Source organism: Mycolicibacterium llatzerense, from assembly GCF_000878195.1.
GTDB lineage: Bacteria > Actinomycetota > Actinomycetes > Mycobacteriales > Mycobacteriaceae > Mycobacterium > Mycobacterium llatzerense.
Genome location: NZ_JXST01000042.1, coordinates 1 through 54,192, shown reverse-complemented (window position 1 = coordinate 54,192; position 54,192 = coordinate 1). Strand labels below are relative to the sequence as shown.

The following is a 54,192-nucleotide window of genomic DNA, read 5'->3' as shown; positions in this document are numbered from 1 at the left end:
CATCGGGAAACCAGCTCCGAAACTCCTGGAACGTGCGCGGATAGTCGACCCCGCCGACCGGCCCACCCTCTGCAGTACCCATGCTGACCAGCATAGGTCCAATTAAGCAGATAAGCAGTACATATGTACGAACTTCTGGTGATCGAAACCAGCGAAGCCGACGACGCTTCTCTGATCAACACGATGACCAGTGCCACGCGCGCCGAAGCCCAGAGCGCCGCCCGCCGATTGGCCGCCATCGCCGAACTCACTCACCGCCGCTGCGTCGACTACGAAGACCGCGATCTGTGGGCGTGCGACGGCTGGGATGCTGCGGCGTGCGAGATCGGCGCCGCCCTGACCATCAATCGGTGGCAGGCCGCCAGCCAGATGCAACTGGCCCTGACGCTGTGCGACCGACTCCCGCACGTCGGCGAACTGTTGGCCCGTGGGGATCTGTCACTCGCGTTGGTCACCCTGATCTGCTGGCACACCGAGCTCGTGCAAGACCCCGCAACGCTCGCCCTCATCGACACCGCGATGGCCGGCTCCGCCCGCGACTGGGGACCGCTGTCGAAAGCCGACACCATCCGGCAGATCGACAGCTGGATCGAGAAGTTCGACCCTGCCGCAGTCCGCCGTACCCGCAACACCGTCCGCGGCCGCGACGTCGAGTTCGGCAAGCCCGGCGACCCAGCCGGCGTCACGTCCGTCTGGGCCCTACTGCTGGCCACCGACGCCGAACTACTCAAACGCACCCTCACCGCCATGGCTCACGAGGTCTGCGACGACGACCCGCGCCCCCTCGGCCAGCGGCGCGCCGACGCGCTGGGCGTCCTGGCTGCCCGCGGCGACCGCCTGCCCTGCCACTGCGCCAATCCCGACTGCCCTGCCGCCGGCGCCGATCCCCGCGCCGCTGCGGTCATCATTCATGTGCTGGCTGAGGCCGAGCCGCAACCGGTGAGTGATCCGCTACTCGACGCCCCAGAGTCCACCCCGCCAGTCACTCCGGACACCCCGGTCGAGGAGGCGCTCGCAACCCGGCCGGAACCTGAGCCCGTCGTCGACCAGACTGCCATCGGATTCCTGGCCGGCGGCCCCGTCATCCCCGCCGTCCTGCTGGCCGACCTCGCCGCCCGCGGCGCCACAGTGAAAACTGTTATCCCACCGCAGGTTCCGGCCGACGGACAACCGCACTACCGACCGTCGACCGCACTCGACAACTACGTCCGGATGCGGGACATGACGTGCATGCACCCCGGCTGCGACCGCCCTGCTGTCGACTCCGACCTCGACCACACCATCCCGTGGCCTGCCGGCGCGACCCATCCAGGCAACCTCACCCCCAAGTGCCGCAAGCACCACCTGGTCAAGACCTTCTACAACGGACCTACCGGATGGCGTACCCGCCAGCACCCGGACGGCACCATCATCTGGACCGCGCCCACCGGACACACTTACACCACGGTGCCCGGCAGCCGAATCCTGTTCCCCGACAGACACTTCCCGACCCCGACGCCACCACCATCAGCTGCGGCAACCACGAGCGACCATCCCGGCCGCGACCTCATGATGCCCACCCGCCGCCGCACCCGCACCGACGACCGCACCCGGCGCACCCGCCGTGAACGCGCCCTCAATTGGGCCGACCTGCTGGAGCCGGAATCGACGCCCGAAGCCAAACTCCAACTCGCCGAACGACTCATCGACGGCGACAGCTCCCCACCGTTCTGATCGCGCTGGAGCTCAGTGCTCCGGAACGTTGCGCTCGATCTCGTCGAGCCAGATGCGTGCCGACATGTCGGACGGCGCCCGCCAGTCCCCGCGCGGGGACAGCGCTCCGCCCGCGGACACCTTCGGACCGTTCGGCAGCGCCGACCGTTTGAACTGGCTGAACGAGTAGAACCGCTGGACGAAGACTTTCAGCCAGTGCCGGATATCGGCCAACGAGTAGGCCACCCGCTCGTCGGCCGGGAAGCCGGCGGGCCAGTCACCGGCCGCGGCGTCCCGCCAGGCATGCCACGACAGGAACGCGATCTTCGATGGCCGGAAGCCGTACCGCAGCACCTGGTACAGCGAAAAGTCCTGCAGCGCATACGGTCCCACCTTGGCCTGGCTGCTCTGGACGTCGGCGCCGGGCACCAGTTCCGGGGTGATCTCGGTATCCAGCACCGACTGCAACACGTCGTTGACGTCGTCGCCGAACTGCCCAGAGGAGATCACCCACCGGATCAGGTGCTGGATAAGGGTTTTCGGCACCCCGCCGTTGACGTTGTAATGCGACATCTGATCGCCGACGCCATAGGTCGACCAGCCCAGGCCGAGCTCGGACAGGTCACCGGTCCCGAGCACGATGCCGCCACGCTGGTTGGCCAACCGGAACAGGAAGTCGGTGCGCAGCCCGGCCTGCACGTTCTCGAACGTCACGTCGTACACGGCCTCACCACGGGCGAAGGGATGCCCCATCTCGGCGAGCATCAGCCGCGCGGTGTCCCGAATGTCCAACTCGGAGAACGTGACTCCGAGCGCCTTGGCCAGCGCGGTGGCATTGCTCTTGGTGTGGTCACCGGTCGCGAAGCCCGGCATGGTGAAGGCCAGGATATCGCTGCGCGGCCGGCCCTCCCGGTCCATGGCCCGGGCCGCGACGATCAGGGCGTGCGTGGAATCCAGCCCGCCGGACACGCCGATCACCACGGTCGGGAAGTTCAGCGCCCGCAGACGCTGCTCCAGACCCGACACCTGGATGTTGTAGGCCTCGTAGCAATCCTGTTGCAGGCGCTGCGGATCCGACGGCACGAACGGGAACCGCTCGATCTCACGGAGCAAGCCGATGTCGCCCGCCGGCGGCGAAAGCGTGAATTCGATGCGCCGGAACCCCGAGGTCCGGTCGGCGAAGTGGCGCCGGTTGTCGTCGAACGTGCCCATCCGCAGCCGTTCGGCGGCCAGCAGCTCGGTGTCGACGTCGGCGACCGACCGTCGTTCGCCGCGCGGGAAACGCTCGGATTCGGCCAGCAGCACACCGTTTTCGTAGATCATGGTCTGCCCGTCCCAGGCCAGGTCCGTCGTCGACTCGCCCTCCCCCGCCGCCGCATAGACGTACGCCGCCAGGCACCGCGACGACGCCGAACGGGCGAGCAGTTTGCGGTCGTCGGCCCGGCCGATGGTGATCGGACTGCCCGACAGGTTGGCCAGCACCGTCGCACCGGCCAGCGCGGCCGTCGCGCTCGGCGGCACCGGCACCCACATGTCTTCGCAAATCTCCACGTGCAGAACGAAGTTCGGCAGATCCGCCGCGGCGAACAACAGGTCGGGACCGAACGGTACATCGACCCCGCCCAGCCGGATGGTGCCCTCGACATCGTCACCGGCCGCCACTTGGCGCGCCTCGTAGAACTCGCGGTACGTCGGCAGATACGACTTGGGCACCACGCCGAGGATCGACCCGCGGTGGATCACCACGGCGGTGTTGTAAATCCGGTGCCGGTGCCGCAGCGGCGCACCGACCACCAGAACGGGCAACAGCTCGACCGACGCCTCGACGATCGAGGCCAGCGCCTCGGTCACCGACTCCAGCAGCGCGTCCGACAGCAGGATGTCCTCGATCGAGTAGCCCGACAGCGTCAGCTCGGGAAACACCGCCAGCGCCGCGTTGTCGTCATGGCAGTCCCGGGCCAGGCGCAGCACCGAGGCAGCGTTGGCCGCCGGGTCCGCGAGCGCAGTGTGGTGCGTGCACGCGGCCACCCGGACGAATCCGTGCCGGTAGGCGGAGTAGAAGTCCACGCCACGATTGTCGCACCGTCACGTCGCGTAACAGGGCAGACGGCCTACCCTCGATGACGTGCAGGCTCCTGAACTGGTCAATCTGCTGGCCGACCGGCGTATCGCCGTGCTGACCGGCGCCGGCATCTCCACCGATTCGGGCATCCCGGACTACCGCGGGCCGGACTCGCCGCCGAGCAATCCGATGACCATCCAGCAGTTTCTGTCCGGTCCGGCCTTCCGGCAGCGGTACTGGGCCCGCAACCACATCGGCTGGCTGCACATGGCCGCTCGCCGGCCCAACGCCGGCCACCGCGCCGTGGCCGCGCTGGAACGTGCGGGCCTGGTCACGGGCGTCATCACCCAGAACGTCGACCTGCTGCACACCAAGGCGGGTTCCCAGACGGTGGTGAACCTGCACGGCACATACGCGCAGGTCATCTGCCTCAGCTGCGGGCACACCATGACGCGCGCGGAGCTGGCCGACGAACTGGAACGGCTCAATCCCGGTTTCACCGTACGGGCCGAGGTCGGCAGTATCGGCGTGGCACCCGACGCCGACGCGATCGTCGAGGACACCGCCACGTTCCGGTACCTGGACTGTCCGCGCTGCGGCGGCATCCTCAAACCGGACATCGTGTACTTCGGCGACAGCGTCCCGAAGGACCGGGTGCAGCAGGCCTACGCCCTGGTCGACGAGGCCGACGCGCTGCTGGTCGCGGGCTCGTCGCTGACGGTGTACTCGGGCTACCGCTTCGTCCGGCACGCGGCCGCTGCCGGCAAGGCCGTCGCGATCATCAACCGTGGCACCACCCGCGGCGATGACCTGGCCACCGTCAAGATCGACAGCGGATGTTCGGAAATCCTCGCCCTGCTGGCCAGTGAATTGCCGGCTCAGAACCTCTCGGGGTGCCAGTAGACGTCCTCCGGAGTATCGGACAGCGCGTTGTCCACGGCCTGCCGGCCCTGCAGGTAGCCGTAGTCCTGGTTGGACGACTCGTAGCGCCACCCGCCGAACCGGCCCCGGCTGTAGAAGCCGTGTGCGCGTAGCCGCGCGTCGACCGTCCGCACGATGTCGTCACGCCCCAGCGTCGGCACCGGATAACCCATGTGGACTTCTTGCACGAACCGGCTCACCACGTACTCCGACCCGGCGCCCAGCGCCCGCAACGACTCCTCGGTCCGCCGCACCGCCTCGTCGCCCGTCAGCGACTGCCCCGGCAGCAGCGGCACCTCACACAGCACGTTCCAGCGTCCGTCGCCGGCATTGGCGGGGTCGTAGTTGTTCAGCATCGTGGCCCGGTACCACGGCACCCCGAGATCCGGGCAGTACAGCCAGGTCTTGTCGGCCAGCGCCTCCGGGGCCGGACCGCGGTAGCCCAGGCCGACAGCGTAGATACGACTGGCGCACAAGGTGTTTCGCTGGGCCGTCCCCTCAGCGCCGGCGCCACCCAGCCAGCCCCAGGCCGTAGTCAGTGGCGCAGAGCTGACGCAGTGCTCGTACGACACGGTCGAGCCATCGTCCAACGTGGCGCGCCGCCGGGAAACGTCGATGTCGACGACGCGGGTGTTCAGCCGCACCGTCCCGGGTGCCAGCATCCGGTCGTGCACTCCCTGCCACAGCGCGCCGGTGCCGCCGACCGGATACGGAAAACTGCCCGCGGGTCCGGTCGCCGAGCCGGCCAAGCCGAGGCGTGGCACGTTCGGCGCGGCACTGCCGCTGCGCAGCGACGTCCATTCATGGTCGATCTGCTCGAGCGGGGCCGTCCACATCTTGTAGTTGTAGGGCCCGAAAAACTCGTCATAAAGTTTGCCACCGAAATTGTTCCGGTAATAGTCGGCGAGGTTGTGCAGCGGTGCGTCCGGGTACAGGTCGGTGGGCATCTCGGTGAGTTGCTGCTGGATGGGCGTGGGCACCAGGGCCTGCGGCCCGCTGCCGTCCAGCCACACCCAGCCGTTCCGGGCGACGTCGTTCATCTTGACCCCGGAACCCTCGACGGCCCGGTCGAACTCCGCGAAGTGGCTGTGCAGCACGTGGCCGCCAAGATCCCAGGTGAAACCACGTGCGTCGCGGACCGACGCCGCCATGCCCCCGACCTGATCGCCTGCGTCCACCACCAGGTGGTCGATGCCGAGTTCGGTCAGCCGGACGGCAGCGCCGAGCCCGGTCGGACCGGCTCCGACGATGAGAAATGTCGGCACAGGGTCAGAAATCGACGACCAGTCGGGCCGGCTCGAAACCTTCGGCGAACGTCCGGCGGCACAGGAAGCCGTAGTGCTCAGCGGAACTGCGCACCCAGGAGGCGCTGACCTTTTCGCTGGCCTCGGCCTGCGAGACGTGCGACATCAGGGCTTCGATCTTCTTGTCCAGAGAGTCGGAGATGTCGACGAACGCCGTCGGGTTGAAGCCGATGGCCGACGGTCCGCCGTACGTCATGATCGACGACACCCACCGCGCCGCACCGAGGGTGCAGCGGGAGACCACCCGGTGATCCTGGTGGCTGTCGTTAGCCGTATGGGTGTAAACGATTGTGGCAGCAGACTTTTCGATCGCATCCTCGATGAGGTGCACCAACTCGAATTCCTGCAGCGAGACCCGGCAGTCACCGAAACCCTGGCCCCACAGCAGCTCGTGGACGCCCAGCACCTCCACCGCGCGGAGTTGCTCACGCACTCGCTCCTGGGAGTCGCCCGGTCCCTCTTCGCCACGGGTCACCACCAACATGGTGACTCGGTCGCCGGCCGCTACATGCTTTGCCAGCGCGCCGCCGCAGCCCAGTTCGATGTCATCGGGATGCGCGCCGACCGCCAGCACCGACTGTCTCGCCATCGCCCCCTCAATTCTGTTTGCTGCGCAGGTGTCGAAGGCAGCATAACCCTAATTTAATAGGTAGGCCTTATCTAGCGGGCAAAACGTTTGATCGAGGCGTGGATTCTATCCAAATACACACAAAGTCGACGTCAAATTGCGACCAGATCGTCCGCGTGCACCGCAGGTCGGCGCAGCTCCACGGGTAATTCGGGCGTGGACCGGCCGATGATGCCCGCAAGTTCGGAGTCGTCGTAGGCCACCACGCCGCGGGCCACGGCGTTGCCATCAGGGCCGTGCAGCTCGACGACGTCGCCGCCGTGGAACCGGCCCGAGACCGCGGTGATGCCGGCGGGCAGCAAAGATTTTCTTTGCCGGACGACGGCCCGCACCGCACCGGCGTCCAGGATCAGCGACCCCGTCGTCTCCGCCGCGTAGCGCACCCAGAACCGTCGCGCCGACATGCGCTCGGGGCGCGCGGCGAAGACCGTACCCACCGAGGCATCGGTCAGCGCGGCGGCGGCGTCACCGGCCGCGGCCAACAGCACCGGGACACCGGCATCGGCGGCCAGCAGCGCCGACGACAGCTTGGAAGCCATCCCGCCCGTGCCCAGCCGGCTGCCGCCGGTCGCGGACACGCCATCGAGGTCACCCGATGCGGCGACCTCGGGGATGAAGCGGGCGTCGCCCTTGCGCGGGTCGGAGTCGTACAAGCCGTCGATATCGCTGAGCAGGATCAGCGCGTCGGCACCGACCAGCTGCGCCACCAGGGCCGACAGCCGGTCGTTGTCGCCGAACCGGATCTCGTTGGTTGCCACCGTGTCGTTCTCGTTGACGATGGCCACCGCGTGCAGCGCCCGCAGCCGGTCCAGCGTGCGCTGGGCGTTGTTGTGCTGCGCCCGCTGGGCAATGTCGTGCGCCGTCAGCAGCACCTGACCGACGGTGCGGTCATACCGGCCGAACGCCGCGCTCCACGCGTTGACCAGGGCCACCTGCCCCACGCTGGCCGCGGCCTGCTTGGTGGCGAGATCTGTCGGGCGCTTGGTCAGGCCGAGCGGCTCGATACCGGCGGCGATGGCACCCGAGGACACGATCACGACGTCCGAGCCGGCCTTCATCCGCTTCTCGATGGCATCGACGAGCATGGCCAGCCGGCCCGCGTCGAACATTCCATTGGGCGCGGTGAGCGCAGTGGTCCCGATCTTGACGACGACGCTGCGCGCGGTCCGCACGGCTTCCCGGTGCGCCGAGACCGCCGCGGAATTGGCTGTCACACTCAGTCCTCTGGGTCCTCGAGGTCCTCCGCCGAGCGGCGACGCTCCTTGCGGGCCGCCTTGCGTTCGGCGGCGCCGATCCGGTCCGTCTGCTCCAAGCGGATGTCGGTGCCACGACCGGACAGCAGGGTGTCGACACCCGCGAGCGTCTGCGGCTCCCAGTCGAATGTGACGTCGCCGATGGTGACGGCGCAGCCGGCACGAGCGCCCTTCTTCAGCAGCGCGTCCTCGACGCCCAAGCGAGCCAGCCGGTCGCCGAGGTAACCGACCGCCTCGTCGTTGTCGAAAGCTGTTTGCGCGATCCAGCGTTCGGGCCGCGTGCCGCGCACGATGAAGCCGCCGAAGCCGTCCGATTCGACCGTGAAGCCGCTCTCGTTGACGGCCACCGGCCGGATGACCGGCCGCCTCGGCGCCACCACGGGCTGTGCGGCCCGGTACGCCGCGACCATGTCCCACAGAGCGAAGATCAACGGGCGCAAGCCATCTCGGCTGACCGTGGAAATCTCGTAGACGGGCCAACCGTATTTTGCGGCGACCTCGTCCTTGACGAAATCGGCCAGTTCGCGCGCGTCGGGCACGTCGATCTTGTTGAGCACCACCGCCCGGGGTCGCTCGGCCAGGTCGCCGAGCGTCGAATCCCCTTGCAGCGTCGGCGTATAAGCGGCCAGCTCGGCCTCGAGCGCGTCGATGTCGGAGATCGGGTCACGGCCAGGCTCCAGCGTCGCGCAGTCCACCACGTGGACCAGCACCGCGCAGCGTTCGATGTGCCGCAGGAAGTCCAGTCCCAGGCCGCGGCCATCGGCTGCACCCGGGATCAGACCCGGAACGTCAGCGACGGTAAATGTGTGGTCACCGGCGGACACCACACCGAGATTCGGAGCCAAAGTGGTAAACGGATAGTCGGCGATCTTGGGCTTGGCCGCCGAAATGGTTGATACCAGCGACGATTTGCCGGCCGACGGGAACCCGACCAGGCCGACGTCGGCGACGGTCTTGAGTTCGAGGGTGAGGTCGCAGGTCTGGCCCTTCTCCCCCAGCAACGCGAAACCGGGCGCCTTACGGGCCCGCGAGGCCAGTGCGGCGTTTCCCAGCCCGCCGCGGCCACCGGCGGCGGCCTCGAAGCGGGTGCCGTCGCCGACCAGGTCGGCCAGCATGCGGCCATGCTCATCGAGCACGACGGTGCCGTCGGGCACCCGCACCTCGAGATCCGCGCCTGCGGCACCTTCCCGGTTGCTACCGGCGCCGGGTTTACCGGACGGGGCATCGACGTGCGGGCGGAAGTGGAAGTCCAGCAGGGTGTGCACCTGCGGGTCGACGACCAGGACGATGCTGCCGCCCTTACCGCCGTTACCGCCGTCCGGCCCACCGAGCGGCTTGAACTTCTCTCGGTGTACCGATGCACAGCCATTGCCGCCGTTGCCGGCGCGCGCGTGGATCACCACACGGTCAACAAACCGGGGTGCCATCTGTCGTCCTCTCCATCACAAAAAGAAAAGCTGCCACGAGGCGAAACCTCGTGGCAGCTTCACACCTCGTGAAAAAAGGTTAGACCTCTGCCGGGACGATGTTGACCGTCTTGCGGCCGCGCTTGGTGCCGAACAGCACCGAGCCGGCAGCCGTCGCGAACAGGGTGTCGTCGCCACCGCGACCGACGTTCACGCCCGGGTGGAAGTGGGTGCCGCGCTGGCGGACGAGGATCTCGCCGGCCTTGACGACCTGGCCGCCGAAGCGCTTGACGCCGAGCCGCTGGGCGGCTGAGTCGCGACCGTTACGAGAGCTGGAAGCGCCCTTTTTATGTGCCATGTCTGTTCGCTCCCTCTTACTTGATGCCGGTGACCTTGACGACCGTCAGCTGCTGACGGTGGCCCTGGCGCTTGTGGTAGCCGGTCTTGTTCTTGAACTTGTGGATGCGGATCTTCGGGCCCTTGGTGTGCTCGAGCACCTCACCGGTGACAGCGACCTTGGCCAGGGCGTCGGCACCAGTGGTGACCTTCGCACCCTCGACCACGAGAGCGACCGGCAGCGACACCGAAGCGCCCTGCTCGACGTCGAGCTTCTCGATCTTGACCACGTCACCGACGGCAACCTTGTACTGCTTGCCACCAGTCTTGACGATTGCGTACGTGGCGTTATCGGCTGCCATCGTTGGTGTTCCTCTGTTCTTCGTTGCGTCTACTGCGGGGCGCGCGCCACCCGAAGGTTGCGAACGCGGGTCTTAGGTTGGAGTGGCGCGGGGCATCCCCCGGCAGCTCCATGCCGCCGGTGTCAGCCAGGCGACAACTGGTCAAGGGTACGTGACCAGTTAATCGAGGGTCAAACCGCGTGGACCCTCACGGCATCAGTCATCGACACCTCCGACCGGTGGACCGGCGGGACGGGCCGCAGCGCGGCGCCGCTGACGGACGACGGGAGCCCGGGTGACGACCGATTGAGCAGGCTGATCAGCCTCTTCCTCGTCGTCCTCGTCATCGTCGTCGTCATCATCTTCGTCGTCCGAGTCGTCGTCGTCTTCGTCGTCGTCGTCCGAGTCCTCGTCGTCCTCGTCGAGGTCCAGATCGTCGTCTTCGTCGTCTTCGTCGTCGCTGTCCTCGAAGTCCTCGTCGAGCTCGACTTCGAGTTCGTCCTCATCCGAGTCCTCGTCGTCCTCGGCCTCGTCGGAGTCGTCATCGTCAGCCTCGTCGGCGTCCAGGTCGTCATCGGCCTGGTCCAGTTCGGTCAGCGCCTCGGCAGACTCGACGGCGTCGCCCTCGGCTGCTTCGTCGGCAATGTCCTCGGTGTCTTCGTCGTCGACGTCGTCCTCGTGCTTGCCGTTCGCGGCCGCCATGGCCTTGAACATCGGATGCTCACCCTGTGGATGCGGCGGCACCTTGACGACCTGCGGCTCTTCCTCGGGGCGCGGGGCGGCCTTCTTGGCGCGCTTGCTGCGGCGGCCACCGCCACCAGCGCCGGCACCACCGGCCGCCTCGGCCTTGCGGCCATTGGGCGACGCAGTGTCCACCGGGTCGACGTGCAGCATGATGCCGCGACCGGCGCAGTGCGTACAGGTGGTGGAGAACGCCTCGATCAGACCGGTGCCGAGGCGCTTGCGCGTCAGCTGCACGAGACCGAGCGAAGTCACCTCGGATACCTGGTGCCGGGTCCGGTCTCGCGCCAATGCCTCGGTCAGGCGGCGCAGCACGAGGTCGCGGTTGGATTCGAGCACCATGTCGATGAAGTCGATCACCACGATGCCGCCGATATCGCGCAACCGGAGCTGACGCACCGTCTCCTCGGCCGCCTCCAGGTTGTTGCGGGTGACCGTCTGCTCCAGGTTTCCGCCCGAGCCGGTGAACTTGCCGGTGTTGACGTCGATGACCGTCATGGCTTCGGTGCGGTCGATCACCAGGGTGCCGCCCGAGGGCAGCCACACCTTCCGGTCCATGGCCTTGGCCAGCTGCTCGTCGATGCGGTACACCGAGAACACGTCGGGGCCGGTGGCACCGCCCGCCGGCTCGTACTGCGACATCCGCGAAAGCAGTTCCGGCGCAACGGAATTGACGTAGGTGCTGATGGTGTTCCAGGCCTCGTCGCCCGACACCACGAGCTTGGTGAAGTCCTCGTTGAACAGGTCGCGGATCACCTTGACCAGCACGTCGGGCTCTTCGTAGAGCGCCACGGCGGCACCGGCGGCCTTGGCCTTGGTCTGGGTGGCGGTGGTCTCGATCTCGGTCCAGCGTTCCTGCAACCGATTGACGTCCGAGCGGATGTCCTCTTCCTTCACGCCCTCGGACGCGGTGCGGATGATCACACCGGCGTCGGCAGGCACGACCTCCTTGAGGATTTCCTTGAGGCGCTGGCGCTCGGTGTCGGGCAGCTTGCGGCTGATCCCGGTCGAGGACGCGCCCGGCACGTACACCAGGTAGCGCCCGGCCAGCGAAATCTGCGTGGTCAGACGGGCGCCCTTGTGCCCGACCGGGTCCTTGCTGACCTGGACGACGACGTAGTCGCCGGGCTTGAGCGCCTGCTCGATCTTGCGGTTGTTGCCGCCGAGGCCGGCAGCCTCCCAGTTGACCTCACCGGCGTAGAGCACACCGTTGCGGCCACGGCCGATGTCGACGAACGCCGCCTCCATCGAAGGCAGCACGTTCTGCACGATGCCGAGGTAGATGTTGCCGACCAAGCTGGCCGATGCGGCAGACGTCACGAAGTGCTCGACCACGACGCCGTCTTCCAGCACGGCGATCTGGGTGTACCGGGCACCCTCGTGCGGCGGCTCACTGCGGATCTTGTCCCGCACCACCATCACGCGCTCGACGGCTTCGCGGCGAGCCAGGAACTCGGCCTCGCTCAGGATCGGCGGACGGCGGCGGCCCGCGTCGCGGCCGTCGCGGCGGCGCTGACGCTTGGCCTCCAGCCGGGTGGACCCGGTGATGCCCTGGATTTCGTTGTTGTCCGACTTGGTGCGCGGGGCGCGCTCGTGGACGACGGTGTTGGGCGGATCGTCCGGCGAACCGGCCTCGCCATCGCCATCGTCACCGCCGGCACCGCCCGACTTGCGGCGGCGGCGGCGACGTCGACGGCGGCTGGCACCGTCGGACGCGTTCGCGTCGTCGTCACCGGAGTCGTCGTCGGCCTCGCCGTCGGTGTCCTCATCGCCCTCAGCCGAGGCGTCTTGCGCGTCGCCTTCGACGTCTGCGTCGGTCGCGTCGTCGCTGCTCTGTTCACCCCTGCCACGGCCACGGCCACGGCGACCACGGCGGCGGCGGCGGTTGGCGGGCCGCTCGCCGTCGTCATCAGCGCCATCCTCGCCACCGTCGTCGGCGCCGTCGGCCACGTCGTCGGCGTTGTCGCTGTCGCTGTCGTTGTCGTCGTCGGCGAAGTCGTCGGGCTCGGGAGCGGGCGGCCGGAAGGTCACGGGCTGCGGGGCCACGAACAGCGGCAGGTAGTCGGCAGGCTCGGCAGCGGGCGCCGGAACCGTCTCCAACAGCAGCCGGGACTCAGGCTCGCCGGCGTCGGATTCCACGTCGGCGGCTTCGGCCTCCGCCTCACGCGCGATCTCGACGGCTGCTTCGGCGACGTCGACGGCTTCGACGGCGACTTCGGCGGGCGCCTCATCGTTGGCTACGACCGGCACCTCGGCGGCGGGCGCCGCGGTCTCCGTGGCGTCGCCACTGAGACCCAGCAGGTCGCGGACGCGCTCGGCCTCCGCGCGGGTCACCGTCGACGCGGGGTTGCGGGGCCTACCGTCGACGCTGGCCAGCGTCTCGGTGATCTTCTTGCTGGTGGTCCCGAGGATTCGGGCCAGCGAGAAAATCCGCAGGCGCTCTGGGAGCTCTATCGGCTCCGCTGCGCTGCTGGCATCTTCGGATGGGGCATCAAGTCGGGCATCGTCGGCCACGTATTCTCCTCAAGCCCCCGGGCGCGTCGTGCGACGCGGCCACGCGAGGGCTTCTTGTATTGGCTCGGGGAACTTCTCCCGAGATTGTTGTGGTCTCGCACCTAGCGGCCCACAGGGGAGCCCTCGGTGCCTGGCTGAATGATGGCTGGACGGTCGGCGCCGCACCTGGATTTCTCCGGGTGGTCGCGTCGTCTAAGTCTTCATCCGGGCGTCCGCTCCTGGTATGAAGCAGGTCACCCGATGCCAGTATCCCACATCGTCGGCCAATCTCCGACGAGGTGCCGCCGGTAGCTCAGCTACCGGCGGCCCACAGTGTCAGTTACCGGGGAACCACAGAGCGATTTCGCGGGCCGCGGACTCCGGGGAATCCGAGCCGTGCACCAGGTTGTCCTGGGTGACCAGGGCCAGGTCACCACGGATGGTGCCGGTCGCGGCCTTCTCCACCGGGTCGGTGCCGCCGGCGATCTGGCGGAATGCTGCGACGGCCCGCGGGCCCTCGACGATGGCAGCCACAACCGGGCCGGAGGTGATGAATTCCAGCAGGTCGCCGAAGAAGGGCTTGCCCTCGTGCTCGGCGTAGTGCTTGGTCGCCAGCTCCACGCTGACGGTCTTCAGCTCAAGAGCAGCGAAGGTCAGGCCCTTGCGCTCGATCCGGCTGATGATTTCGCCGATCAGGTTGCGCTGCACGCCGTCGGGCTTGATCAATACAAGGGTCTGCTCAGTCACGGCGGACAGCGTACCGGCCAGTAACTGAATCTTGCGATTCGGGCGGGCTCACTGCTGGCCGGGCAGCAGTCCCCTGTCCTGGCGGCGCTTGACCTCGGATCGCAGATACAGGATCAACAACCAGACCAGCAGGAAGATGATGCCGACGATGCCGATGGTGACGTCGATGAACGCGCCGAGGATCAGCACGAACTGGATCCCGATGTTGACCGGCAGCGCCCACGACCGGCCCTGCATCCCCGACAGCAGGCCCAGCACGATCGCCATGCCGATGAGGTAGCCGCTGCTGACCGGCGTCAGACCGCCGTGGAACACCGACACGACCGGCAGCGCCAGCAGCACCACGATGACTTCCAGGATCAGGGTGCCGGCCATCACGCCGCGGAAGCTCTTCCAGGGATCAGGCTGACTCGATGCGCGATCCGCTCCGCTGCCCGCTGCTGTCATGCCGGGTCCTTTCCGAACAGGGTGCGAGCCGCACCGGCCGTCACGACCGAACCGGTGATCACCATGCCCGCGCCGGAGAAGCCGTCGGACGAGCCGTCGTTGCCCGACTCCTCCACCAACGCCGTCGCTGCCTCGATGGCGTCGGGCAGTGTCGCCGCGGTGACGACCCGCTCGGGACCGAAGCGCTCTTCTGCCAGCGCGGCCAAGGATTCGACATCCATGGCCCGCGGCGAGCCGTTGTGCGTCACCACCAGCAGGTCGAACGCCGGCTCGAGGGCGGTCAAGATGCCGTCGACGTCCTTGTCTGCCATGACCGAGATGACGCCGACCAGGAACCGGAACTCGAACTCCGTGTCCAGCGCGTCGGCGAGGGCGGCGGCACCGGCCGGGTTGTGCGCGGCGTCGATGAATACCGTTGGGGCACTGCGCATCCGCTCCAGGCGACCAGGATTGGTCACCGAGGCGAAACCGGCCCTGACGGTGTCGATGTCGAGCTGACGGTCGGCTCCGGCGCCGAAGAACGCCTCCACCGCAGCCAGCGCCAGGACGGCGTTGTGCGCCTGATGCTCGCCGTGCAGCGGCAGGAAGATGTCGGTGTAGACGCCACCGAGGCCCTGTAGTTCCAGCACCTGCCCGCCGACGGCGACCTGACGGCCACGGACGGTGAACTCGGAGTCCTCGCGTGCCACCGCGGCATCCGCCGTAACCGCCTGCGCCATCAGCACTTCCATGGCCTCGGCAGGCTGGCGGGCGATCACCGCGACAGTGCTGGGGTCGGTGCCGGTGGGCACCAGGTCGGGCTCCTGGCGGGCGATGATGCCCGCCTTCTCCCCCGCGATGGCGGCGATGGTGTCGCCGAGAAAATCGGTGTGGTCCAAGCCGATCGGGGTGATGACGGCGACCGGGGCGGCGACGACATTGGTGGCATCCCACCGTCCGCCCAGCCCGGTTTCGACGACCGCGACGTCCACCGGGGCGTCGGCGAACGCGGCGAACGCCATGGCGGTGAGCACCTCGAACTTGCTCATCTTGGGGCCCGGCTCACCCAGCTCGCCGGCTTCCGACTGGCGGTCGACGATCTCGACGAACGGCTCGATCTCGGTGTAGGTGGCGACGTATTGCGCTGGGCTGATGGGTTTTCCGTCGATCGCGATGCGCTCGGTGGCAGCCTGCAGGTGCGGGCTGGTGGTCCGGCCGGTACGCCTCGAAAACGCCGTCAGCAGGGCATCGATCATCCGGGTGACCGACGTCTTGCCGTTGGTGCCGGCCACGTGGATGCTCGGGTAGCCGCGCTGCGGCGAGCCGAGCATCTCCAGCAGCGCCTCGATACGCACGGTGCTCGGTTCGATCTTCGTTTCCGGCCACCGCTGGTCGAGCAGGTACTCGACCTGCAGCAGCTCGGCGATCTCGTCAGGCGTGGGCGCGATCATGCGGACGGCAGCCCGGCCAGGCGGGCATTGATCCGGTCGACCTCTTCGGTGGCCAGCTGCTGCCGCGCCTTGATCTTGGCCACCACATCCTCCGGGGCCTTCGCGAGGAACGCCTCGTTACCCAATTTGCCTGCGGTCTGGGCGAGTTCCTTCTGCGCGGCGGCCAGGTCCTTCTCCAGCCGGCGGCGCTCGGCGGCGACGTCGACCGTGCCCGAGGTGTCGACCTCGACCACGACGGTGCCCTTGGACAGCCGGACCTCCACCGCCGCGGAGGGGTTGAAGTCGTCAGCCGGCTCGGTCAGCCAGGCCAGGGACGTCACCGCGGCCACCTGGGCATCCAGGTCGGCCTCGCCGATACCCACCAGGCGGGCCGGCACCTTCTGCCGGTCGTTGAGACCCTGGTCACTGCGGAACCGGCGCACCTCCGTGATCAGCTTCTGCATGTCGGTGATGCGGCCGGCGGAAACCTCATCGAGCTCGACGCCCGACGCCTGCGGCCACTGCGCGATGACCACCGACTCGCCACCGGTCAGCGACTTCCACAGCGCCTCGGTGACGAACGGCATCACGGGGTGCAGCAGCTTGAGCAGCACGTCGAGCACCGCCGCCAGCACGGCCTTGGTGTGCTCGGCACGCGAACCACCTTCGAACAGTTGCGCTTTCGCGAGCTCCAGGTACCAGTCACAGAACTCGTCCCAGGCGAAGTGGTACAGCGCCTCGCAGGCTCGGCTGAACTCGTAGCGCTCCAGCGTGTTGTCGACCTCGACGCGGACCTCTTCGAGCCGGCCCAGAATCCAGCGGTCGGCATCGGTGAGCTCGGCAGCGTCCGGCAGCGCGGCCGGCGCGGCGCCGTTCATCATCGCGAAACGCGTTGCGTTGAACAGCTTGGTCGCGAAGTTGCGGGACGCGCGGGCGTGGTCCTCACCGATGGACAGGTCGCCGCCGGGGCTGGCCCCGCGGGCCAGGGTGAAGCGCAGCGCGTCGGCGCCGAACATCTCGACCCAGTCCAGCGGGTCGATGCCGTTGCCCTTGGACTTGCTCATCTTCTGCCCGAACTGATCCCGGATCAGCCCGTGCAGGAAGACGTTCTCGAACGGCACCTTGGCACCGCCCAGGATGGGGTCGTCGGCCGCGAAGGTGCCGAACATCATCATGCGGGCCACCCAGAAGAACAGGATGTCGTAGCCGGTGACCAGAACCGTTGTCGGATAGAACTTTTCGAGTTCCGGCGTCTTCTCGGGCCAGCCCATGGTGGAGAACGGCCACAGCGCCGAGGAGAACCACGTGTCCAGCACGTCGGGGTCCTGCTCCCAGCCCGCCGGCGGCTCCTCGTCGGGGCCGACGCAGACGGTTTCGCCGTCCGGTCCGTGCCAGATCGGGATGCGGTGTCCCCACCACAGCTGACGGGAGATGCACCAGTCGTGCATGTCGTCGACCCACGCGAACCAGCGCGGTTCCAGGCTGGTCGGGTGAATCACGGTGTCGCCGTTACGGACTGCGTCACCGGCGGCCTTGGCCAGCGATTCCACCTTGACCCACCACTGCATGGACAGCCGCGGCTCGATGGCCTCGCCGCTGCGCTCGGAGTGCCCGACGCTGTGCAGGTACGGCCGCTTCTCGGCGACGATCCGGCCCTCGGCGGCCAGCTTCTCGCGCACCTTGACCCGGGCCTCGAAACGGTCGATGCCGTCGAACTCGGTTCCGGTGCCGGCGATGGCGCCCTTGGTGTCCATGATGGTCGGCATCGCCAGGTTGTGCCGCAGGCCGATCTCGAAGTCGTTCGGATCGTGTGCGGGCGTGACTTTGACTGCGCCGGTGCCGAATTCGGGGTCGACGTGCTCGTCGGCCACGATGATGATGTCGCGATCCAGGAAGGGGTGCGGCAGCGTGCTGCCGACCAGCGCGCGGTAGCGCTCGTCGTCGGGATGCACGGCGATGGCGGTGTCACCGAGCATCGTCTCGAGTCGCGTGGTGGCCACCACGATGTGGGGCTCCGCGTCATTCATCGAGCCGTACCGGAACGAGACCAGCTCGCCCTCGACGTCGTCGTACTTGACCTCGAGGTCTGAGATCGCGGTCTCCAGGACCGGCGACCAGTTCACCAGCCGCTCGGCCCGGTAGATCAGTCCGGCGTCGAACAGCCGCTTGAAGATGGTGCGGACGGCGCGCGACAGGCCCTCGTCCATGGTGAAGCGGTCCCGGCTCCAGTCGACGCCGTCGCCGAGGCGGCGCATCTGGCCGCCGATGGTGCCGCCGGACTCGCGCTTCCACTCCCAGACCTTCTCCACGAAACCCTCGCGGCCGAAGTCTTCCTTGGTTTGGCCGCCCGCGGCGAGCTGCTTCTCGACCAGGGTCTGCGTCGCGATGCCGGCGTGATCCATGCCCGGCAGCCACAGCACCTCGAAGCCCTGCATCCGCTTACGCCGGGTCAACGCATCCATCAGGGTGTGGTCGAGAGCGTGACCCATGTGCAGGCTGCCCGTGACGTTGGGCGGCGGCAGCACGATCGAGTACGGCGGCTTGTCGCTGGTCGGGTCGGCGGTGAAATACCCGGCGTCGACCCAGCCCTGGTACATGTCAGCTTCTACCGCGCTCGGATCCCACGATTTGGGCAGGTCATCGGCCGCAGTCACGGTCGCGGGATCAGGTGTATCGCTGGCAGTCACCGGCCAATTCTAGGTAAGCCCGGTGAGCAGACGTAAAAGTGCCCAGAAAGTGGACTTTCTGGGCACTTTTATGTCTGTCCTTCGGGAAGGCCGCGCCCTACTTGCGGCCACCCAACAATCCGCCGAGGATTTCGCCGAGCGGGTTGTTCCCGGCCTTGCCGGAACCGCCGCCCAACGCCCCGCCCAGCACGTTGCCGAGGATGTCACCCAGCGGGTTGTTGTTGCCGCCGCCCGAGCCGCCGCCACTGAGGGCGCCGCCGAGGATGTTGCCCAGCACGTCACCGAGCCCGCCACCACCCTGCGCTTGCGGCTGAGCCTGCGGCTGGGCTTGGCCTCCGCCGCCCGCGAGTTGCTTGCCGATGTAGGCGAGCACGATCGGAGCCAGGATCGGCAGCAGCTTCTGGATCAGTCCGCTGTTGCCCGCTCCGCCGCCGGCCAGCGCCGACGCCACCTGATCGGTGCTGTTGCCGCCGAAGATTCGCGAGATGGCCTCGGCGCCGCCGTCCTGGTCGACCTGGTCGACGCTGACACCGCCGTCGAGCAGGCCGCTGGCAGCCTGGCTGGTCGCGTCGCTCTCGATGGTTGCGGCGTGATCGGGGTCCTGCGCGTTGTGCTGCAGGCTGCCCACCAGCAGCGGCACGAGCTGTTGGACGGCGCTGTTCACCTCGCCTTCATCAGCACCCAGCTGACTCGCAATCTGTTGCGTCGGAATCTGATTGAGCAGATCGTCAAGACCGGCCATGGCAAAGTCCCCCTTCGTCACCGAGATGTGTGATGTGCGTCGCTGCCGACACTAGCCCGCTCCGGCCGGCCACACAGGACTTCGACGCCCGGTGCGCGAATCAGCGTCCCAGTGCTTCGGTTTCGAAGGTGACGCCGGCGGCCGGCAGCCGGGTCAGGAGCGCGTCGCCCATCGCCGCGGCCGGGGTGAGGACGCCGCGCAAGTCCGACAGCCGGTCGCGGTCGAGGGCCAGCGCCAGCCCGCTCTCCCCCAGCAGCACCGCGGTGGCCTTGTAGCCCGGGTCGCCCTGCTGCGCCATGACGGAGCGGTACCGGGCACCGCTGGTGGTGCGGGTGTAGGTCTCGACGCGGTAGTAGCCGTTGTCCCGGGCCTGTTCACTGGGTCCGGTGCCGGGCTTCGGGACCACACGGTCGACCAGGCCGCGGGGCAGCTTGTTGAAAAAGCGGCTGCCGAGGCCCATGACCGCCGCGTTGGCCGCGGTGCCCAGCGCCGAGGCCACGGGAGCGATCGGCGACGACCCCAGGCTCATGTTCTCCGAGTACCGGAACCGGCGGCCGTAATCCCAGTCCAACAGCGCGTTGGTGCGCCGCACGATGCGCGTGTTCGCGACAGCCATGACGAAAGCACCGGTCCAGGTCCCGGCGAGTTCCGGCGCGATGTCCCGGCCGCGGCGCCACGGGGTGTCGGATTGATGGCCGAGATCGGGCTCGGCGCCGCGATCGGTGGTCAGTGTGTACGGGTCCATCATCGTCCGACGCAGGTCCGCGTCGTCGGACGTCATGGTGAACAGCTCGAGCATCGACGCGACGGTGCCGCCCGACACTCCGCCGGAGAATCCGCGCAGCACATAGTCGGTGTCGGTGAGCTCGCCGGCGCCGTCTGCCTGGGCGGCCTTGTACAGCGCGTAGACGGTGAGATCCGAAGGGATGGAATCGAATCCGCAGGAGTGCACGATGCGGGCCCCCGTGTCGGCGGCCTGCTTGTGGTACAGGTCGATGCTCTCCCGGATGAACAGGCTCTCGCCGGTGAGGTCGGCGTAGTCGGTGCCGGCCGCGGCGCACGCCGCCACCAGCGGCAGGCCGTACTTGAGGTACGGCCCGACGGTCGTGACGACCACCTGGGTTCGCGCCGCCATCGCATCGAGGCTCTGCTGCGATGAAGCGTCGGCCTGGATCAGTCCCCAGTTCTTGCCCACCGCGCCCAGCGAGTCCCGGACCACGGCGAGCTTGTCCATCGTGCGGCCCGCCAGCGCGATCCGCGCCGCCCCGGCGTGCTGGGCCAGATACTGGGCGGTCAGTTTCCCGACGAAGCCGGTGGCGCCATAGAGGACGATGTCGAATTCGCGCTGCGGTGCGGTCATGGTTGCCAACCTATCCGAGCATTTCGGGCAGGTCGATGTGTTCCTTCAGCACGTGCTCGGACAGGAACGCCGTCACCACCTGGTACCAGATCTTGGCGTGCTGCGGCGCGGCGATCCAGTGCCCTTCGGACGGGTAGTAGAGGTAGCGGTGCGCCGTGCCGCCGGTGTCGTCGGCGGGCAGTCCTGACCGGGTCAGCAGGTCGTTCCACAACCGCAGGCCTTCACCGATCGGGACTCGGTAGTCCTTGTCGCCGTGGATCACCAGCATCGGAGTCGTGATGCGCTCGACGTGGCGGTGCGGCGAATTGTGTTCGGCCATCTCCGGTGTCATCTCGCGGGCCCACCAGTAGGCGCCGTCGGTCGTCGGCCCGAATTGATCGAGCGCCCACAGGCTGGCATGGGTGACGATGGCGGCGAACCGGTCGGTGTGCCCGGCGATCCAGTTGGCCATGTAGCCACCGAACGAGCCGCCCATCGCCGCGATCCGGCCGGCGTCGACGCGCGGGCGCTCGCAGGCGGCGTCGACAGCCGCCATCAGGTCGGTGAACGGTGCGAAACCCCAAGCACCCCAGCCACGCTGGATGAAGTCTTGACCGTATCCGGTGGACAGCGCCGGATCGGGCATCAGCACCGCGTAACCGAGCGCGGTGAGCACCCAGGGATTCCACCGCCAGTGCCAGGTGTTCCAGCTGCCCAGCGGTCCACCGTGCACCCACAGCAGCAGCGGCGCGGGAGTGTCGCCGGCCGGCAGCGTGAGCCAGGACCGGACGGGCGTGCCGTCGTCCGCGGTTGCCGTCACCTCGACCAATTGACCTGGCAATTCCGGGAATTCGACGCAGGGCAGCACAGTCACGGATCCGTCGGCGTCGACCCGGACAGGATGGGGCGGGGTCAGGTAACTGCTGCGGAGGGCGTACAGCGCACCATCTGCGACGGGCCGCACGTCGCTGTAGGCGAAGTCGTCGTGGGTCAACTGGCTCACGTCGCCCGTGCCGGGCCGGACGCGGAAGATCGGTGCGCGGCCGTCGTCGTCCGCGGTCACCAGCAGTGTGGATCCGTCGTGCGACCACCGCACCGACGCCGGCCAGCGGTCCCAGTGCGCGGTGAGCTCCACTCGCTCGCCACCGAAGTCCTGGGTGCACAAGGTGATCCGCGGTGCTTGATCCGGCGTCGAGTGCGTCTCCCGGATGAACGCGACGGTGCTGCCGTCCGGCGAGATCGCCGGGCTGCCCAGATCGGCGACCGGGTCGTCGGCGATCACGGTGCGCTCCCCTGTGCCGATGTCGATACGGACCAGAACGCTGCGCAACGCGGCCCCCGGAGCGGGTAACTCCCAGGACGCGACGGCGAAGCTCCCGTCCGCGCTGATGTCAATGGTGGCCTCGTTCAGCGCCATGCCCGGCTGCGGCGTGATGTCGTGGACCGCACCGGATTCCACGCGGAGCAGGTGCGCTTGATCCGGCCCCAGGTCATGGTCCCAGTGCCGCACCGGGTAGCCGGTGTGCAGGATCGCCGACACCTTGTTGTCCTTGCGGAGGGTGCGTAGTCGCTTGTCGTCCTCGGGAGTACCGGCCGACGGGAGCATCGGCGCCGTCACCACCACGACGTCAGCCGAACGAGCCGCGCGCACTCCACTGACGCCGCCGGCCAACTCGAGAATCCGTTGTGCTTCACCGCCGTTCGCCGGCAATCGCCACAGCGCCGCCGGTGGCTCCTCGTCGGAGTCGGTGGGTCGCGCCGCGACGAACAGCAGATCTCCGGCCGCGGTGAAGGTCAGCTGGGATTCCCCCTTGGCTCCGTAGGTCAGCCGGCGCGCCGCATGCTGGCCGTCGGGGTCGAGTTCCCAAGCCGCGGTGACATATTCGGTGCCCTTGTTGTTCAACTCGCTGATCATCGTGACGACGCGGCGGCCGTCGGACGAGACTGCGAGCCCCGACACCCGGGGCAGAGAGAGGTAGGTATCGAGGTCGTCGAACGGAGTCAGGGCCATGATCCGTTGTTAGCACATGACGGCTCGCCGCATCACGCCATTATCGGCTGCGGTGGCGGTCGAGGAAGTCGTCGATGAGAGCGTTGACGCTGTCCGGTGCCTCATATGCGGCCAGGTGGCCGATCTGAGCCAGGACCACCAGCTCCGAGCCTGGAATCGCGTCGGCCATCCGGCGCACTTCGGTGACCGGAAAGCTCGCGTCTTCGCGGCCGGCGACCACGAGAGTGGGGGTACTTATTCTTCCGAACAGCGCGTGCTGGTCGGGACGCCTGACCACGATGCTCTCCACCGCGAAGCTTGCCGACCGGGCGTTGTTGCGCCTGATCATCGCAACCAGCCCGTCGACCAGGTCGGGCCGCTGCCTGCGCGTGGTGGCCCCGAGGAACCGCGGCACGACCGTCGATCGGACGAAGAGCGGGCGTCCGGCCAGCCGGGTCATCCGCGCCGCCAGGGCGAGCTGTCGGCGATCCCACGCGGGGCCCTCCGACGCGGTGCCGTTGAGCAGGACGGCGCAGCCCACCCGGTCCGGGAACGTCGCCGCGATGGTGCCGCCGATCATCGCTCCCCAGGAATTGCCCACCAGGTGCGCCCACGGCAGCCCCAGCCCGTCCAGCACGTCGACATAGGCCCGGGCACCCTCCTCGAACGAGAAGGCTCTGCGCAGCGGCTCGCTGCCACCCTGCCCCGGCGGGTCGATCGCGATCGTGGTGTATCTGGCGGCCAAGTGGGCGACCTGCGCGGCGTACAGCGTGTGGTCGGTCAGCAGGCTGGGCATCAGGAGGATCGGGTCACCGGTCCCGGCGATCTCGAGGTGCAGGGCGCCGAGGCTGCTCGCGATGTCGTGCGTCGCCATAGCCCCATCGTTTCATCATGTGACGGATCGCACCGGTCGGCCCCCAAGGCATGCCAGACAACGACAAAGGGTGCCGGACCGTGTGGTCCGACACCCTCCGTCGTCTCTTGCGAGCGTTTGTAGCGCTCGTGCGGGGTATTAGCCCCGACGACCGCAGACCGGCCAAGCGCCCATGCCCTGATGGGCCGCGACGTTCTCGGCAACCCGAATCTGCTCGTCCTTGCTGGCGGTGTGGGGCATGCCCGTGCCACCGTTGGCACGCCAGGTGCCCAGGTTGAACTGCAACCCGCCGTAGTAACCGTTGCCGGTGTTGATGGCCCAGTTGCCACCGGACTCACAGGCTGCAACGGCGTCCCAGTTGCGGCCGCCGTCCGCATTCGCGGTACCGGCACCGATGACCATGGGGGCAACTGCAACTGCCCCAGCAACGGCAACCAGTCCAAGCGTTGTGCGGATGTTCTTCACTTCGTTCCTCTCGCCGAGCGCGCGCCAAACATCGCCCGCGCATAGGCGGTGCGAACTACTGCCTGCCGGGCAGGCGTTAGGGGGGCTGAGTCGTGTCGTCTCGGTCAGACACGACAGCGGGGGCGGTTTGATCGGTCCGGGCTCAATGCCGGCGGACGCCACGGGCAACAGGCCATCTGCTCTGGTCCCACCGCGATCCCGCTCACACGCAGGTTCATGGTTTTTCAGTTATTTGCTCTCTTGGAGCAGTACGAGGACCGTAGCAAGAACTGACCCTGCGATGTCGAATCCATCCCAGCCAGATAACAGGCAGATCACGGCCCAACCTGAGAGGAACATAAGCAGGTCATGTGACATATAAAGGCCCGCTAACAAATCACAGTTCGGCAACATTCCGTGATAGAGGTCACCATGAAATTGTGGCCTGGCACACACAATTTAATTCACATTGGTCACAGTTGTCGCAGGTCAGCGGCATAATCCTGCGGCGTCGGCAGTAAACCTCCGGCGTGTCGCCCGGTGAAATCCTCACCCTTTCAGACCCCAGTTCGCTACCGACGGGTGCGTCAAACCGCCATTGACTGGGCAGGACCGGTCAATACGGCCGCCAATCAGGACTTTTCACATTCACGCCGCGGCTCGTTCAGGACCCGTTAACCGGCCGCCACTCGCCCAAGTCTCCCAAATCCATTGCCTGGCAACAGATTTAGAATTCACCGAAGAATAGGGGTGATAATTGGCCGGATTTGCGGCACTTAATTTGCACGTTATTTGCACATCGCCGAAATAACATCAATTCCAATTCGCGACACAGAGAGAAATTCAAGAATGCGCAACCCGGTTACGGGCATTTGCTGAGACTCTCAGGCGAAATCATCGGGGCTGTTGACGTTCACCAGCGCCCGCTGCCGATCCATCACCACGCGCTGGGTGTCGGCGGTGTCGACCAGTGCCCGCATGCTGCGTCGTCCGCGGGCTACCAACTCCTCCGCCCGAGTGGCCAGCGCGGTGCGGTAGATGCCTGCCAGATAGTGGTCCCGGCCATCCCAGGGCAGCACCACGTCGGCGTCGACCCGCGCCGCGTGCTCGGCAAGTTCGTCGATCAGATCAACGGTCAAGTAGGGCATGTCCACGGCGGACACGAATGCGCTCGGAAATCCGGCGTCGGCAGCGGCACGCAACCCGCGTGCGGTGGCCAACAACGGCCCGACGCCGGGCGTCGCGTCCCGCAGCACCTGGGCATCCAGATCCGGCAGCGCCTGGCCACGGGCTGCGATCACGAACACCTGCGCACACCGCGCTCGTAGGGTGGCCACCACCTGTTCGACGAACGTGATCTCCCCCGCCGGCCCGTCGAACCGAACGGTGGCCTTGTCCCGCCCCATACGACGAGACGCCCCGCCGGCCAATACAACTGCGGCCAGCGGGGCGTCCTCGGTCAAAGCGTCGCTACTACTCGTCGACAGTCCAGGTGTCCTTGCCACGCAGCAAGGATTGCAGAGCGGCGGTGTCGTGCGCCTTGGAATCCATCGCCGTCTTCAGCTGCAGACGCGCTTCGTCGTCGTAGGTCGGCCGGTTCACCTGACGGAAGATACCCATCACGGTGTGTTCCAGGTTCTGTTCCGACAGGCGCGACAGCGCGAAGGCGTAGGCCGGGTCGTCGAGGTTGGCGTTGTGCACCACGATGTCCGACGGGTCCACATCAGCGGTCTTGCCGATCTCCAGCCCGTAACCGGACTTGGTGACGCAGAACTCGCCCTGGGCACCGAAGACGATCGGCTGGCCGTGCACCAGGTTGATCAGCCGGTCCTCGGCGCCTTCCTTGCGCAGCGGGTCGAACGAGCCGTCGTTGAAGATCGGGCAGTCCTGCAGGATCTCGACGATGGCGGCACCACGGTGGGCGGCCGCGCCCTTCAGCACCTCGGTCAGGCCCTTGCGGTCGGAGTCCAGCGCCCGGCCGACGAACGTGGCCTCGGCACCCAGCGCCAGCGACACCGGGTTGAACGGCTGGTCCAGCGAGCCCATCGGGGTTGACTTGGTGACCTTGCCGACCTCGGAGGTCGGCGAGTACTGGCCCTTGGTCAGACCGTAGATCCGGTTGTTGAACAGCAGGATCGTGATGTTGATGTTGCGGCGCAGCGCGTGGATCAGATGGTTACCACCGATCGACAGCGAGTCACCGTCACCGGTGACGACCCACACCGACAGGTCCGGACGCGCCAGCGCCAGGCCGGTCGCGATGGTCGGGGCACGACCGTGGATCGAGTGGAAGCCGTAGGTCTCCAGGTAGTACGGGAACCGGCTGGAGCAGCCGATACCGCTGATGAACGCGATGTTCTCGCGGCGCAGGCCCAGCTCCGGCAGGAAGTTGCGGATGGTGTTGAGGATGACGTAATCGCCACAGCCCGGGCACCAGCGCACTTCCTGGTCGCTGGTGAAATCCTTGCCCTTCTGCGGCTGGTCCGTAGTCGGAACCAGGGCATTCTTGCTGAGGGCTTCGGTCAGGCCCAGATCAGCACCGATCAGATCCGTCATGCGTTTGCTCCCACACCGGTCTCCACGGTGGCGGCCGCCAACCGTGCGAACTTGGCCTTGTCAGTTTCCTTTTCGCGCAGCGATCCGTCCAGTGCCGCGCCGATGATGCCCTCGACCTCGTCGGCCAGGAACGCCATGCCCTCGACCTTGGTCACCGATTGCACGTCGACCAGGAACTTGCCGCGCAGCAGCAGAGCCAGCTGACCGAGGTTCATCTCGGGCACGACGACCTTGTCGTACTTGCGCAGGACCTCTTCGAGGTTCGCCGGGAACGGGTTGAGGTGACGCAGCTGGGCGTGGGCCACCTTGATGCCGCCCCGCCGAGCTCGCCGGCACGCCTCGCCGATGGGGCCGTACGAGCTGCCCCAGCCGAGCATCAGCAGTTCGGCCTCGCCGCTCGGGTCGTCGACCTCGAGGTCGGGCACCTTGATGCCGTCGATCTTGAGCTGGCGCAACCGGACCATGAGGTCGTGGTTCTTGGGCTCGTAGGAGATGTTGCCGGAGCCGTTGGCCGCTTCCAGACCACCGATGCGGTGCTCGAGTCCCGGCGTACCGGGGATGGCGAACTGGCGGCCCAGGGTCTCGGGGTCACGCGCGTACGGCTGGAACGGCTCGCCCGGCTTGGCGAACGTGTGCTCGATGGCCGGGTAGCCGGCGATGTCCGGGATGCGCCACGGCTCGGAGCCGTTGGCGATCGCGCCGTCCGACAGGATGATCACCGGGGTGTGGTAGCCGATGGCGATCCGCACCGCCTCCACCGCGATGTCGAAGCAGTCCGACGGGGAGCACGGGGCCAGCACCGCGACCGGCGACTCACCGTTGCGGCCGTAGAGCGCCTGCAGCAGGTCGGCCTGCTCGGTCTTGGTCGGCAGACCGGTCGACGGGCCACCGCGCTGAACGTCGATGACGATGAGCGGCAGCTCGGTCATGACAGCGAGGCCGATGGCCTCGGACTTGAGGGAGACGCCGGGACCCGAGGTGCTGGTCACGCCGAGCGCGCCGCCGTACGAAGCACCGATGGCGGCACCGATACCGGCGATCTCGTCCTCGGCTTGGAAGGTCATGACGTTGAAGTGCTTGTACTTGGACAACTCGTGCAGGATGTCCGACGCCGGGGTGATCGGGTAGGTGCCGAGCACCACCTGGATGTCCCCCAGCTGACCGGCGGCGACGATGCCGTACGCCATGGCCGTGTTGCCGGAGATCTGACGGTATTCACCGGACTTGAGCTTGGCCGGGGCCACCTCGTAGGTGGTGCCGAAGGCCTCGGTGGTCTCGCCGTAGTTCCAGCCGGCCTTGAGCGCCAGCACGTTGGCCTCGGCGATCTCGGGCTTGCGGGCGAACTTCTCGCGGATGAACGCCTCGCTGTGCTCCAGCTCGCGGCCGTACATCCAGGACAGCAGGCCGAGCCCGAACATGTTCTTGGCGCGCTGACCGTCCTTCTTGGTCGCGCCGATGGCCTCCACCGCGGCCAGGGTCAGCGTGGTCATGGCCACCGGGATGACGACGAACTCGGACAGTTCGTCGTTCTCGAGCGGGTTCTCGTCCCAACCGACCTTGGCCAGGTTGCGCTTGGTGAACTCGTCGGAGTTGGCGATGATCATGCCGCCGCGCGGCAAGTCGGCAACGTTGGCCTTGAGCGCGGCCGGATTCATGGCGACCAGCACGTCGGGGCGGTCACCGGCGGTGAGGATGTCGTAATCCGCGATCTGGATCTGGAACGACGACACACCGGGCAGGGTGCCCTGTGGTGCGCGGATCTCGGCGGGGTAATTCGGCTGCGTCGCAAGGTCATTGCCGAAGAGCGCGGCTTCCGAAGTGAACCGGTCACCGGTCAGCTGCATACCGTCACCGGAGTCACCGGCGAACCGGATGACGACCTTCTCGAGCTTCTGCCGCGAGGCTGCGCCGCTCCCGGCGCCAGTGCCGTTGTCGCCGTCGTTAAGACCCACGACGCCCGCCTTTCACACTCTGTTTCGACAGCCCGTCGCACTGTGTCGGAGACGCCGCAGAACGGTGCCCTCGATCGCCAGCCCGGCGCCGCCAAGATTTTGATGTCACTGCTAGTACCGATTATTGCACTTCTCTTAGGGTGCACTCGCCAGGACGCGCCATTGAAGGCCGGGTGACGACCTTATGAATACGCACGTCAAATGGATTGCAGGCGCTTGACACCTGTCAAAATGTGGCTTTCATCACGTTCCGCTCGGCGGAATTCCTAAGAAAGCGGTTACCGATCGGTAGCCGTCCGCGCTAGCGCTCGGCCGCGTCGGAAATGCCCGGCGGCACAAGCGATTAGGCGTCAGTCCGGTTGGCCGTCTGGACGGGTGTCCAGACGGCGGCCGTGCCACCTCAGGCGGAGCAGCATCAGCTGCCGGTGCGCCTGGAACCCCAACGACAGCGGGTCGGCCCAGGCGCGGCGACCCGGCGTACTACGACCGGTATCGGTATCCATATGGCCATTGTCCAGAAGCTGGACAACCGCGCACGTCCTGCGACGGGGCGGCGACATGTCGGTCTGGTGAAGATTCGTGGCATTGCCCGGCCTGAACCGGCATCTACATCACGTTCGGGGCGGTCACAAGCTCGCGACGACGGTGTCGACGACAACGAATGCAGCCACGGCGAACACGAGATAGGCGAACCAATGCTGAAGTCGCCGGGTATCCAGCCTGGCGCCGAGATGGCCAGCGAGCAGCGAACCGACAATCGCGGTGCCGACGAACACCGTGGCGATCGTCCAGTCGATACTGGCGCCACTCAGATGAGAGAAGACACCTGCCACCGAATTCGCGACGATGATGAGCAGCGAGGTTCCGATCGCGATGGGCATCTCCACGCCGAGCATCAGCACGAGCGCGGGAATGATCAAAAACCCACCTCCGACGCCGAAGAGGCCCGTCAGAAGGCCGACGAGGAATCCCGCGGGGATGGATCTCGGGGCGCACCGGCGCCAGTTGATTCCTGAATCACCCACTGTGCACGCGGTGCCGGTGCCGTTGTTGTCCTGCAGCATCCGGATTCCGGCCAGCACCATCACCATCGCAAAACCCACGAGGAGCGCAGGTTGCGGCAGATGCCTGCCGATCGCACTGCCGACGAAGGTCGCCGGGATACCGGCCGCCGAGAAGACGGCCGCCAACCGCCATTGGACGTGGCCGGCGCGAATCTTCGGCAGCACGCCCACCGCCGAGGCGGTGCCCACAATCAGCAGCGACATCGGAATTGCCTGCTCGATGCCGAGCCCCAATACGTAGACCAATGCCGGCACAGCCAGGATGGACCCGCCTCCGCCGAGTAGCCCCAGTAGGGCGCCGATCACGCCACCGAGGGCAAGCGCCAGAACGATATTCACGAATTTTCACTCCGTTCCGACAAAGCTCGACAAGCTGTCAGTTCGCCTGCCCTGCGACCCGGGCGCGCACGCCCTCCATGTCCAGTGCCTTTACTCGGGTGATGAGATCCTCGAGGGCCGCGGCCGGCATCGCGCCGGGCTGGCGGTAGACCAGGACGCCGTCACGAAATGCCATGATCGTTGGGATAGCTTGGATTTCGAGGGCTGCGGCAAGTTGCTGCTGCGCTTCGGTATCGACCTTGGCGTGCACCACATCGGGGTGCGACTGCGCCGATCGATCGAAGACCGGAGCGAAGGCGCGGCACGGACCGCACCACGATGCCCAGAAATCGATGAGCACGATGGGGTTGTCGGTGATGGTCGCCTCGAAATCGGCGGCCGTCAGGGTTTTGGTGGTCATTGCGATGTCCTTTCTTGGTGAGTCAATCACGTTGCTGGGGAATGCTTTTCAGATGATTGCGACTACCTTCACGCATTCTGGGTGGCTTCCTCCCAGGCGCCGTACCCGCCCAGGATGTCGCTCACGTCTTTGAATCCGTTCTGCCGCAACAGACTTGCCGCAACCGACGAGCGGTATCCACCAGCGCAGTACACGACCGTCGGCTTCGCGGGGTCCAGCTCACCCAGCCGGGCGGGCAGCTGCCCCACCGGGATGCTGATGGCGTTCGGGATGGCCCCGGCCTCGACCTCGCCCGGGTTACGGACATCGACGATCTGCAGGTTCGGCAGTTCGGCTGCCCTTTGGTCAAATGCCTTGGCAGTCAACCGCGATGCCACCTGAACATCGCGCCGGTGATCAACCAGTGCCTGATAGGGCTCCGCCACGTAGCCGATCACCCTGTCGAATCCGATCCGGGCGAGCCGGGTCTTACCCTCGAGCTCCTGACCGGGGTCGGTGAACAGCACGATGTCGACGTCGGCAGGTAGAACCGAACCGGCGAACTCGGCGTAGCGACCTTGCAGGCCGATGTTGACCGCGCCATGCAGGTGGCCCAGGGCGAATTCTTCAGGGCCACGCCCGTCCACCAGGACCGCTCCGGCGTCGATCGCCATGCGGGCCTGGTCGTAGGTCAGCGGCGTCGGCATCTTGTTCTCGTCCAACAGTTCACGGTCCTTGCGGTTCAGGATCGCGTCGTAGACGAAGTAGCTCGGCGCGGGCGGCTGCCCCTCCGTGACCAGGTTCATGAACGTCGCCTTGTCGGTGGCGCGCAGCGCGTAGTTCGTCGCCTTCTGGTCACCGATTGTCGACCACAGGTCGGTCGACAGATTCTTGCCGCATGCCGAGCCCGCACCATGTGCCGGATACACCCGGGTGGCGTCGGGCAGCGTCATCAACTTGTCGTGCAATGAGTCATAGAGCTTGTCCGCCAGTTCCTCTCGCGTATAACCGATCGAGGCCAACAGGTCGGGGCGGCCGACATCGCCGATGAACAGCGTGTCCCCGGTCATGACGCCATAGGGCACTGGGTCATCGGCGTGCTCGTAGACCACCACGCTCATCGACTCGGGGGTGTGCCCGGGGGTATGACGGAATTCCAGCGTCACGTCGCCCAGCGAGTACCGCTCACCATCGGCGACACCCATCGACTCGAATTCGGTCTCGGCGACAGACGAGTAGACGATCTTGGCGCCGGCGGCCTTCGCGAGCTCGAGGTGCCCGGAGAGGAAGTCCGCGTGGAAGTGGGTCTCGATGACCAACTCGATGGTCAGCCCATGTGCTGTGGCATCGGCCAGATATCCGGCCACGTCGCGCTGCGGGTCCACAACGACTGCACGGCCGGTGGTTTCGTCGCCGATCAGGTAGGACGCGTGCGACAGACAATCCAGATAGTACTGCTGCAGGATCATCGCTGATCTTCTTTCTCCCAGTTGGATAGCACCACATGTGCTATACCCCTACGGGTATATCAATATACCCCTGGGGGTATTCTATTCCCACCCGGCACGTTCCTCTAGAGGCTTAGGTCACCCAGGCCGTCGGCCTTTCGCCTGCCGCACCTCGCGTCAAACGCCGTTCGGCCCGGTGATAGGCGCCACCTATCAGTGCATTTGAAATGCCGATTACCAACCGCCCGGCTAACAGCCAGGATCACCGCTCGTGAGGATTACATTGGAGCCATGACCACCGTCAGAGACGGCCACGACGTCGACGCGACGTACGACGAACACGACGTTCAGGTCAGCGGCGCGAAACACGAAGCCGCCGGGGTCAAGGCCGTGCTGGTCAGCATGCAGCGCGCCATGACACAGATGGGGCCGCTCCGGACCGCGGAGACGCTGAGCAAGATCAATCAGCGCCACGGCTTCGACTGCCCGGGCTGCGCCTGGCCCGAGGAACACGGCGGCCGCAAGATCGCCGAGTTCTGCGAGAACGGCGCCAAGGCCGTAGCCGAGGAAGCCACGCTGCGCCGTGTCACCCCGGAGTTCTTCGCCCGGCATTCGGTCGCCGACCTGGCCGCGCAACCCGAGTACTGGCTGTCCCAGCAGGGCCGGCTCACGCACCCAATGGTGTTGGCGCCCGGCGACACCCACTACCGCCCGATCGACTGGGACGACGCCTACGCGCTGATCGCCGACGAATTGAAGGCGCTCAGCTCCCCTGACGAGGCGCTGTTCTACACCTCCGGCCGCACCAGCAACGAGGCCGCGTTCCTCTACCAACTGCTCGCGCGCAGCTACGGCACCAACAATCTGCCGGACTGCTCGAACATGTGCCACGAATCGTCGGGCACCGCGCTGGTCGAGTCCATCGGCATCGGTAAGGGGTCGGTCACCGTCGAGGACCTCATCCATGCCGACTGCATCGTCATCGCCGGACAGAACCCGGGCACCAACCACCCCCGCATGCTGTCCACGCTGGAGAAGGCAAAGGCGAACGGCGCCAACATCATCGCCATCAACCCGCTGCCCGAGGCCGGGCTGATGCGCTTCAAGGATCCGCAGAAGGTGCACGGTGTCGTCGGTCACGGGGTACCCATCGCCGATGAGTTCGTGCAGATCCGGATCGGCGGCGACATGGCGCTGTTCGCCGGGTTGGGCCGGTTGCTACTGGAAGCCGACGACCTGGCACCGGGGACCGTGCTGGATCGCGACTTCATCGACCAGCACTGTGCCGGCTTCGACGAGTACGAAACCCGCACCCGCGCAGTAGAACTGGACGTCGTCTCCGAGGCCAGCGGAATCGGACGTGACCAATTGCAACGGGTCGCCGACGCGCTGGTCCGGTCGGAGCGCACCATCATCTGCTGGGCGATGGGTCTGACCCAGCAGACGCATGCGGTGGCCACCATCGGCGAGGCCACCAACCTCTTGCTGATGCGCGGCATGATCGGAAAGCCCGGCGCGGGAGTGTGTCCCGTGCGCGGACACTCCAACGTGCAAGGTGACCGGACCATGGGCATCTGGGAGAAGATGCCCGAGCAGTTCCTGGCCGCGCTGGATACCCGCTTCGGCATCAGCTCCCCGCGCAAGCACGGCCTCGACACCGTGGACGCGATCCGGGCCATGCGCGACGGACAGGCCACGGTCTTCGTCGGCATGGGCGGCAACTTCGTCTCGGCCACTCCCGACACCGACGTCACCGCCGCGGCGATGCGTAATTGCGCTCTGACGGTGCAGATTTCGACCAAGCTCAACCGCAGCCACCTGATCCACGGGCGCACGGCGCTGATCTTGCCGACGCTCGGCCGCACCGACAAGGATTTCCAGGTGGGCGGCAAACAGGTGGTGTCGGTAGAGGATTCGATGTCGATGGTGCACCTGTCGCGCGGTGGCCTGACCCCACCCAGCGACCAGGTCCGCAGCGAGGTCGCCATCGTCTGCCAGCTGGGCCGGGCCCTGCTGGGCGCCGACCACCCGGTGCCATGGGAATCGTTCAACGCCGACTACGACGGCATCCGAGACGCCATCGCCGACGTGGTCCCCGGGTGCACCGACTACAACGTGCGGGTCCGCCGGCCCGACGGCTTCCAGTTGCCCCACCCGCCCCGGGATTCCCGCGAATTCCCCACGCACACAGGCAAAGCCAACTTCTCGATCGAACCCGTGGAGTGGGTGCCGGTGCCCGAAGGCCGGCTGGTGCTGCAGACGCTGCGCAGCCACGACCAGTACAACACCACCATCTACGGCTTGGACGACCGCTATCGCGGCGTCAAAGGCGGTCGGCGCGTGGTGTTCGTCAACCCGGCCGACATCGCGGCCCTCGGGCTGCGGGACGGCAGCCGCGTCGACCTGGTGTCTGAATTCGACGGCCACGAGCGCCGCGCGAAAGACTTTCTGGTAGTGCCCTATTCGACGCCCGCGGGCAATGCCGCGGCCTACTACCCGGAGACCAATCCGTTGATTCCGTTGGACCACACCGCCCGGAAATCCAATACCCCGGTATCCAAGGCAGTCGTGATCAGGCTTGTCCCAGGGGTCGAGCGCAGCGAGGGGGGATCGGACCAGCCATGGGTCGAGTAACCGCACGGCGCCGGGCCGAACACGTCACCGCGGGCGGCGCGGTCTCGCGCCCGGAAACCCTCGCGGTCGAGGAACCCCTGGAAATCCGGGTCAATGGCAGTCCCCTCACCGTCACCATGCGGACGCCGGGGTCGGATGTCGAACTGGCCCAAGGGTTTCTGCTCACCGAGGGAGTGATCGCACGCCGCGATGACATCGCCCGCGTCGCCTACTGCCGTGGCGCCACCGAAGACGGGGCCAACACGTACAACGTGCTCGACGTGATGTTGGCACCGCATGTCCCGCCGCCGTCGGTCGACGTGACGCGCAACTTCTACACCACCTCGTCATGCGGCGTGTGCGGCAAGGCGTCGATCGATGCCGTCCGAACCGTCAGCCACTACTCCCCCGGCGACGACCCGACCAGCGTCACCTCCGACGCGCTCTCGACCATGCCACAGGTACTGCGCCAAGCCCAGAAGGTGTTCAACAGCACCGGCGGACTGCACGGTGCCGCGCTGTTCAGCGCCGGCGGCGAGATGTTCGTCGCCCGCGAGGACATCGGCCGGCACAACGCGGTGGACAAGGTGATCGGGTGGGCGCTCGAGAACGACCGCATTCCGTTGACGGGCACCGTGCTGCTGGTCAGCGGGCGGGCGTCGTTCGAACTCACGCAGAAGGCCGTCATGGCCGGTATCCCGCTGCTGGCCGCCGTGTCCGCGCCGTCGTCGTTGGCAGTCGACCTGGCCAGCCAGGCCGGGCTCACCCTCGTGGCGTTCCTGCGCGGCGAGTCGATGAACGTCTACACCCGTCCGGACCGGGTGATCAGGTAAGGACGCCAAAAGGAAATGCCCCCGCCGTGGCGGGGGCATTTCCTTTTGGCGAACTATGCGCTCTTGTCGCGACGCTCCGAGCGGGACGCCTTGCGCGGCACGATGGTCGGCAGCACGTTGTCCTGGACGGTCTCCTTGGTGACGACCACCTTGGCGACGTCGTCGCGGCTCGGGATGTCGAACATCACCGGCTGCAGGACCTCTTCCATGATGGCGCGCAGGCCACGGGCACCGGTGCCACGGTGGATGGCCTGGTCGGCGATCGCGTCGAGGGCCTCTTCGGTGAACTCCAGCTCCACCCCGTCCATCTCGAAGAGCCGGACGTACTGCTTGACCAGCGCGTTCTTCGGCGTGGACAGGATCGACACCAGCGATTCCTTGTCCAGGTTGGTCACCGACGCCACGACCGGGAGACGACCGATGAACTCGGGGATCAGACCGAACTTGATCAGGTCCTCCGGCAGCACCTCGGCGAAGTGGTCCTGCGTGTCGATCTCGGCCTTGGAGTGCACCTCGGCGCCGAAGCCCAGGCCGCGCTTGCCGACCCGGTCCGACACGATCCGCTCCAGCCCGGCGAAGGCACCGGCCACGATGAACAGCACGTTGGTGGTGTCGATCTGGATGAACTCCTGGTGCGGGTGCTTACGCCCGCCCTGGGGCGGCACCGACGCCTGCGTCCCCTCGAGGATCTTCAGCAGCGCCTGCTGCACACCCTCGCCGGACACGTCGCGCGTGATCGACGGGTTCTCGCTCTTGCGGGCGATCTTGTCGACCTCGTCGATGTAGATGATGCCGGTCTCGGCACGCTTGACGTCGTAGTCGGCAGCCTGGATCAGCTTCAGCAGGATGTTCTCGACGTCCTCGCCGACGTAGCCGGCCTCGGTCAGCGCGGTCGCGTCCGCGATGGCGAACGGCACGTTGAGCATCTTGGCCAGCGTCTGTGCCAGGTAGGTCTTGCCGCAGCCGGTGGGCCCGAGCATCAGGATGTTCGACTTGGCGAGCTCGACCGGCTCAGACCGGGAGTCGCGCGACTTCTCCTGCGCCTGGATCCGCTTGTAGTGGTTGTAGACAGCCACCGCGAGCGTCTTCTTGGCGTTGTCCTGACCGATGACGTAGCCCTCGAGAAAGTCCCGGATCTCCTGAGGCTTGGGCAGCTCGTCGAGCTTGACGTCGTCAGCGTCGGCCAGCTCCTCTTCGATGATCTCGTTGCAGAGGTCGATGCACTCGTCGCAGATGTAGACGCCAGGTCCAGCAATCAGCTTCTTGACCTGCTTCTGGCTCTTTCCACAAAACGAGCACTTCAGCAGGTCACCGCCGTCTCCGATGCGCGCCATGGGGTGAGGCCCTACTTTCTCCGGTCGCCGTCAGTCGTTACACCAGATAGTGGGTTATTTCGGGTGTGAACCCGACGCTACCCGTTCGCTCCGTTGCGATGCGACCGAAAGGGGCGAATCGCTCCGGTGGTATTTATCCGTGTGCAGGAGAACATAGCCCGATCGGTGGCTTGCCACCCCTCGGCGCGCTGACCGTGATTCTGGCGTGTCTTCCCGGCGCCGGGCGGCGTCGGCTCGACAGGCCTCTGATCAGGGCTGTTCACCTATCTGCAACCCTACCGTGTGCACATTGAGGCCGCCGACGCATTTCGCGGCCAGCGCAAGTAGACGACCTTCGACCTACCCCTGCAGCCGCCCGCCCAGCTGGTCCATCGGCACCGCCACCGTGAGCGGGCCACCGTTGCCCACCAGTTGACTTTCGCCGAAGAAGAACGTGACGGCGTCGTCGGTGAGCGCGAAGTTCCGGTACGAGCTGCGGTCCGGTTCGATCAGCGCCGCATTGCGCGCCTTCAACGCGCGCTGCACCACCGACGTCAGGATCGCCACCGGATCGGATCCCGGCCCGAACAACGTGTCGATGGTGATCGACCCATCGGGCCCGTAGGTAAAGGTCCGGTACCGGATGTCCGGGTGCCCTTCGTGGGCGAAGCCCGTCGGATCCACGATCTTGAGCACCAGGGTTTGGGTTCGCGCCGAGCGGTACACCGTCGGAGTCACCGTCTCCGTGTACACCCGGCCGCGGCCGAACTTGTCCACCCAGCCGACGAACCCGTCGCGGTCCTGGGCCAGAAAGTCAGCTACCGCCTGTTGGTCGGGATAGTCGACCGGGAAGGCCGCGGTCCGTTCGTACCCCGTACCCACCTCGTGGATCCGGCAGATGCCGGTGGCGTCGGCCGTCCCGCCCAGCGCACCGCACGACTGCTGCGCGGACGCCGTCGGCGCCACGCTCAGGAATGTCACTGTCGCGGCCAGGACAAGAACCGAAAACTTCATGGCCCCATGGTTCGCCGATGTGCTTGGCGGATTCTTGGCCTGCCCCTACCCGAGTTCGACGGTGAACTCGTGCGCGCCGATGCGGATGCGATCCCCATCGAACAGGTTGGTGTTGGCCTCGATCCGCGCGCCCTGTACGTACACGCCGTTGGCCGAGCGCAGGTCCACCATCACCGGCCCGGTGCCGGCATCGACGATGACGGCATGGTGCCGGCTGACGTCGGCCGCGTCGAGCACGATGTCGTTGTCGGCGAGGCGACCGATCCGGGTTGCCATCGCGCGCAAGGCAAACCATCGCCCGGTCGCGTCGCGCAGGCCTGCTCTGGACGAGGTCGACTGCGTGGAGCCTGGCCGGAGCCGGCCGATCGTGTGCACCGCCGTCGCTTGCGCGGCACCCTGCACGTCGAGTGGTTCCTGGCGCAGAATCCGTTGCTGCAGGGCAGTTATCGCCTGGCCCGGGTCGATACCGAGGTCCTCGGCCAGGATCGCCTGCACCCGCCGGAACGCATCCAGCGCGTCCGCCTGCCTTTGACAGCTGTAATAGGCGGTGATCAACTGCGCCCACAGCGGTTCCCGGTAGGGATGTTCGGCGACCAGCGATTCCAGTGGCCCGATCACCAGAGATGCATGGCCACACGCAATTTCAGCTTCCGCTCGGGCGGTCTCCACCGCAATCCGGTCATCGACCAGCGCGGCGGCGACGGCGTCGACGAAGGCGAAGTCGGACAGATCGCCGAGGACCGGGCCGCGCCACTGCGCCAACGCGGCCGACAGGTGGGTGCCCGCGGACGAGAACCGACCGGCCGCCGCGGCGCGCACACCGGCGACCTTTTCCTTCTCGAAACGCCCCAGGTCGGTCGCCTCCTCCGGCACATCGAGTCGATAGCCGGGCGGTGCGGCGGCCAGCGTCTCCCGCGGCATTCCGGACTCCGCCAGGACCTTTCGGAGATTGGAGATGTAGGAGTGCAATGCGGTGCGGGCGGCCGCGGCCGGCGACTGCTCCCACACCGCGTCGATCAACGCATCCACCGACACCGGGCGCCCGCGATTGAGTAACAGCATCGCGAACACCGCTCGCTGCTTGGGTGCGCCCAGCGAGACGACGTGGTCGTCGACGGCCATCCGCAGCGGGCCCAGAACGCCGAAATCGATTCCGGTCGGCCGCATGGGCCGAGGGTATCGGGTGCTATCGGTCGATGCGGGCTATTGCCAGTTCCGCGAACGCCTTCAGGGTGTCGCACCGCCACACGTAGCTGCCGGTCACCCGGTAGATCCGTTCACCCGTCAACAACACGGTGAGCGTCGTCGACGGAGGCGTGACGTTGGGTTCGTAGGTGCAGACCGCCTTCAGGCCCACGCCGTCGACCGCGGTGGCCGTGGGCCAGGCGGCCACCTCCTGGAATGTCGTTGCGGCGTCCCATGGGAACGCGTCGGCGAACCGGACATCGGACTCCAGGCTGCGTCGTGCCTGCGGCTCGTCTGATGACCGGTAGGCACAAGACAATTCGGGCAGCTGCGTCCGAATCGGCGCGGCGGTGGCCGGACCTCCGAGAAAGACCGCGGCTTCGTCGGCGCTGACCCAGCTGCAGGCCTCGGTGCTCTCGCGGTCGTCGGCGTGCGCGACGGGCGACAGGGTGACCGCGACGGCCAGGACCGCCAGGGCCGACATGAATCGCGTCATGACCGGTAGCCCTCGCCGAAGGTCATGGCGTCGACGACGTGTCCGTCGTTCACCGTCGGGCCGAGCAGGACCCGCGTGGTGTTCGCGGCCGGGTCGTAGGCCATCAGCGCCTGCGACGGGCTGCATCCGGCCGTCGACTTCAGCACCAGCGAACCGCCGGACGCGCCGACGACGTCGATGTTGTTGCCCGCCCCCGGAACCTTGACGCGCTGGGTGTGACCATCGGCCGTCACCCGCGACAGGAACACCACGCCGCAGGCGCCGAGTGACTGCACGAACGTGCCGCTCGGCAGCTGCCAGAGGCCGACGTCGCCGTAGTCGCCTTCGAATCCGGGTTCGTTCTTCGCGTTGTTGACGGCGGTGAGCGCGGTCGGCGCCGACCCGTCGATCGGCACCTTCCACAACTGGCTGCTCGCGGACTTCTGCGCGGTACAACTGGCGACGAAATCCGTTGGCGCCAACCACCGGGTCGTCCGGCACACCGCGTCCGGCATCGGTACCGGCAGCACCCGCCCGACAGTCCCGTCGTTGCCCATGAGCACGAAGCTGTTGTCGGTCCGCGGCACCTCGTCATCGGCCCGGTTGGCCGTCGACAGCACGAGGGTGGTGCCGTCGGGGGTTTCCAGATAGTCGCCGCCGAATCGGCCGGCGCCGGCCAGGTCGTCGGTCGGGTAGGTCAGCTGCACGTTGCCCGCCAGGTCGACACGTTGCAAGGTGCTGGGCTGGTCGTGGCTCGTCGACGACAACACGATCGCTTCACCGCCCGGCCGGCTGAACCGCGGAGAAGCACTCGACGGGAAGGACGTCTGACTGCCGGTGCGCAAGTCGACGACGATCACCGAGTCGCCGATTGTCAGCAGTGCGCGACCACCGTTGCCCGACCAGTCGACCAGGCGCGGGTGCCATCCTTTGTCCGTCGGCTCGAACGTGGTGATGGCGTACCGATGACCGGCCGGATCGATCAGGAACAGGGTCTCGGCGGCCTTCGCGGGTGCCGGCGCGTCAGGGTCGGGGCGTTCGCCCGGGAGTCGACCGGGGACCGGGTTCCAGGTGGCCAGGGTCCAGCCGTCTCCGACCTGATTCCACGGCACCGGCATCGAGGTGTCCGGGGTTGGATTCGCCTGGGCCACCGGCAATCCGGCCACCACGGACGCGACCAGAGCGGCAGCGGCCAATGCGACGGCGGAACGGCGTGCGGGTCGGCTCATGACGGGTCCTGTTCGGGGTGGCCGGGATTCGTGGTCGCGTCACAGGGTGCGGCGGGCGCCTTGGTGGTTTCTTGGCGCGAAGCGGGTGGCCGACGAAGGGCGAAAACATACCTTTCGACGTAATCTTCCGATTACGTCAATTAGCCTTCTCGACTGGGGCCCACTCCCCAGCCAGCGACGCTCTCATCCGAATACGCGAAGGACCTGCGCGATGAATCACCTCAGCCACGCCACTACCGCTACCCCACTCCGGCGGCTCCAAGCCCTACCGCTGGCCGGTGTCGTCGCGGCGGCCTGCGTCCTGACGCCGAACGGCCCGATCGCAATCCGGACGCATGCCGCGCCCATCAGCGCCCCGCGGATTGAATCCCGGGCCATCCAGTTCGCGGCATTCGCGCAGGACATGGCCGCGCAACAGCAGCAGCTGCTCGACCAGATCACCAGCGCCGCAGCGGCCAACACGTCCGCGGGGCCGGTTGCCCTGGCCGCCAACCCGGTCGCCCTGGCAGCCAACCCGGTCACGACGGCCGGCAACGTCGTCGTCGACGTGATCACAGTCCTCGCGCAGGCCGTGGTCGCGTCAGCCAAGAGCACCGTCCAATCGGTGGTGTCCATACCGCTGGTGATACTGAGCCGCGCGACTACCGATCCCTTCTATCTCCCGTGGGTGCCGATCGCGCTGGCGTCCTATGTGCTTACGCTCCCGTTCCAGGTGGTGGGTACCTTCGCGTACAACCTGGTCGCAAACCTGACCAAAGCCGTGACGACCCTGCTGCCGGCCGCCGCCGGCCCGGCACCCGCTGCGGCCGAGAGCCCGGCGGCCGCGGCAGCCGACCCGGCACCGACTGCGACCAACCCGGTCCAACAGACCATCGACACCGTCAAGACGAGAGTGACCAACGCGACCAACGCCGCCGGCTCTGCCTTGGCCTCCGCGCCGGCCGCGCTGGCGTCCGGGCTGCAGCTGCCGTCGGTACTCGCTCCGCTCGCGCCCGTCGCCGGTGCGGCGTTCGCCGCCCTGTCCCCGGCGATCGCCGTCGCGAACTTCATCTCCGTGCTGGTGACGGGCAAGGCGCTGCCATTCAACGTGGTGAAGCCGCAGCTGTCGTCCATCTTGTCGTCTGCGGCGACCGCCCCGCGTTCGACTGCCGCGACCGACAAGGCGTCGGAGCCGGACGCCCCCGCTGCCGGCACCGCGGGCACGAACGACGCCGCCGGCGCCGACAAGCCGTCCACCCAGACCGAGAAGAAGCCCACCAAGACCGTGCAGAAGCCGCGGACCAAGCGGACTTCTCCGGCGTCGACCGCAAGCACGACACCGACGGCGGGCACCGACGATTCGCCCACCAAGTCCGGTAGCGAGCCGGCGACGGCCACCAAGCCGGAAAAGCCCGACACCAAGCCCGATACCAAGCCGGAGAAGTCCGAGAAGTCCGGCACCGACAATTCGTCGTCAGCGCAACACGATTCGACGAAGGGCAAGAACGCCACCGACAAGAAGACCAAGGACAAGAAGGCCGCCAAGAGCGGCGCGTCGTCCGCCTCGTCGAAGGCCGGCTCGGCCAAGGACTGAACAAACGCCAACGGCCGCCAACCTGAACAGGTTGGCGGCCGTTGCGCGTTTACAGACCTAGGCCTTCTGGGCCGAGAGCTTCCGGTACTCGAGGACCGTGTCGATGATCCCGTACTCCTTGGCGTCGGCCGCGGTGAGGATCTTGTCGCGGTCGGTGTCCTTGCGAACCTGCTCGGCGGTCCGGCCGGTGTGCCGCGCCAGCGTCTCCTCCATGAGGGTCCGCATGCGCTCGATCTCGGCGGCCTGGATTTCCAGGTCCGAGAACTGACCCTGGATGACGCCACCGAGCGACGGCTGGTGGATCAGCACGCGAGCGTTCGGCAGGGCCATGCGCTTGCCGGGCGTACCGGCGGCCAGCAGCACCGCGGCGGCCGACGCGGCCTGACCGAGGCAGACAGTCTGGATGTCGGCACGCACGTACTGCATGGTGTCGTAGATCGCCATCAGCGAGGTGAACGAGCCACCCGGCGAGTTGATGTACATGGTGATGTCGCGATCGGGGTCCTGCGACTCGAGCACCAGCAGCTGGGCCATCACGTCGTTGGCGGACACGTCGTCGACCTGGGCACCCAGGAAGATGATGCGCTCGTCGAACAGCTTGGCGTAGGGGTCGACGATGCGCTCGCCCGTGTGCGTGCGCTCCGTGAACTGCGGCAGGATGTAGCGCGCCTGCGGAGCCAGCTCCGGGTTCAGATGCTTGGAGATCACTTCGAGGCCCCCTTGCCGCCGTTGAGGTTTGCGCGGGTGATGATGTGGTCGACGAAGCCGTATTCCAGCGCTTCCTGCGCGGTGAACCAGCGGTCGCGGTCGGAGTCGGCCTCGATCTGCTCGATGCTCTTGCCGGTGAACTCCGCGTTCAGCCGGAACATTTCCTTCTTGATGACGTGGAACTGCTCGGCCTGGATGGCGATGTCCGACGCGCTACCGGTGACGCCACCGAGCGGCTGGTGCATCAGGACCCGCGCGTGCGGCAGCGCGTGGCGCTTGCCCTTGGCGCCGGCGGCCAGCAGGAACTCACCCATGGACGCGGCCATGCCCATCGCATAAGTGGCGATGTCGCAGTCCGACAGCTGCATGGTGTCGAAGATCGCCATACCGGCGCTGATCGAGCCACCCGGCGAGTTGATGTACATGTGGATGTCTTTGGTCGGGTCTTCGGCCGTCAGCAGCAGGATCTGAGCGCACAGCCGGTTGGCGATGTCGTCGTCGACCTGCGAGCCCAGGAAGATGATGCGCTCGGCAAGCAAACGCTCATAGACCGAGTCCGTGAGGTTGAGCCCCGGTGCGCTTGAACGCATGTCAGTCACGACTGGATACCTGCTTTCTCGAGTTCGTTCACACGACACTAACCAACGGCCGACGGCCGCGAGTCCCCGACGGGGCCTAGTTCGCTCACAGCGTCACAGACGCCGTAGAGCGGACGGTGCCGCAGGCATCACTGAAGACACCTGCGGCACCTGTACCACGATCAGAGTTTGAGGACTCAGTCCTCGTCCTTCGCCTTCTTGGCCTTCTTGTCCTTGTCCTTGGCCGGCTTCTCGTCCTTCGCCTCAGCCTTGGCCTTCTTCGCCTTGACCGGCTTCTCGTCCTTGGCTTCCTCGGCCGGAGCCTCGTCGGCGACCTCGTCCGCAGCCTCGGTCTCGTCGGCGGCCTCGGCTTCAGCGGCGCCGGCGGCCGGGCCGAAGAACTCCGCGGTGTCGACCGCATTGCCGTCGGTGTCGGTGACGGTGGCACCGCTGACGACGGCGGCGATGGTCATGCCACGACGGATGTCGGCGAACATGGACGGCAGCTGGTTGTTCTGCTGCAGGATCTGGATCAGCTGCTGCGGCTCGATGCCGTACTGACGGGCCATCAGAGCGATGCGCTCCATCAGGTCGCCCTGGCCGACCTTGACGTCCAGCTCGTCGGCGATGGCGTCCATCAGCAGCTGGGTCTTGACGGCCTTCTCGGCGTTGGTGCGGGTGTCCGCGTCGAACTCTTCGCGGCTGCTGCCCTGCTCCTTGAGCTGCTCCTCGAACTTGGCCTCATCGTGGTCCAGTCCGTGGACCGCGTTGTGCACGGTCTCGTCGACGGTGGCCTGGACGATGGCCTCGGGCAGCGGCACCTCGATCTGCTCCAGCAGGGCCTCGACGGCCTTGTCGCGGATCTGCTCGGCCTGGCCGATCTGCTTCACCCGGCGAACCTGCTCGACGAGGCTGTTCTTGAGCTCGTCGATGGTGTCGAACTCGCTCGCCAGCTGGGCGAAGTCGTCGTCCGGCTCCGGCAGCTCGCGCTCCTTGACCGACTTGACGGTGACGGAGACCTGAGCTTCCTTGCCGGCGTGCTCGCCGGCGGCCAGGGTGGTCGGGAAGTCCTTGGACTCGCCGGCCTTCAGGCCGATGATGGCCTCGTCGAGGCCCTCGATCAGCTGACCGGAACCGATCTGGTGCGACAGGCCCTCGGTCTTGGCCTCGGGCACGTCCTCGCCGTCGACGGTGGCCGACAGGTCGATCGAGACGAAGTCGCCGTCAGCGGCGGCGCGCTCGACACCGGTCAGGGTGCCGAAGCGGGCACGCAGGTTCTGCAGCTCGGCGTCGACCTCGTCGTCGCCGATGACGATCGGGTCGACCGAGATCTTGATGGCCTTCAGGTCCGGCAGAGCGATCTCCGGACGGACGTCGACCTCAGCGGTGAAGACCAGCTCGTCGTTGTCCTCGAGCTTGGTGATATCGATCTCCGGCTGGCCCAGCGGCTTGACGTCGCCAGCGGTGACGGCCTCGCCGTAGCGGGCCGGGATGGCGCTGTTGACGACCTGCTCCAGCACCGCGCCGCGGCCGACACGGGCCTCGAGCAGCTTGGCCGGGGCCTTGCCGGGGCGGAAGCCGGGCAGGCGGACCTGCTTGGCCAGCTCCTTGTAGGCCTGGTCGAACTCGGGTTGAAGCTCGGTGAAGGGCACCTCCACGTTGATGCGAACCCGGGTGGGGCTCAACTGCTCCACGGTGCTCTTCACAGCGTTACTCCTTGTTTTTTGATACTTGTCGTCAGTCGGTGGTCGGGGTGACAGGATTTGAACCTGCGGCCTTCCGCTCCCAAAGCGGATGCGCTACCAAGCTGCGCTACACCCCGTGCCTCGTCGCGGTCGCATTACCGCGGTCGAGATACTACGTCCTAGACACACGACAACCTCAATTGGATTGGCGGCCGCTGTCCCGGTACTGTCTGCCGGTACTGTGATCGCAGCAGTGCACGCGGGCGTAGCTCAATGGTAGAGCCCTAGTCTTCCAAACTAGCTACGCGGGTTCGATTCCCGTCGCCCGCTCCACAGGACCGGCCTGACCAGGCCGGTCCTTTTGTTTTGGGTCTGGTTTTTCGGCGCGGGCGGGCACGAAATCCCGTCGCGCCGGAACCGCCTCGGCGGCGCGCGTGACCCCGCGCCCAGCGAGCACCCGAATCCGCTATTTCTTTCGACAAGCGAATTTGCCTGAGCGATAAACGCCCATTATTGACCGGCGGGCCAATTAATTGCGTTTTCCAGTGCGCTGATTTCGCCCATTTCTGGGAGTTTCCTGCCAATTCAGTGCAAATTGCCGCAATGCCGTGTCAGCCGCGATTCTGAGCCAGAATATGCAGGTCAAAGCCAATCTGACCAACAAATCGGAAGGCGCTGGCAAATATTTTTGCCAACCGAGTCGAGACTTCACAGCGGCAGCGGTATAAATGCTCCGATGACCACGTCGATCACCCGAACAGACCGCCGAAACCGGCGGTCTATTGACGTGGATTCAGAAGTTACTGAGCGCACTTGGCGAGACCCGAAGCGATACCTGTGGCTACTGGTCCCGTCCGCCCCCGGCGCCGTGACCCTGTCCTGGCTGCTGGTGTGGACCACCCGGCTGCACGTCTTCTGGTGGACCGCACTGGTCGTGATTCTGGTCGTGGGGCCCGCCGCCGACCATCTGTTCGGACGGGAAACGCACGACCGAGCACCCGACCGCATCCTGGCGGCGCTGCAGCAGGACAAGTTCTACCGATTCGCCACCCACATGTTCCTGCCCACGCAGTACCTCGCGCTGGCCTTCGGCTGCTGGGTGTGGGCCGGCGGCGGCTGGGTCACGTTGACGTTCACCGACAAACTGGGGCTGATGGTCGCGGTCGGCCTGTCCGGCGGCATCGCCAACAACGCCGCACATGAATTGGGACACCGGCGCGACCGCGCCGAACGGTGGCTCAGCAAGTTGGCTCTCGCGCAGAGCTGGTACGGACAGTTCTACGTCGAGCACAACCGCGGGCACCACGTCCGCGTCGCGACGCCGGAGGACCCGGCGAGCGCCCGCTTCGGCGAGAACGTGTACTGCTTCGTCGTCCGGTCGGCGCTCGGCAGCACTCGCTCGGCCTGGCGGCTCGAAGCCAAACGCCTTGACCGGCAAGGCCATTCACGCTGGAGCCTGCGCAATGACGTCCTCAATGCCTGGCTGTTGAGTGTCGTCCTGTTCGCCGGGCTCGCACTGTGGTTCCGGCCCGTGGTCCTGCCGTGGCTGTTCGGCCAGGCACTCATCGGCATCTTCCTGCTGGAAGGCATGAACTACCTGTCGCACTACGGGCTGCGCCGGCAGAAACTACCGTCGGGCCGCTATGAGCGACTGCGTGCCGAGCACAGCTGGAACAGCAACACGGTCATCATGAACGTGTTTCTGCTGCATCTGCAGCGCCATTCGGACCACCACACCGACCCGTCCCACCGCTACCAGGGGATTCGGCATGCCACGGACGCGCCGCAGCTGCCGAGCAACTACACCGCGATGCTGGTCCTCAGCCTCGTTCCGATGCTGTGGCGCCGCGTCATGGATCCGCGCGTTCTCGCCATGTACGACGGCGACGTCCGGCGCACCGCGCTGAGCCCGCGACAGCTGAAGCGGTTGGGGCTCGCCGACAGCTAGCGCTGCCGGCCGTGTCCCTCGAACAGGTTCCAGGACTGACTGCCCCGCACCACGTGCAGGTAGTACGCGTAATTCGCGGTCGACATACCGATGGCGGCAAGACCGAATCCGATGGCACGGGCGAGGGAATCCGACACGTTGAGAACGACGAGTACCACCTCGACCGCGACGAAGATCCCGAGCAGCGTCAGCCCCTTGCGCCACATGCCCTTGACGAAGAAGTAGATGGGGCCGAACAGGAACGCCAGGATGTTCGAGGTCAGCTTCACCCGCTCCATGAACGTCAGCGCCCGGTAGGCCGCCTTCGACTCGGGCGTCGAGTTCGGCAGGCCGTAGGTGTTGAAGAAATCGAACCGCTTCTGCCACGACGGGGACACCGTCAAACTGGGGAATTGCTGTGACACCTCATCGACATTAACGCCTGTGCAGTTTTGTTTGTGTGCTCGGGCGCCTAGCTGCTACCCGGAATCGGCCGCGCGACGCCGTTCGTCGTGCGAATGACGTTGAACTGCGGCGGATTGGCGGGGGCTTCAGAACTCGCGGGCGCGGTCGCGGTCGCCGTAGGTGACGCGCTGGCGGTCGGCGCCGCGGTGCCGGGCTGGCTGGCAGGTGGCGTGTATTGCCTGGCGGGCGGCGTGTAGGTCGTCGGCGCCTGAGTGGTTTGTGTCGACGGGCCAGTCGGTGCTGCGGGCGGCGGGCTCGCGGGGGCGGTGGCCGTCGCGGTGGTGACCGGCGCCGGCGCGGGTGTCGCGGTTGCCGAAGACGACGAAGTGGCGGCAGGAGCCGAGGTGGAGGCCGGAGCCGACGTGGCGGCGCTCGTCGGGGCGGCCGGTTGATCAGGCGCGGGCGGCGGGATCTTGAATCCGGCGAGGGCCCCGATCGCCAGCAGGAGCAACAAGATGACGACAGCACCGACCCCGATGATCAGCACCTTGCCGGTGTCGGTGTTGAACCATCGCGCGGGCGCTGCTTCGGTATCGGTGTTTGCCATAGGTTCGGTCTCTGCACTTGTCATCAGTTGATCTCCTCCCAGCAGGGTGCCGGGAGCGTATCTCGCAAAGCAGCAGGTCGCGACTCGAGGCGAGACCATTTCCCCAGGTCGCAGGCATGTTCACAGGAACGTAACGAACGCACCCCGCGCCGAATGCAGCCGCACCCAAGCGATTTGCCAGCGCTTACGCAGGCGCCGTTTTACCGCGCCACCCTGAACACCGTCACCGGCCTGGTATGCGCGGGCCGACTGCCATCCGCGGTGAAGAGCGCGGCCCGTTCCAGCCGGCGCCGCATCGCGGCGAGCGGAATCGGCTCGGCTCCCGTACCGCCGGACAGGTGGAACAGCAGCTCGGTCAGCGCGCAGACCTCGCCGGCCGTGCACCCGGCGCCGAACATCGCCGCGGCCGTCGCGGAGTCCGACAACAGCCGCTGCGACACCGTGGCCGCGGTGTCGCGGATCATCGCGTTGTGCCCGAACGGCAGGGCGGGCACGGCCTGTCCTTTGCGCACCACCAGCGCGTCGTCGCCGGCTTGTGCGCGCATCACATTCACCAGGGACACGGTGTGACCGCGCTCGTCGCGCAGAGGGTCGGACACCACGAGGGCCACGGTCGGCGGCCCGTCGACCGGCTCGGCATCGGCCCGGTCCCGCAGCGCTCGGTGTGCCGCGGCCACGACCGTCTCCCCCTTGGCGGCGTCGAGCACCACGCCGGGCAGTGCCCAATCCCCCTGATGCGGTTCGCGTTGCCTGCGCGCCAGGATGAGCCCCGGCTCCTCGCCGGGGCTCACCGCGAAGACGTCGACGCTCAGCCAGGTGGCCAGCGACTCAGCCATGACGCACGTCCTCCTCGCCGGCGGCGTATGCCGCCCAATCACGTCGCACGGTAGCGCGCACCTCGGCGAAGGACACGGGGTTGACGATGACGCCGTCCTCGAACACCGTCCGCATGGCGTCCGTCGCCTCTATGGCACCGGCAGCGCCCTGCACCAGGGTCAGCCGCCCACGCTCGTCACGGACCACGGCCAACCGGCCCCGCGCGCTGCGCTTGCCCGGATCGGTGACCGGTGCCTTGGCGATGTCCCGGCCGCGGCCGTCGACCTGTACCCAGGTGGCCTTCATCGCAATGGAGAAGGTGTCACGCGTGACGTATTGATATGTGTACGAACCGAATCCCAGCACCGGAGTGGTGGACACGTAGCCCTGTCCCATCAGGTTGGCGGTGATGGCGGCCGCCCGCTCGTGCGTGATCGAGTCGCCGTAGATGACGCCGATGTGCGGGTCCAGTTCCCGATATCCGGCAGCGTTGACCGTGCCGCCGAACACCTCCCACAGCAGGTTCACGACGCCCTTGTTCGCGGGGCTGCCGGCCGGGGCCTGCGGGTCGCCGCACAGGATGCGTTCGGGGTCACCGCTGTCGGGGCGGATCACCACCTTGCCGTCACGCGCGGTGATCGCGTCTTTCAGCGTGGGCAGGATGCCGGTGCAGACGTGCCACAGGTCCCAGGTGTCGCTGACGATCGACACGATGCCGGTCGGATACAGGTCCAGCAGCCGGGCGAACGTGGCGACCTCGTCATCCTGGGTGCCGGCGCACATGACGCTGTGCTCGGTGGCCGGCACGCTGCCCCCGATGATCCCGGTTGAGCCCGGGTAGTTGCGGTCGATCCAGCCCAGCGCGGGCAGGCAGTCGGTGCCGGTGAACGCCAACAGGTGCGCGGCCCCCGATGCGGCGGCAGCCGCGCCGCCGGCCATGCCCCGGAAGGAGAAGTCGTGCCCCTGCCAGTCGACCGCGGCCGGGTCGGCGCCGCAGTCCCGCGCCCGAGTGTCCAGCAGAGTCCGGTTGCGCCACGCGGTGGTCGCCGACGTGATGGGCTGCCACAGCGCGGCCGACATCTCGGTCTCGATGTAGTTGGTCAGCCAGAAGAACTCGGGCGCGGTGTTCTCGACGGTCAGGTACGGGACGCCGACCGGCACGATGGTGCCCTCCGGCAGCGCCCGTACCCGCAGCGGCAGCCTCCCGTAGGCGTGCAGTTGCCGGATGTGCTCGGCGCCAACATCATTGGGCCCCAGCACCTGGGTGACGCGGTCGACGTAGGCCCGGCACACCTCGTCGATGTCAGCGGCGAAGAAGGCGCTCCACCGCTGGTTCAGGTCGCGCAGGTAGGCCTGCAGGCCGAAGAACGCGGTCCAGGTCACCCCGGGGATGCGGCTGCCGCGAGCGGTCAGGTTGGAGTAGACGTACTCGGTGCCGGCAGGGTACTGGCGGCGGTGGTCCAGCTTGTAGGCATCGGTGTCCATCAGGACATCCAGGGCCGCAATGGTTTCGGGCCGGTACGTGGTGGTTGCTTCGATGGTCATGATGAAGTCCTTCTGATCAGATCAGCGTGGTCAGGGTGTGGGTGATGAACGGTTCCAGCGGTTGGACGTGCACGCCGCCGGGTGTGGCGCGGGAGTCGGTACTGGTGACCGAGGCGTAGCCGGCGAGGTTGTCCCGCCAGCGTCCGGTGAAGCAGCCGTGGCTGACCCACAGGTGCAGGGCCAGGTCGGGTCTGCTCGCGCGGATGGCATCAGCCAGCCCGGCGAAGGTGCCGCCACCGTCGCAGATGTCGTCGATCACCAGTAGACGGCCGCGCTCCGGCAGACCCTCGGGGGCGACAAAACCCGACAGCTTCCCGGTGGCCGGATTCCGTTGCTTGCCAGCGACATACAGCGGCACACCCAACCGGGATGCCACCTGTCCGGCACGGTCGCGGGCGCCCTTGTCGGGTGCGACGACACCGGCCCAGCCGGGGTGGTGCGCGGCGCCACAGCCGACCAGGTCGACGGCTTCGATGACGGTGACGGCCGCTCCCCCGCGCCGGGCTTCGTCGGCCCAGACCGGGGAGTGTGGGTCCACCGTCACGATGTGCGCGACGCCGGTGGCGGCGGTGAGCCGGGCGGCGACGCGGGCGTCGTCGGTCGGGTCATGGTCACCGCGGGCCGACGGCAGGTAGGGCGCGACCAGCACCGGGGCCTCCGCAGACTGGTTGCGATGGAACGCCGCCCATTGCCCGAGCGCGGCGTAATCGATGGCGCCGCAACGACTCCAGGCGACCGGGCGAAATCCCGCACCGAGCGGTGCCAGTTCACGGACTGCAGTGTCGCCACCCGGGTAGCTGGCGACGATTCCGGGCGCGGTCGACAACACACCGCGTTCGATGTCGAAGACGTGGAATGTCAGGTTCATGACGACGACGGTACTAGATACGGACATAAATGTCCATATCTATGGGATGGCGGTCATCGGTAAGCTGCCTGCATGGAGTTCGTGCTCATCCTGATCGTCATCGCGGCCATCGGATTCTTCCTGTTCAGCAGGCAGAGCAAGGCCAACAAGGCCGCCGCCCTGGCCAACGCGAAAGCCGATGCCCGACGGGTCATCGAGATGCTCGGCGGCCAGGTGTTCAACCTGACCGGCACCGACGACGCCTCGCGCCAGGCCATGGCCGACGCATCCGAGCGCTACAACGCCGCCGCGTCGCAGATCGAGCAGGCCACCACGGCCCAGCAGGCGGCATTCGCCAAGCAGAGTGCGATCGAGGGGTTGTACTACGTGCGCGCCGCCCGGACCGCGATGGGCATCGATCCCGGTCCGCCGTTGCAGGCGCTGGCCGGCCAGCGCGGCGCGGGCGAGGTCACCGAGGACCGCCGAATCCAGTTCGACGGCAGGCAGATTCAGGCCTCACCGGGGCCGACGGCGGCGACGCCGAACTACTACCCCGGCGGACGGGTCGCCGGCCGCCCGGTGCCTGAGGGCTGGTACTCCGAGCCGTGGTGGAAGCCGGCGCTGGTGGCCGGCGCATGGGGCGTCGGCTCGGTGCTGTTGTTCGACGCACTCTTCGACGGCATGCACGGAGTCAATTACGGTGCACAGGGTTTCGAGTCCGGATACGGATCAGGATTCGACCAGGGCTATCAGCAGGGCCTCGATCAGAGCCAGTTCGCCGACTCCGGCCAAGGGCAGGACGTCAGCTGGAACGACAACAACGGCTGGGATGCCGGCGGCGGCAGTTGGGACTCCGGGAGCAGTGACTCCGGAGGCACCAGCTGTGGCGGCGGTGGTTGCGGTGGCGGCTGCGGAGGTGGCGGCGACTAGCTCGCTGGTCCGTCACACCTGACAATCGGGGCACCAGAACAGGTTTCGCCCCTCCATCACCTCGGTGCGAATGGTGGCGCAGCACACGCGGCACGCCTCCCCCGCCCGCCGGTACACATAGGTCCGCGGCCGGTCCGCGGCGTAGGACGGCGCGCCGTGGTCGTCTTCCGGACGCACCACGACGATCTTGCCGCGACGCACGCCGACCTTCATGAGAGCGACGAGATCGGTCCACAGGTCGGCGAATTCGGACTCGGTCAGCGCCGCGCCCGGCCGGTGCGGATCGATCCGGTGCCGGAACAGCAGCTCGCTGCGGTACACGTTGCCGACGCCGGCGATCACCGTCTGGTCCATCAGCATCGATCCGATTGACCTGCGGGACTTGCTGATTCGCGCCCAGGCGACCCCGGGGTCGGCGTCGCGGCGCAATGGATCAGCACCGAGCCGGGCCACCACGTCGTCTACGCCGCCCTCATCGATCAGCTCGCAGACGGTCGGGCCCCGCAGGTCGGTGCCGAAGTCGGACCCGAGCATGCGCATGCGCACCTGCCCGACGGGTGCGGTCATCGGCAGCGGCTGTTCGGTGAACGTGCCGTACAGGCCGAGGTGGACGTGCACCACCGCGCCACCGTCGTAGTGGTGGAACAGGTGCTTGCCCCAGGCGTCGGCCTTACGCAGCACCCGGCCGCTGACAGCGGCCGCGGCATCGGAGAACCGGCCCTGTGGACTGCTGACCACCACCGGCGCCCGCCCGAAACGCTGCTGGTGCAGGCGGGCCAACCGGTGCAGGGTATGCCCCTCCGGCATAGGTCAGGCCTCGGATCAGGCCCCGGCGCCCGGAACCTCAGGAGCCACGTGCGTCTTCTCGTACTCGGCCAGGATGTCGATGCGGCGCTGGTGCCGCGCGGCCTCCGACCATTCGGCGGCCAGGAAGGCGTCGACGATGGCGAAGGCTTCCTCGGTGCTGTGCATACGGCCACCGATGCCCATCACCTGCGCGTTGTTGTGCTCGCGGGCCAGCTGCGCGGTCTCGACGCTCCAGGCCAGCGCACAGCGCACACCCGGCACCTTGTTGGCCGCCATCTGCTCGCCGTTGCCCGAGCCGCCGATCACGATGCCCAGGCTGCCCGGGTCGTCGACGGTGCGCTTGGCGGCATCGATGCAGAACGCCGGGTAGTCGTCCTCGGCGTCGTAGGCGAAGGCACCGCAGTCGACGACCTGGTGGCCATTGGCGGTGAGGTGGTCGAGCAGGGCCTGCTTGAGTTCGTATCCGGCGTGGTCGGCTCCGAGATATACGCGCATGGCGCACATTCTGGCAGAACAGCGGCCCCGGACAGAATCAGCCGGTTAGCCGGAGGCGATCTTCGTGTCGCGGTCGATGGCCTCGGTGATCTGCTTGATGATCTCGGCCTGGTCGGCGACGCCGTCGATGTTGATCTGCATGACGTACAGCCCGGTCCCGTCCTGGATGACGACGGTGTTCTGCGTGATGAGCTTCGTCACCCCGTTGGAATTCCAGGAACCGGCGATCTGGAACGACTTGTGGCCGTCGACAGTGCCCGGTGTGCCGGGGTCGGTGGCGGTGAATCCCGGCAGGTTGTTCAGCTCACCTGGCGCGAAGTCGAGAATCTTCTGCGCATCGGCGTTCGGGCCCAGCCGGGAGATCAGCGCCGTAGCGCTGGGCCGGTACGCGCCGGCGCTCGGGCCGTTGTAGACGATCGACTCGTACGCGAAAGCCGGCGTCTGCGGTCCGGCGTCGACCCAGCCCGGGGGCATCGGCATCGTCACCACCGGTGCGCCGGGTTCATTGCGGTGGACCAGCGCCTCCGGAATGTTGTTGCTCTTCAGGTAGGTGGCGATGGTCTGGTAGTTGCCGGGTGTACCGACCAGCAGCGGCGGTGTCGGCTTGTGCGACGACGATGCCGGCTTGTCCACTCCGGAGCTCTGGCTGCTGGTTCCCGAGGCGTCCGAAGACCCACTCGAGTCGCCACCGGAATTCACGAGGACGACACCGATCAGCACGACGACGACGGCGGCGATGGAGCCACCGATCACCCAGATCTTGGTGGACTTGCCGCCCGAGGACTGGCTACGACCGGGCTGCGTCTTGCCGATGTCGGCCGCGAGTTGCGAATACGACTGTGGCGGTCCGCTGGGGCGGCCCATACCGGGCCCGGCGTGCGCCGCCGGGTCGGCCGGGATGACCGGCAGCACCACGGTCGGAGACACCGTCTCGTGAGTGGGGCGGACAGGCCGCTGCGGCGGCATGGGCGGAGGCCCCGGAGGTGTCGGCAGCGGCTGCCGATACGGCGGGG

47 protein-coding genes and 2 tRNA genes are annotated in these 54,192 nt (G+C 67.2%); 8 read left to right on the top strand and 41 right to left on the bottom strand.

Going from position 1 to position 54,192, the window contains the following annotated elements; translation table 11 throughout:
- Nucleotides 1-123 precede the first annotated feature (123 nt).
- Nucleotides 124-1,713: an HNH endonuclease signature motif containing protein gene (locus TL10_RS24040; protein ID WP_082068064.1), complete on the top strand. Its 1,590-nt coding sequence runs from the start codon at nucleotides 124-126 to the stop codon at nucleotides 1,711-1,713.
- Nucleotides 1,714-1,725: 12 nt separating this feature from the next.
- Here the strand turns inward: TL10_RS24040 and TL10_RS24035 are convergent, their stop codons facing one another.
- Nucleotides 1,726-3,759, bottom strand: coding sequence for an NAD(+) synthase (locus TL10_RS24035; RefSeq protein WP_043987654.1), 2,034 nt, complete (start codon nucleotides 3,757-3,759; stop codon nucleotides 1,726-1,728).
- Between the two features lie 58 nt (nucleotides 3,760-3,817).
- Between TL10_RS24035 and TL10_RS24030 the strand changes: the two genes are divergently transcribed.
- The gene (locus TL10_RS24030) at nucleotides 3,818-4,657 is read left to right on the top strand and encodes an NAD-dependent protein deacetylase (RefSeq protein WP_043987653.1); all 840 of its coding nucleotides are present in this window, start codon (nucleotides 3,818-3,820) and stop codon (nucleotides 4,655-4,657) included.
- Here the strand turns inward: TL10_RS24030 and TL10_RS24025 are convergent.
- The 23 genes from TL10_RS24025 to TL10_RS23920 all read right to left on the bottom strand — a co-directional run bounded on the left by TL10_RS24025 (nucleotide 4,633) and on the right by TL10_RS23920 (nucleotide 31,615).
- Nucleotides 4,633-5,940: a protoporphyrinogen/coproporphyrinogen oxidase gene (locus TL10_RS24025; protein WP_043987652.1), complete on the bottom strand. Its 1,308-nt coding sequence runs from the start codon at nucleotides 5,938-5,940 to the stop codon at nucleotides 4,633-4,635. The two genes, TL10_RS24030 and TL10_RS24025, sit on opposite strands and share 25 nt — an antisense overlap.
- A gap of 4 nt (nucleotides 5,941-5,944) precedes the next feature.
- Nucleotides 5,945-6,568: a PIG-L deacetylase family protein gene (locus TL10_RS24020; RefSeq protein WP_043394250.1), complete on the bottom strand. Its 624-nt coding sequence runs from the start codon at nucleotides 6,566-6,568 to the stop codon at nucleotides 5,945-5,947.
- Nucleotides 6,569-6,699: 131 nt separating this feature from the next.
- Complete coding sequence (proB, locus tag TL10_RS24015; RefSeq protein WP_043394252.1) at nucleotides 6,700-7,821, bottom strand: glutamate 5-kinase; 1,122 nt, start codon at nucleotides 7,819-7,821, stop codon at nucleotides 6,700-6,702.
- Between the two features lie 2 nt (nucleotides 7,822-7,823).
- Nucleotides 7,824-9,287 carry a GTPase ObgE gene (obgE, locus tag TL10_RS24010; RefSeq protein WP_043394254.1) on the bottom strand — a complete coding sequence of 488 codons (1,464 nt, stop codon included), beginning with the start codon at nucleotides 9,285-9,287 and terminating at the stop codon, nucleotides 7,824-7,826.
- 79 nt (nucleotides 9,288-9,366) lie between these two features.
- Nucleotides 9,367-9,624, bottom strand: a complete 258-nt coding sequence (rpmA, locus tag TL10_RS24005; RefSeq protein WP_043394256.1) for a 50S ribosomal protein L27 — start codon at nucleotides 9,622-9,624, stop codon at nucleotides 9,367-9,369.
- A gap of 16 nt (nucleotides 9,625-9,640) precedes the next feature.
- A complete protein-coding gene (gene rplU, locus TL10_RS24000) occupies nucleotides 9,641-9,964 on the bottom strand; it encodes a 50S ribosomal protein L21 (protein ID WP_043394258.1) in 324 nt (107 codons plus the stop codon).
- A 195-nt stretch (nucleotides 9,965-10,159) separates the two neighbouring features.
- Nucleotides 10,160-13,198 (bottom strand): ribonuclease E, encoded by a 3,039-nt coding sequence (gene rne, locus TL10_RS23995; protein ID WP_043987651.1) that lies wholly within the window; start codon nucleotides 13,196-13,198, stop codon nucleotides 10,160-10,162.
- Between the two features lie 315 nt (nucleotides 13,199-13,513).
- Entirely contained in the window at nucleotides 13,514-13,924 is a 411-nt protein-coding gene (gene ndk, locus TL10_RS23990) for a nucleoside-diphosphate kinase (protein WP_043394263.1), read from the bottom strand.
- Nucleotides 13,925-13,972: 48 nt separating this feature from the next.
- A complete protein-coding gene (locus TL10_RS23985) occupies nucleotides 13,973-14,371 on the bottom strand; it encodes a DUF4233 domain-containing protein (RefSeq protein WP_043394265.1) in 399 nt (132 codons plus the stop codon).
- Nucleotides 14,368-15,801 carry a bifunctional tetrahydrofolate synthase/dihydrofolate synthase gene (gene folC, locus TL10_RS23980; RefSeq protein WP_043394267.1) on the bottom strand — a complete coding sequence of 478 codons (1,434 nt, stop codon included), beginning with the start codon at nucleotides 15,799-15,801 and terminating at the stop codon, nucleotides 14,368-14,370. The genes TL10_RS23985 and folC overlap by 4 nt, the downstream gene beginning before the upstream one ends.
- A complete protein-coding gene (locus TL10_RS23975) occupies nucleotides 15,798-18,467 on the bottom strand; it encodes a valine--tRNA ligase (protein ID WP_082068063.1) in 2,670 nt (889 codons plus the stop codon). Before TL10_RS23975 ends, folC begins: the two co-directional genes overlap by 4 nt.
- 97 nt (nucleotides 18,468-18,564) lie before the next feature.
- A complete protein-coding gene (locus tag TL10_RS23970) occupies nucleotides 18,565-19,209 on the bottom strand; it encodes a DUF937 domain-containing protein (RefSeq protein ID WP_043987650.1) in 645 nt (214 codons plus the stop codon).
- Nucleotides 19,210-19,309: 100 nt separating this feature from the next.
- Nucleotides 19,310-20,569 carry a saccharopine dehydrogenase family protein gene (locus TL10_RS23965; RefSeq protein ID WP_043987649.1) on the bottom strand — a complete coding sequence of 420 codons (1,260 nt, stop codon included), beginning with the start codon at nucleotides 20,567-20,569 and terminating at the stop codon, nucleotides 19,310-19,312.
- A 10-nt stretch (nucleotides 20,570-20,579) separates the two neighbouring features.
- Nucleotides 20,580-22,559: a S9 family peptidase gene (locus TL10_RS23960; protein ID WP_043987648.1), complete on the bottom strand. Its 1,980-nt coding sequence runs from the start codon at nucleotides 22,557-22,559 to the stop codon at nucleotides 20,580-20,582.
- Nucleotides 22,560-22,599: 40 nt separating this feature from the next.
- Nucleotides 22,600-23,412: an alpha/beta fold hydrolase gene (locus TL10_RS23955; protein ID WP_043987647.1), complete on the bottom strand. Its 813-nt coding sequence runs from the start codon at nucleotides 23,410-23,412 to the stop codon at nucleotides 22,600-22,602.
- A gap of 138 nt (nucleotides 23,413-23,550) precedes the next feature.
- Complete coding sequence (locus TL10_RS23950) at nucleotides 23,551-23,877, bottom strand: transglycosylase family protein (protein WP_043394281.1); 327 nt, start codon at nucleotides 23,875-23,877, stop codon at nucleotides 23,551-23,553.
- An 863-nt stretch (nucleotides 23,878-24,740) separates the two neighbouring features.
- A complete protein-coding gene (gene mobA / locus TL10_RS23945; RefSeq protein ID WP_082068062.1) occupies nucleotides 24,741-25,319 on the bottom strand; it encodes a molybdenum cofactor guanylyltransferase in 579 nt (192 codons plus the stop codon).
- A 10-nt stretch (nucleotides 25,320-25,329) separates the two neighbouring features.
- Nucleotides 25,330-26,412, bottom strand: a complete 1,083-nt coding sequence (locus tag TL10_RS23940) for a 2-oxoacid:ferredoxin oxidoreductase subunit beta (RefSeq protein ID WP_043394284.1) — start codon at nucleotides 26,410-26,412, stop codon at nucleotides 25,330-25,332.
- Entirely contained in the window at nucleotides 26,409-28,364 is a 1,956-nt protein-coding gene (locus TL10_RS23935) for a 2-oxoacid:acceptor oxidoreductase subunit alpha (protein ID WP_043987645.1), read from the bottom strand. Before TL10_RS23935 ends, TL10_RS23940 begins: the two co-directional genes overlap by 4 nt.
- A gap of 350 nt (nucleotides 28,365-28,714) precedes the next feature.
- Nucleotides 28,715-28,867 (bottom strand): hypothetical protein, encoded by a 153-nt coding sequence (locus TL10_RS31330; protein ID WP_155910649.1) that lies wholly within the window; start codon nucleotides 28,865-28,867, stop codon nucleotides 28,715-28,717.
- 123 nt (nucleotides 28,868-28,990) lie between these two features.
- Complete coding sequence (locus TL10_RS23930) at nucleotides 28,991-29,767, bottom strand: sulfite exporter TauE/SafE family protein (protein WP_043394287.1); 777 nt, start codon at nucleotides 29,765-29,767, stop codon at nucleotides 28,991-28,993.
- Between the two features lie 37 nt (nucleotides 29,768-29,804).
- Nucleotides 29,805-30,167, bottom strand: a complete 363-nt coding sequence (gene trxA, locus TL10_RS23925; RefSeq protein ID WP_043394289.1) for a thioredoxin — start codon at nucleotides 30,165-30,167, stop codon at nucleotides 29,805-29,807.
- Nucleotides 30,168-30,235: 68 nt separating this feature from the next.
- The gene (locus tag TL10_RS23920) at nucleotides 30,236-31,615 is read right to left on the bottom strand and encodes an MBL fold metallo-hydrolase (protein ID WP_043987644.1); all 1,380 of its coding nucleotides are present in this window, start codon (nucleotides 31,613-31,615) and stop codon (nucleotides 30,236-30,238) included.
- 270 nt (nucleotides 31,616-31,885) lie between these two features.
- On the opposite strand from TL10_RS23920, the gene TL10_RS23915 reads away from it, so the two are divergent.
- Nucleotides 31,886-34,228, top strand: coding sequence for an FdhF/YdeP family oxidoreductase (locus TL10_RS23915; RefSeq protein WP_043987643.1), 2,343 nt, complete (start codon nucleotides 31,886-31,888; stop codon nucleotides 34,226-34,228).
- Nucleotides 34,216-35,040, top strand: coding sequence for a formate dehydrogenase accessory sulfurtransferase FdhD (fdhD, locus tag TL10_RS23910; protein ID WP_043987642.1), 825 nt, complete (start codon nucleotides 34,216-34,218; stop codon nucleotides 35,038-35,040). Before TL10_RS23915 ends, fdhD begins: the two co-directional genes overlap by 13 nt.
- A gap of 53 nt (nucleotides 35,041-35,093) precedes the next feature.
- On the opposite strand, the gene clpX is transcribed toward fdhD, so the two are convergent.
- From clpX to TL10_RS23885, 5 genes are all read right to left on the bottom strand, one after another.
- Nucleotides 35,094-36,374, bottom strand: a complete 1,281-nt coding sequence (gene clpX / locus TL10_RS23905) for an ATP-dependent Clp protease ATP-binding subunit ClpX (RefSeq protein WP_043394298.1) — start codon at nucleotides 36,372-36,374, stop codon at nucleotides 35,094-35,096.
- A 339-nt stretch (nucleotides 36,375-36,713) separates the two neighbouring features.
- Nucleotides 36,714-37,367 (bottom strand): RsiV family protein, encoded by a 654-nt coding sequence (locus TL10_RS29800; protein WP_052506527.1) that lies wholly within the window; start codon nucleotides 37,365-37,367, stop codon nucleotides 36,714-36,716.
- Nucleotides 37,368-37,412: 45 nt separating this feature from the next.
- Nucleotides 37,413-38,534, bottom strand: coding sequence for a BTAD domain-containing putative transcriptional regulator (locus tag TL10_RS23895; protein ID WP_043987641.1), 1,122 nt, complete (start codon nucleotides 38,532-38,534; stop codon nucleotides 37,413-37,415).
- 19 nt (nucleotides 38,535-38,553) lie between these two features.
- Nucleotides 38,554-39,048: a hypothetical protein gene (locus TL10_RS23890; RefSeq protein WP_043987640.1), complete on the bottom strand. Its 495-nt coding sequence runs from the start codon at nucleotides 39,046-39,048 to the stop codon at nucleotides 38,554-38,556.
- Nucleotides 39,045-40,256, bottom strand: coding sequence for a hypothetical protein (locus TL10_RS23885; RefSeq protein WP_043987639.1), 1,212 nt, complete (start codon nucleotides 40,254-40,256; stop codon nucleotides 39,045-39,047). Before TL10_RS23885 ends, TL10_RS23890 begins: the two co-directional genes overlap by 4 nt.
- 211 nt (nucleotides 40,257-40,467) lie before the next feature.
- Between TL10_RS23885 and TL10_RS23880 the strand changes: the two genes are divergently transcribed.
- On the top strand, nucleotides 40,468-41,829 hold the full coding sequence (locus tag TL10_RS23880) for a hypothetical protein (RefSeq protein WP_043987638.1): 1,362 nt from the start codon (nucleotides 40,468-40,470) through the stop codon (nucleotides 41,827-41,829).
- 57 nt (nucleotides 41,830-41,886) lie between these two features.
- On the opposite strand, the gene TL10_RS23875 is transcribed toward TL10_RS23880, so the two are convergent.
- The 4 genes from TL10_RS23875 to TL10_RS23860 form a co-directional block, all read right to left on the bottom strand.
- Nucleotides 41,887-42,537: an ATP-dependent Clp protease proteolytic subunit gene (locus TL10_RS23875; protein WP_043394308.1), complete on the bottom strand. Its 651-nt coding sequence runs from the start codon at nucleotides 42,535-42,537 to the stop codon at nucleotides 41,887-41,889.
- Nucleotides 42,534-43,127, bottom strand: coding sequence for an ATP-dependent Clp protease proteolytic subunit (locus tag TL10_RS23870; protein ID WP_043394310.1), 594 nt, complete (start codon nucleotides 43,125-43,127; stop codon nucleotides 42,534-42,536). The genes TL10_RS23875 and TL10_RS23870 overlap by 4 nt, the downstream gene beginning before the upstream one ends.
- 185 nt (nucleotides 43,128-43,312) lie before the next feature.
- Nucleotides 43,313-44,821: a trigger factor gene (gene tig, locus TL10_RS23865; RefSeq protein WP_043987637.1), complete on the bottom strand. Its 1,509-nt coding sequence runs from the start codon at nucleotides 44,819-44,821 to the stop codon at nucleotides 43,313-43,315.
- Nucleotides 44,822-44,860: 39 nt separating this feature from the next.
- Nucleotides 44,861-44,937, bottom strand: a tRNA-Pro gene (locus TL10_RS23860).
- A gap of 122 nt (nucleotides 44,938-45,059) precedes the next feature.
- On the opposite strand from TL10_RS23860, the gene TL10_RS23855 reads away from it, so the two are divergent.
- Together TL10_RS23855 and TL10_RS23850 are read left to right on the top strand one after the other, a co-directional pair.
- Nucleotides 45,060-45,133, top strand: a tRNA-Gly gene (locus TL10_RS23855).
- Between the two features lie 454 nt (nucleotides 45,134-45,587).
- On the top strand, nucleotides 45,588-46,748 hold the full coding sequence (locus tag TL10_RS23850) for an alkane 1-monooxygenase (RefSeq protein WP_043987636.1): 1,161 nt from the start codon (nucleotides 45,588-45,590) through the stop codon (nucleotides 46,746-46,748).
- Here TL10_RS23850 and TL10_RS23845 read toward each other — a convergent pair.
- The 5 genes from TL10_RS23845 to TL10_RS23825 form a co-directional block, all read right to left on the bottom strand.
- Nucleotides 46,745-47,152, bottom strand: coding sequence for a DUF2628 domain-containing protein (locus tag TL10_RS23845; protein ID WP_043394315.1), 408 nt, complete (start codon nucleotides 47,150-47,152; stop codon nucleotides 46,745-46,747). The genes TL10_RS23850 and TL10_RS23845 overlap by 4 nt on opposite strands.
- A 47-nt stretch (nucleotides 47,153-47,199) precedes the next feature.
- On the bottom strand, nucleotides 47,200-47,763 hold the full coding sequence (locus tag TL10_RS29795) for a hypothetical protein (RefSeq protein ID WP_131630799.1): 564 nt from the start codon (nucleotides 47,761-47,763) through the stop codon (nucleotides 47,200-47,202).
- 176 nt (nucleotides 47,764-47,939) lie between these two features.
- Nucleotides 47,940-48,575 carry an NUDIX hydrolase gene (locus tag TL10_RS23835; RefSeq protein ID WP_043987635.1) on the bottom strand — a complete coding sequence of 212 codons (636 nt, stop codon included), beginning with the start codon at nucleotides 48,573-48,575 and terminating at the stop codon, nucleotides 47,940-47,942.
- Nucleotides 48,568-50,100 carry a nicotinate phosphoribosyltransferase gene (locus TL10_RS23830; RefSeq protein WP_043987634.1) on the bottom strand — a complete coding sequence of 511 codons (1,533 nt, stop codon included), beginning with the start codon at nucleotides 50,098-50,100 and terminating at the stop codon, nucleotides 48,568-48,570. The genes TL10_RS23835 and TL10_RS23830 overlap by 8 nt, the downstream gene beginning before the upstream one ends.
- Nucleotides 50,101-50,116: 16 nt before the next feature.
- Nucleotides 50,117-50,968 carry a phosphoribosyltransferase family protein gene (locus TL10_RS23825; protein ID WP_052506525.1) on the bottom strand — a complete coding sequence of 284 codons (852 nt, stop codon included), beginning with the start codon at nucleotides 50,966-50,968 and terminating at the stop codon, nucleotides 50,117-50,119.
- A gap of 72 nt (nucleotides 50,969-51,040) precedes the next feature.
- Here TL10_RS23825 and TL10_RS23820 point away from each other — a divergent pair, with 72 nt between their 5' ends.
- On the top strand, nucleotides 51,041-51,877 hold the full coding sequence (locus TL10_RS23820) for a hypothetical protein (protein ID WP_043987633.1): 837 nt from the start codon (nucleotides 51,041-51,043) through the stop codon (nucleotides 51,875-51,877).
- A gap of 12 nt (nucleotides 51,878-51,889) precedes the next feature.
- Here the strand turns inward: TL10_RS23820 and TL10_RS23815 are convergent, their stop codons facing one another.
- From TL10_RS23815 to TL10_RS23805, 3 genes are all read right to left on the bottom strand, one after another.
- Nucleotides 51,890-52,684 (bottom strand): Fpg/Nei family DNA glycosylase, encoded by a 795-nt coding sequence (locus TL10_RS23815; RefSeq protein ID WP_043987632.1) that lies wholly within the window; start codon nucleotides 52,682-52,684, stop codon nucleotides 51,890-51,892.
- A 15-nt stretch (nucleotides 52,685-52,699) separates the two neighbouring features.
- Nucleotides 52,700-53,179 carry a ribose-5-phosphate isomerase gene (locus TL10_RS23810; RefSeq protein WP_043987631.1) on the bottom strand — a complete coding sequence of 160 codons (480 nt, stop codon included), beginning with the start codon at nucleotides 53,177-53,179 and terminating at the stop codon, nucleotides 52,700-52,702.
- Nucleotides 53,180-53,224: 45 nt separating this feature from the next.
- Nucleotides 53,225-54,192 (bottom strand): LpqN/LpqT family lipoprotein (locus TL10_RS23805; protein ID WP_131630798.1); only part of this gene is annotated, 968 nt, incomplete at its 5' end.

Excerpts from the sequence above, each read along its gene's own strand:
- TL10_RS24040 (WP_082068064.1), top strand. The coding sequence starts at position 124 with ATGTACGAACTTCTGGTGATCGAAACCAGCGAAGCCGACGACGCTTCT.
- TL10_RS24020 (WP_043394250.1), bottom strand. The coding sequence starts at position 6,568 with ATGGCGAGACAGTCGGTGCTGGCGGTCGGCGCGCATCCCGATGACATC.
- obgE (WP_043394254.1), bottom strand. The coding sequence starts at position 9,287 with ATGGCACCCCGGTTTGTTGACCGTGTGGTGATCCACGCGCGCGCCGGC.
- rpmA (WP_043394256.1), bottom strand. The coding sequence starts at position 9,624 with ATGGCACATAAAAAGGGCGCTTCCAGCTCTCGTAACGGTCGCGACTCA.
- rplU (WP_043394258.1), bottom strand. The coding sequence starts at position 9,964 with ATGGCAGCCGATAACGCCACGTACGCAATCGTCAAGACTGGTGGCAAG.
- TL10_RS23985 (WP_043394265.1), bottom strand. The coding sequence starts at position 14,371 with ATGACAGCAGCGGGCAGCGGAGCGGATCGCGCATCGAGTCAGCCTGAT.
- folC (WP_043394267.1), bottom strand. The coding sequence starts at position 15,801 with ATGATCGCGCCCACGCCTGACGAGATCGCCGAGCTGCTGCAGGTCGAG.
- TL10_RS23970 (WP_043987650.1), bottom strand. The coding sequence starts at position 19,209 with ATGGCCGGTCTTGACGATCTGCTCAATCAGATTCCGACGCAACAGATT.
- TL10_RS23965 (WP_043987649.1), bottom strand. The coding sequence starts at position 20,569 with ATGACCGCACCGCAGCGCGAATTCGACATCGTCCTCTATGGCGCCACC.
- TL10_RS23960 (WP_043987648.1), bottom strand. The coding sequence starts at position 22,559 with ATGGCCCTGACTCCGTTCGACGACCTCGATACCTACCTCTCTCTGCCC.
- TL10_RS23955 (WP_043987647.1), bottom strand. The coding sequence starts at position 23,412 with ATGGCGACGCACGACATCGCGAGCAGCCTCGGCGCCCTGCACCTCGAG.
- TL10_RS23940 (WP_043394284.1), bottom strand. The coding sequence starts at position 26,412 with ATGACGGATCTGATCGGTGCTGATCTGGGCCTGACCGAAGCCCTCAGC.
- TL10_RS31330 (WP_155910649.1), bottom strand. The coding sequence starts at position 28,867 with ATGGATACCGATACCGGTCGTAGTACGCCGGGTCGCCGCGCCTGGGCC.
- trxA (WP_043394289.1), bottom strand. The coding sequence starts at position 30,167 with ATGACCACCAAAACCCTGACGGCCGCCGATTTCGAGGCGACCATCACC.
- TL10_RS23920 (WP_043987644.1), bottom strand. The coding sequence starts at position 31,615 with ATGATCCTGCAGCAGTACTATCTGGATTGTCTGTCGCACGCGTCCTAC.
- TL10_RS23915 (WP_043987643.1), top strand. The coding sequence starts at position 31,886 with ATGACCACCGTCAGAGACGGCCACGACGTCGACGCGACGTACGACGAA.
- fdhD (WP_043987642.1), top strand. The coding sequence starts at position 34,216 with ATGGGTCGAGTAACCGCACGGCGCCGGGCCGAACACGTCACCGCGGGC.
- clpX (WP_043394298.1), bottom strand. The coding sequence starts at position 36,374 with ATGGCGCGCATCGGAGACGGCGGTGACCTGCTGAAGTGCTCGTTTTGT.
- TL10_RS29800 (WP_052506527.1), bottom strand. The coding sequence starts at position 37,367 with ATGAAGTTTTCGGTTCTTGTCCTGGCCGCGACAGTGACATTCCTGAGC.
- TL10_RS23895 (WP_043987641.1), bottom strand. The coding sequence starts at position 38,534 with ATGCGGCCGACCGGAATCGATTTCGGCGTTCTGGGCCCGCTGCGGATG.
- TL10_RS23890 (WP_043987640.1), bottom strand. The coding sequence starts at position 39,048 with ATGACGCGATTCATGTCGGCCCTGGCGGTCCTGGCCGTCGCGGTCACC.
- TL10_RS23885 (WP_043987639.1), bottom strand. The coding sequence starts at position 40,256 with ATGAGCCGACCCGCACGCCGTTCCGCCGTCGCATTGGCCGCTGCCGCT.
- TL10_RS23880 (WP_043987638.1), top strand. The coding sequence starts at position 40,468 with ATGAATCACCTCAGCCACGCCACTACCGCTACCCCACTCCGGCGGCTC.
- TL10_RS23870 (WP_043394310.1), bottom strand. The coding sequence starts at position 43,127 with ATGCGTTCAAGCGCACCGGGGCTCAACCTCACGGACTCGGTCTATGAG.
- TL10_RS29795 (WP_131630799.1), bottom strand. The coding sequence starts at position 47,763 with ATGACAAGTGCAGAGACCGAACCTATGGCAAACACCGATACCGAAGCA.
- TL10_RS23835 (WP_043987635.1), bottom strand. The coding sequence starts at position 48,575 with ATGGCTGAGTCGCTGGCCACCTGGCTGAGCGTCGACGTCTTCGCGGTG.
- TL10_RS23830 (WP_043987634.1), bottom strand. The coding sequence starts at position 50,100 with ATGACCATCGAAGCAACCACCACGTACCGGCCCGAAACCATTGCGGCC.
- TL10_RS23825 (WP_052506525.1), bottom strand. The coding sequence starts at position 50,968 with ATGAACCTGACATTCCACGTCTTCGACATCGAACGCGGTGTGTTGTCG.
- TL10_RS23820 (WP_043987633.1), top strand. The coding sequence starts at position 51,041 with ATGGAGTTCGTGCTCATCCTGATCGTCATCGCGGCCATCGGATTCTTC.
- TL10_RS23815 (WP_043987632.1), bottom strand. The coding sequence starts at position 52,684 with ATGCCGGAGGGGCATACCCTGCACCGGTTGGCCCGCCTGCACCAGCAG.
- TL10_RS23810 (WP_043987631.1), bottom strand. The coding sequence starts at position 53,179 with ATGCGCGTATATCTCGGAGCCGACCACGCCGGATACGAACTCAAGCAG.